This is a genomic window from Flagellimonas lutimaris (assembly GCF_003581615.1).
Taxonomy (GTDB): domain Bacteria; phylum Bacteroidota; class Bacteroidia; order Flavobacteriales; family Flavobacteriaceae; genus Flagellimonas; species Flagellimonas lutimaris.
Genome location: NZ_QXFH01000023.1, coordinates 1 through 55061, shown reverse-complemented (window position 1 = coordinate 55061; position 55061 = coordinate 1). Strand labels below are relative to the sequence as shown.

Here is a 55061-nt window from a genome sequence, read left to right as displayed (position 1 = left end):
GTTAATTCAAACAGTCAACATGCTCCTATCTCAATGTCCAGTCAAATGTAGTAAGTCCAGTGTTTTGGAAAAATCGATATCCAAGGATTTAATGGCGCGTAAAAACATTCGGTTCCAATATACTATTTGGTCTCTTGCTTTCCCATGAGGTATTAGAATCCCAAATGCGCGCATGGTTCCTTTTACCATTTAGCATCAGTTTGCGATTGTCTCTCTTTTCATGGATTTCAATCATTAGTCGTTCCTTGCCAGTCAAGGTGAACTTTGGTACGACATATACAAAACGTTTCACTGCACCCACCTTAACCATGGAAGGTCCCTTGTAACTGTAAAGTGGTTCTAGGATAAGTTTCTGATAAGAAGACTTCTTTCTTGAATTCCCATGTGCCCGGAACAGCTGGACAAAATCCACCTCAAAATCGATATCGGACCTGTTTTCGATTTCAAGAACGATATAGGTTTCCTTGCCAAAATAGGACACACCACGAAGTCGAAGGATCATCCCATCTTTACGTTGGGCCTTCAGTACGGTAGTATTTCGTTCCAAAAAGTATTGGCTGGCCTTACGATACTGAAGACTATCTGACATTCTATCGATTAGAGAACCTCTTTTTTCCTTTTGGGCCATCTCATCCTTAGGCTTTTCGGGAAGCACATTGCCAACAGCTTCAATTATGGCTACAAACCTATGGCTTTCCTTGAACTGTTTACGATAGACCAGATAATAGGAATAGGCCAGACCATCCTCTGTCACCACTAGCAGATTGCTGTCATCACCCTGATTACCTTGCAAAAGCCCTACCCTTTCTGGAGTTTCTTGATTATATCCCAGCGTATAATTGGCATGCCCAGTAACCGCCCTTGATATTGGCTTTGGGAATATCAGGGACAACACATGGGTGTCGTTCACATATAGAGTGTCTGATTGCCCATAGGCCACAGTAGTGGAAAAAAAAAGTACCGGTAGATATTGAACTAATTTCATAGGTTTTGATTTTCTGATTTGAGTATGAGTTGATAACCATCATGAACTGTCACGCGCACGGTACGATTGGAGCGTCGGAATACCTGTTTGATGCCTCCCAATTGGGGCATGCCCGGAAGCCTGATATCCTGAACGGCATTGTCCAGCACCTCACGTTTTGCTTCTTCGCGATAACTGTTCTCCACATAGATGCCCTCTTTCCCGTCCATTATATCGTAGGCCTTCAAGCTGACCGAGTGCTGGCCGATATGGTCAATGGCGACAAACACCCGATTGGCCCGAAAGGACACAAATCCATAGAGTAACGTATTTCGTGTAAAATGCCTGCCATTGATATCCATGTCCTCCTTTAGCCGCAGTTCCAGACGGTTTTTTGCCCTGACCTTTTGCTCACCATTGACCACCGCCCTGATGGCAACGGGAGGATGGACGCTGTCGCGCTGAAGTACTTCAGAGCCAAAAAAAGCGGTATGGGCCTTGGAAAAATCAACGGGTTTTGGTTTTGGCTTTGGGTCGGGGCTTTTAGTTTGGTTATCCCATTTTGGTTGGGTCCTTGATTTAGGCTTACGGTAGGTACCCGCCCCATAATCAATACGTCCCTCCTTGTATATGCTGTCCACGATTCGCTGGCGCTGTTTCTCATGTAATTCCGGGTCATAGATCCCGGTGGAATCGATATACTCTTCCCCGTACAGACTGGGCTTTGTTCGGTCCCGTTCTTCCTTGATGGCGTCCACGGCCTCCAGCTTTGAACGGTATTCCTCTGGTTCCTCCGTAAGTTCTGGCACTTTAGGTTGGCTTACCTCCTTATCCTTTGAAGTTTCGCTCATCTGCAGGGCATAGAGAATAATAAACCCGCAGATGCTGATAAGCAGCCCTATAAACAACAATTTGTTTCTGTCCAGTTTCATCATAGCATTATTTGGTTTGTGTTTCCAATTTGCGAAGGGAATCCTCAAAGAAATCTGTAATCAACAGTCCATGTGGATTGTGCGGAAAGTTCCTGTCCACCACAATCAGCTCCCCAGTAGTATTCAGTTGATAACGGTCAATAACCGTCCCTCGATGCACCTCAAACACAGTCCTTGCCTGAAAACGATAGGGCTCATAATCCAAGTCCAGTTCAATGTCCACTCGTACAACCTGTTGCCGTAAGGAAAACTGCAACAGACGGTTATAGACCCCATCTGACTTTTTTTGCCGGTAAATCGCATCCACAGAAGCGTCCCCTAGCCACAAGGCCTTATCCATATGGTCCCCGTAATTGCTATCATCGATGCCATAAAAGAGCCTATGGAAACGGTCAATGTGTGACAGGGCCTCGACCTCCCGTTTTTCCTGCTGGCTCACCAGTTGCAAAGGCAATATTGAACCCTCTGGACCTATGGCAAAGGCAGCGTTCAACAGTTTCTCTTGATAATGAAACAGCAGCCCTATCGAAAGACCACTTGTCAAAAGACAGAGAATGACGACTGCCAACACAATAAAACGGTTAAAGCGAAGGACATCAGTAATGTTTTTATATACTTCTTTCATATCAATTTGTTTTCAAAGTTGCATTTGGATTAGACGCCCCCTGCAAAAAGCCGAAACGTGAAAGTGGTCGCCCGTTTATAGAGTTTGAACTTCAGCAACACGATAAACCCTATGCCTGCCAATTCGATCAAGGGAGCGAACAGTTCGCTGCCAAAGTCCGTTCCGAAGAGGTTGGGCCAAAAATTGTCCGTGATTTCCTGATACAGTGCATTGACAAATACATTGACCAAAAAGAAGGCCGGGACGATCATATACACGGCTGCATACAAGCGAAAAAAGCGATAGCCCATTTCCCTAAACTTCTCAAAGACCGCCATGCTGATGACCAAGGGGAAAAATGCCTGCATTACCCCAAGGATAAAATAGCGCTCGGCCAAAAAGAGCGGATAGATGAACAGGTCCAGTACCCAAAGCACCAAACTGCCGGCCCAGGCCAAGGTTCTTAGCCCCATAAACGGGGTGGCCAGCCATTCGTACAATAGGCCCATCGCCTTGGTGGCGGCATCAAACAGCCCGGTCTCCTCCTCGATTTCCACTTCCTGAAGTCCTAGCGGCAATAGTTCAGGTGCCGTATCGCGGTACCGGGTCTCAATGGCCACTAAAATGGCGTCAAAAGCCCCCAAGACTTCCGTTGAGAACAACACGACCAATACCACGGCAAAATTCCGTATCAAATCGCTGGGCGTCAGTCCCCAGGTGAGCCCTGTTTGTGTGGCTCCGCCCTCGTAATACTTTTTGATGATATTGACCAAAAAGAAGAGTACCCCCAATGCCTTCATCCCACCAATGGTATAGGTGGCAAAACTGCTGTCCTTGATGGTCTGAAAGACCGCATCCACGTATTCAAGTCCCATATCGTTCTAGTTTTAATAGTTGGGTTTCCTATCCTTGATCATTGCTTGCATCTTCCGAAAGGAAATGATCATATCGTACCGCTTTTTCCGATGCTTGATATCGGCCAACATCTTTTGGGATTCCTCCCGTTGGGCCTCCAATATCTCCAGCCGTTCAGCGTCTGTCATATTCAAAAAGTCATTGCTGAGCACCTGGCCCATAAAATCCAATTGGTCCAGGGAGTGTTCCATGATGCCGTTGAAGGCATTGGATATGACCTCTACTTCATCGCCATGGATATAAGGGGAGTTCAACACTTCCCTCAAATCGTCCCGGACCATCTCAAAAAATTGTTCGTTGTGTCTGGTGATGTCCCGCACCGCTTGGTACTGCCTCACCGCATTGTTCACTTTTTCCACCTTTTCCCGTACCGCATTGAGCTGCTCCACCATCTTTAATAATTCTGCGGTCTGCTTGGCGGATTCGATCAGCTGTTTGGCCAAGGATATAAAGTTGGTATTGTCATACACCGGCATCCCCTGGCAGACAGCGCCTGCAGGCAGAAATAAGATAAGGGCGAGCGCTAATACCAACGAGCGGGACCTATTCCGGAAGGATTCGTTTTTATGTGTTTTCATATTGCAGTGTTTTCTGATTAATGAATGCTTGGATGGCCTGTTCCATATCTCTGGTCTTTTCATAAAGCGCCATGATGGTCTGGTTTTCGGTACCGTCGGTGAGGTAGGCGGCATAGGCCTCCCTGGGCACTTCCAAACGGTAGATATTGCTTTCGGACCCTATTTTGATAAAGATTTCCGTGTACTTGCGTTCGCCCCTAAGGTCATTCTTAATGGACCGGAGCTGGTTCAGGTCATGGGCGCTCAAGTTGAGCCGTTTCCCTAACGCATCATATCCCTTTTCGTTCCGCAGGCTGTAGATGACCTGGGTGTTCTCCAGGATGGTGGCCGAGGTATGGTTCTGCGGCAATTGGTTGATGGACTGCAGCACAATGCCGATGGCCCCGTTCTGTTTTCGGATGGCCTGATAGTAGAACTCCACGCTCTCCAGGACATTGGCAAACTTGAGCTGCTTGGCAAACTCATCGAAGAGGATGATACCCCGTTCGCTGCGGTTTTGCCAAATGGTCCTTTGGATGGCCGATTTGATGAGCTTGAGCATCACGGACAAGACCTCACGGTTGTCCCTGACCTCGTCCAGCTCGAATATGATCAACCTTTTGTCCTCCAACCGATGGGATTGGTCCTCTCCTACCTTAAAAAGAAAGCTGTAAATGCCATCCCCCACATACTCCGAGAGGATATGCAAAAAATTGGTCAGATTGAAATAACCGGGGTCAATGCCCGAGGTTTCCAATAAAGTATTTTGATGTTCTTGGATGTAGGTATATAACCCTTGCAGGGAATGCCCTTCTTTGATCTGTTCATAATAGGAACGAAGGATTTTCTTTAGGGCGACCTGGTGTGCCTTGCCCATAGTATCGTCAGTCGCATAAAGTTCCATCAAGAAGTTGGTCCGGTCCTCCAACCACTCCGCCCCCACATTGTGGGGTTTTGGTAGATAAAAGGGATTGATACCAAGGTTTTTACCGGGCTCGTATTTCAGGATAATATGTTCATCTGGATATAATTGGGCAAACTTCGCGTAACTGCCGCCCAAATCGATGATCACCAGGCGTACCTCCTGCTCAAAATACTGCCGCAGAATGTTATTGGCCAAAAAGGACTTGCCCTCCCCCGTGGGGGCAAAGATCGCAAAGTTACGGGCCTTGATTCGCTGTTTCCCTTCGTCCCATACATCCTTCAACACCGGAATGTTGTCCAGGCGGTCATTGAATATGATTCCTTTCTTGTCCGACCGATAATTTGTGGAATTGATCCATAAACAGAGTGAATGTTTTAGGTCGGTGACATAAAGGTCGGTATCCCCAAAATTACTGGAAAACAAGGGGTAGTTATTGAGCACATAATGGATGCGTGACTTGCCCACTGGACAGTAGGGTTTAATGTCCAGTTCCTTGAACCTTGCGGTGAGTTCCGATAACGATCGATCCAAACGCTGCTGGTCCTTTGCCCAACAAAGCACGTTCAATTGGCCCCTGATGATAGATGCCGAATCATCTTGGTTGAGCTTGTTAAGGGTATCCGATACCCTATCGTAAAGTACTTTGTTCCGGGATCCAAAATTGCTGCTCTTGGAGAGTTCCCCCAATCGCTTTTCAAGTTGTTTGCGCCATTTATGCCTGTCATCCAAATGGATGATCTGGTTGACAATATGATTTCCAGGAAAGGCAAGCCCGAAACCATCTATAAAGCCTTGATGGAACAAGAACCCCTCCGCGGTATATTGTGCGTTGGGGCGACTGGTCTGAACGGTATCCCCAAAACAGGCTTCATTGTTCACGGCCAGGGCACCGAACCAATGGTCGCCGACCTGGACCCCTTCCTTTCCCAAGACCATGTCTGTATCAAAGCCCTTGTTGAATCCGTTGAAATAGGCATCGGTATATTGGACCATAGCGGCCTGATTGAAGGGCAACAGTTTTAGTTTTGTGGAATTGTTGAGGAATCCAACGGCATCCCTGACCGCTTTTCCGAACTCTTTTGTTCGTTCCCCAAGGGTCTGTGGTAATTTTTTGGAAACCTTGGCGAAGGGATTGATCAATGCCGAACTGTTAATGGCCTTGTTCTTGGGCCAGATAAAAAAGATCAGGGACTCATGGCAAAAGTGTTCCCTGCCCTCAAAATGGTCCTTAGTCGCCTTGGCCAAAAATGAACCATCTGACAGTGGACTAGCATCATAAGGTTTTTTTTGATAAATATCCTGCTTGTGGACCATGGTACCAATAGGTAAGGATTTTAATCCTTGGAACCATTGACCGTGCAGCTCCTCGAAATCCGACTCCGACAAGGAGTAAATCTCGGGCAGTTCCACTCGATAGGCGTAAGCGATGTTCCCGTTGTTGGCCAATACCCTGTTCCGTTCGATATCCACGATGGGATAGCTTTCATGAAAGTTTATCGCAATGTTCATAGGGTAGTTATTTTTTTGTTCGAGATACTATGCGGGAACCATACCCCTATTTGGAGCATTCCCGGTTCTTGGGCCAGTTTGAGCAATACACCATAAAGCACTGCATTGACAAGGCCTACGCCAATGAGGAGCATCAAATTAAAAGAGAAGATGACCGCCATGAGAGAGCCCACAACGGCCATCATCTGGAGGGCAAAAAAAGCCACGGGCAATCCAAAGATCAAGGCACGGACACGGATGTTTCGGTATACGTTATACTGTTTCATATCATCTTGTTGTTTACTAAAATGTTGCGTGCTCATTAGACGACAATACCGATGAGATAGGTAAAGATCCCAACGACCGCCCCAGCGATGAGCACAAAGACGAGAACACGGGTGATCCCTTTTTTGAGGTCGGCGTTCTCCCCAAAGAAATGGCCCGCATTGAAAAGAAAGCCTATTAAGAAGATGACGCCTAGGATGATAGGGAAAATGGCCCGGATGGTATCCGAGATGTCCGCAACAGAATCTTCGATTCCTCCGATTTGGGGATAGCTTGTCTGCGAGACAAGAAGTCCAATAACAAGTGTTACTGATTTTTTAAAGTTTTTCATGACCGTTCGTTTTTTGGTGGGCTCCACCCCATACTTCGGTAATGGAGACCTGTTTGTGATGATTGATTGAAATGACCCTTGGGCTTGTTATATAGCCCAATAGGATTTGCGATGTGGAATTTCCAGTGATACGGATAAAAGACTTTAAAAATCACATTTTTTAACACTTGTCGGTGTTAATTATTGAAGTATTGGCACCATAATGAGGAGTTCGCTAGAAATTGTTCAACAAAAGTCTTCCGATATGAAAATGTACCTGTGCTCTCTACTTTTGTTTGGTTGCTGTTTTACTCTGATGGCTCAAAAGCCGGTTATAATTATTGATCCGGGGCATGGAGGACCTGATTCGGGAGCCATTGGTTCCAATGGAATCTTGGAAAAGGATGTAGTATTGGAAATAGCCAAACAATGTCTGCAATTGAACCGTAGGTTGTTCGGGGACCGTTTAGAAATCTACCTTACCCGTTATACCGACACCTTGGTCTCCTTGGGTACTCGCACTAGGCTAGCCAAGGCACTTGGAGCTGATGTGTTTGTGTCCATCCATTGTAACCAAGCTCCTAATGACAAGGCCCAAGGTTTTGAAATATTTTTGTTCCATGACCAAATTGATCAGAAATCCACGGTTATAGCCGCCAATTTGGCCAACCAGTTACAGCATCGACTGGGTATCCATCTTCGGGGCATCAAACATGCCAACTTCCAAGTGCTACGGGATACCCACGGGTACTGCCCCTCCCTCCTCTTGGAAACGGGATTTATCTCAAATGCCGCGGAAGCGAACTATACCAAAAAAAAGGAAAGTCAATCCGCCATAGCCCTGGCCTTGTTACAATCGCTTATCAAATCCTTCCAATATGACTGAACTGTTCTTGGCCATGACCAAAATATTGAGACAGCTATTGTCCGAATGGATAGACTTCTTTATAAATGAAGTGGACCAATTGCGGAACAAAGAATAAAATCCAATGAATACCAAATGCATAGGGATAAAGCCCATTTATGATAAGGTGATCTTTGAACATGAAATTTCTTCAAATTGGAAAATCAAAATGACTCTAAAAAAATTATCTTTATAAGATGTGCTATTCCACTACATTGCGAAAGACCAAGGAAGAGGTCGAAGAAAGGTTCAGGGCGAGACTGCAAATAGAACTGGAGTATACCCCTTTCTATCATATGAATGGTTTTACCCATGGCAACCTGTATATCGTCCCCATGGAATATCCCGATGAACTGGTTCCGGCCATGTGGGGCTATGTTCCTCCCTTCGGGATGGATGACCCCGACGCATTTCATAAAAGGTACAACACCCTAAACGCCAAAAGTGAAACAGTTTTTTCCAGCAATACCTACAAGCACTCCATACACGACAAGCGCTGCCTCATCGTTGCGGATGGTTTCCATGAACCGCATCATGTCAACAAAGTATCCTATCCCTATTTTTGCCACTACAAGGATGATTCGCTTTTCGCCTTTGCCGGTCTCTACTCCGAGCTGGATGACGACCTCTATAGCTGTACCATCATTACCATGCCGGCCAATGAACAGTTCGTGCATATCCACAATGAAAAGAAAAGGCAGCCATTGATTTTGGACGAACACTGGGAAGAGGATTGGCTCCTCCCTGATTTGCATGAACCAGGTATCAAAGAACTCATGAAATCCGCATTTACCACCAAAGAGATCGAAGCCTACCCAGTATCACGCGATCTGTACAAAAGAGGAATCGACACAAACAATAAGCTGGCCATTGCAAAGAAGGATTATCCGGAACTCAACGAACAGGGCAGTCTGTTTTAACTTATCAACACATCCATGTATTTATTGGAATAAATCCTAATTTTGGGATTATTTCCAATGAAGCATATCAAATACAGAAATTCGGACAAAAAAGCCATCAAGATATTGTTGCGTGAAATCGGAGCGTACCGGTATGAAATCGCCTTGGAACAAATGAAGGTGGAACAACGGCCCATTAGCATGGAAGGATTCTACCTTGAGGCAAACGAGGACTGTATATTTTTGTGCCATCGCTATCCATCCGGCTACATCCTGAAGCTGATGAAAGTGGAACAGTTCGAGATGTTGCCCAGGGATGAGTGGGAACTTGTTAAGGTCTAAAAAATTAAATTTGAAATAATAAACAATTCATACAATGGATGAAAGGGATATGACCTTGTTTTTTCATAGTGTTCTTAAAAACACATTTGCTAAGATTAGAGAAATTGTCAAATCCAAATCGAATGTGATTTACATAGAAAAGGATTCAGAGAATGAAATTATCATCAAACCAATTCGTGACTATCCTAATTTTCTATTTCAAATTACTAAGCCAATTGAAAAAGGAAATAATTTAGTTTTTAGCATAACAAGGGCACCAAAGAATGCCCGGAGCAACGACAGCGAGATTCTGAGTTCTGACCATAAGAATCTTGAAAGGGTTTTTAATGCATGGATTGAATTAATCAATAAACACCTTGGCAAAAAGCCTATTCACCCAAGTGAAGACAGCGTAAACCAACAATACGATAAAGAGTTCTATGATTGGTTTGAAATTGTCGAGGAAGATGCTGATTCTGCACCGTTTGACATAAAACGTCAAATATTAATTGAGCATTCGTTGGATATAGGTATTAAAGCTTTAATTGAGGCTGGGGTAAAAGAAGATGACCCAATTATTAATGAAGCACATTCCTTGAAATCCAAAGTAGGAATTTATACTAAAAAGCAAGTTATTCAAGTTGGTAGGCAATTATATGTTATGTTAAGAAAAAAAGGAGGGGTCTTAACGAAAAAAGTATATGACATTTGGGAAAAAGAAATGATAGCCATGGGCTTCAAAGAATTAATAAAACTCTTGGGAAATGAGGCTTTGAAACTTCTATCCTAGGTTTCTCCTGCATCATTTCAAACTTATAGAGTCTTGCTTAAGCTGACTGTCCTCCTTTTCAGCTGTATACCATTTGCGCAATCCATTTTAAATTTCAGTTTTAAAAGCGGGTTTCATTAAAAGTTGTTCCTTATTGGAAATACCTATGTGTTTGGCGACAGATTCCCAATCCTTGACTACTTCCAGTACCTCATTGATAATAACATCCATTTCATTATCACTTAAGCGGAAATATTCCCCTACACTTTTTGCAAGTTTAAAGTCAAGGGCATTATCATCGGTATCAATATTTAGTGCCAATCCATCTTTTTCAATGGAAGGGTTCAGATCATACGCTGGAGACAGTTCCCAACCTTTTTCATTTAGAATGAAACCGTGGTTCCGCAGATGGTCGTCCGTATTTGATACGGCAATATTAAAAACTATTCTACGCCATAATTGATGTAAATTTTCCGTTACATTGGTTCCGTAATTCTCAATCACATCCACAATATCCAAATAGCTCGGCGAGTAAGACTTCAAGGTCTCCTCCGTGTTTCCGGTCATCGTCATAGCAGATGCAAAATGGATACGACCACCATTTTCACGGTCAAATCTTTTGGTGAGAAAGGTATGATATTGGCCAGCTATCTTTTCTAATCTTGATTCTGCCATTTCGATACTGCAGGCTGTCGCAAGTTTATACGTAAGAAATTCCCAAGCAGCCTTATCAACCGTATCTGTTTTGGAAGGAAACTTGGCAATCCATAGGTTTTTATCATTATCCAATATATTCGCTTTGGGACGTGCACCACCCAAGGAAGAACCCGGTGCTATAAGTACAGCTATCCATTGGCGTATGGCATCGTTTTGCGTATCACTTTCCAATTGCTTGACCGCTTCCTGTAAATCACCAAGTGAGGACCAAGGAGGTGTTGGGTTTTGGTTATCATTGTCTAAAAATGGACCATCCCGCTCGGTCTTAAAGCGTAACGCCCCCATTCGACTCTGATCATATACACCAAGAAGATAATCTATTTCATAAAGCGTTTTTGCCTTCTCGTTTCGAGCTCTTGCATCCTGGGCTTCGCGACGCTTCATCAAGGTCTTTCCCCAAGTATCCGGCATACTGTCCAAAAATATCCCAAAATTTTCTTTATCGACTGGAAATTGAGGTCCTGAATAAAATTCAATATCCGGGTCTAACAATTGGTACAAACCTTTGTCCAACCATTCTTTGTTATATTCAAAACTGAAAGCCTTTTTGGCTTTCGCAAAATGAGCCGATAGGACGCCTATTTCAATAGGACCATTTAATCCTATCCAATCGGCATAAACGTAAATATCAAATTTTCCCTGAGCCATGACCTACAGTAAATCCAAATCTTGTAGTTTACGACCGAATTCATCGTCCTCCGCTATTTTTGAAAAATCACTTTCGAGATTTAATACCTTCAGAACGTTGAAATATATCCCTATGGCCACAGTGGGGTCGCCTTTCTCAACACGATGTAAAGTAGCACGATGAATGCCGGCGCGTTCCGCGACCTGTTCGGCGGTCAATTTTCTTCGCTTTCGTGCAAGTTTGATATTTTCTCCTATCCCATCAAATATCTTTTGGTATTTGGGAAGAAGTATTGCTTTCTTAGAGTTCATAACGTCGTTTATTAACGACAAATATACAATTTTTGATGTAAATAAGCGACATTTTATGATTAAAGACCATCATATGATTTTTTAAACCAGAAATAGAACAGCAAACCGTGAGTTCCTTAACATGACTGGAAAGTTGACCTTTCAACTATTTCCTATTTGGTTCATCCCGCTTCATACTCACCCCATAACAGCGGAGGTGCTGACATCGGTTTATCCATTATATTGACCTTTAAAGGGGCCAACTTTGAAACACTGGCCTTCTTGGTCAACTTGGGAAAGTAAACTCCGCACCTATTAATATGGTCATACAGCAACTGAGAGCTCAATAGATAATCATGTTTGGCCAACCATCCTGAGTGTGAACCAGTGTTGGAAAACCCATTATTTTTCATATCCCCGATTACTTCAAACCTTGAATGCTCCGTAATATCCCTGACCTCCCTGTCCGACAATAATGGCCTTAAACTATTTCCATACGAAACCTCACCTAAAGTTCCACATATGACAATCCTATCCTTGCCCTGAGCGGATAAACGATTACAGTACGACTTTATCCGTCGGTTCTGTTCCTTTCGCTTCGCACTGTAATCCTCATCCCTGCTATCCTCCGAGAATCGTGTACTGATGATGGTCAGCTCATCCCCGATCGGGGTAAGAATGGTATATTCTGGGCAGTCCATTTCAAAAAGGTCCTTGCCTTCTCGGTCTCTTTCATGGGCATGGGGTTGGAACCCGATGATTCGGTAACCGTTCCTGGTAAGAATCGCATGGCCCAATCCCCGATTGTCGTTGCCTTCTGTGAACAGCCACTGCTCAAAGGCGCCGCCCAATTTCGGTCCCAAATAATCCTTGTTGAAATCCGATAAGGAGGCCCTATCCTCCACTTCCTGTAAAACCAAAATATCCGGATCGGCCTTTGCAATGCAATCCACTTTAGAGCTTCGGTGCTTTTCATCCAAAGGATAACTTCTGAGTTCTACCCAGCCGTTCCAACCGACCCGTTCCGTAGCCCTGGTTTGACGCTCCCCTCCCAAAGGTTTTACGTAAAGGTGTCCCCCCTTTCTTCGCAGGGTCAAAAAAGGTTCGGTGGCCTGTGGGCTAAAACCCATCAAAAAGGCCAATTCCCGCATACGTCCCAATTCTTGATGCTGTTTGTTGGGATTCTTCAACAAGGATTGGAATTCCTGCATCCAATCTTGAAGGTTCTTGGAAGCATTTTGCCGTAAAAAGGAGAGGTCCCTGTGAAAAAGGTTTTGGATGTTCATCGTTGCTATTCTCATGATTGTCGATTTTTTGATTTTACTTTTTGTTAGTGTTTTTTGTTCCCCGTTTGTCCTGGGCATTTTGATCAAAGGCCACCAAATTGAACAGTTCACGCATCCGACTCCGGACACGCTTGCCATAGCGTTCCTCCAGCTCCTCGGCGTTCAAGTTGGTGGTGGCATGCGTTCGGAGGCCTGATTCTAAGAGGAGCTCATGACGGGACAGCAGTATTTCCCCGATGACATTGCAGTCCTTCCCGAAATATCGCCCCATCTGTTCCACCCCGATGTCATCAAAACAGAAATACCGGCCATTGCCGTAGTCTTCGATGATGCGATAGCCGACATGGTTGAACCCAAAGACAATGTTCCTTGCCGGTATGACCTCATAGGGACGATAGTGCGGGGTGATATGCCTAATCAATTTCATTAAGGTGGTCTTGCCACAGCCCACTGGACCCGAAAGCAAGATGCCTTTATCGGGATCAATGCCCAGTGCTTGACAGCTGGTATAATCACGGACCATGTAATTGCAAAGCTTTAACAAGACTTCATGGTCCTCGGGATAGAGCCTAAAATTTCTTCCGAACAACAGCTTACCTTTCGCATCCATATAGCTCAATACCTTGGAAAAATCATATGCCACTTGCTTCCCATCAAACTCACCTAGGGAATAGACAACGGCGCCTTCGGTTATCTTAGAGGGGTTGCCCATAGTCTTTTTGTGTTTCGACCATCAAATGGTCCCGGTTTCTTGACTGTACTTTTGAGGAGCGATTTGCTTTTTTTATTTCATCAGCCTTGAGCATCCAATTATCCGCTGCTGCCTTCCAATCCACAATGGAAATCTTGCCCCCGATCTTCCATCCAATGGCTTTATAGTGGTTAAAGAACCGCTGGGCCTCTTCTTTGCCATATCCGTTCTCCTTAAAAAAATTAAGGACTTCCAATTGACTTCTGGGCTGTGCTCCCAAAGAGCGTTTATTCGTTTGGTTTGTTTTCTTAACTAAGGTATCCGGTACACTGGTGGGACAGTAGGTCCTAAAAATGGAACGGCTCCGTTCCATGACCGTACCGCTCTTGTCCCAATTTTGGGACAGTCCGACCTTACTGGGACTGGTAGGACTATGAGAAGGGGAATAGTTGATATAGCCCATATGGTCCAATTGTTTCAATAAACGATGATATGTGGACTTGGACCCAATCTTGGCCATTTTCATCAGTTCTTGCCGATTGACCGGAAATTCCTCTGGAAATCGATACATATTCCAATAAAAAAACAAGGCCAGGTACAAACTGATATGACCAGGGCATAGGCGTTCGTCTCCATAGATTTCGACCAAGGATGCATTAAGGTGTTTGATATAGTTCATACCGTTCCGTCCAGCGGTCCCACCTTGTTGTCCAGAATGATCTGGTCGATTTCCTCTGCATCATAAAAAAGAAGTCCCCCTACCTTGTAGCTAGGGATGATGTTTCTGCTGCGCAGACTGTGCAAGGTTCCGGGACTTATCTCGTATCGTTTTCGTACATCGCTGGATCGTATCCAGTTTTTGGGTTTTGGATGGGTGTGCTCCACCATCAATTTCTTGAACTCCTCCAAGAGATCTTCTTTGAACTCCATAAGGTCTTCCGTGGTGATTATCGTTGCTGCCATATGCTTGTGGTTTTGGGATAGGCCCGGGACCTGTTCTGCCCTTGGTGCCATATCCGGATTCGACCACAAAACTCAAAAAGCTTTTTAGAAAAACTTCCCAAGTTGGTACCAACTTGGGAACGATTTTTTTATCCTATAATTTGTATCGATTTAAAGTCATTTGGATTTTTGAACCGTCCAAAAAAGCTTCAAAATCAGTAAAAAGGGGCACCAAAACCCCCATTAAGCAAAATTCCCAAGTTGGTACCAACTTGGGAAAAAGAAAACTGGTTAAGAAGAACAACCAACTCTTTATTTTTACTTTAAAAACATAGCCACAAAAGGATTGCTCTTATTTTATTGCTGAAATATAAACTCTCTTCAATGCCATTACTTCACATAGACCTTAATACTAAAAGCGTGTAACTACAACTAAGTGCTGGAAATGATAGCTGAACGTTCTCACTAGAATGCAGCTATGCCTATTTGAGGCCAATAGCCTAGCTTAGTGTAAGGAAAAAGATGAACCATTCAATTTGGGAATGGTCAATTATCTTAAAAACACTTCATGGGCATGGAAAAATTCAATTGATCGAATGATTCAGTGAAGTTCAAAAAGCCTTTGTATATAAATTATGTATATTCGTAAAAGCTTTAGGGGTATTCTGAAAAGAATTGAGAGAGTCCCTTGGAACCTGATACGGCTCACACCGACGTAGGGAAAAGCGAAATCTGACATCACCAAGTGATGTGACTTTCCTTTTGTTTTCCAAAGTATTCCTAAAGCGTTTCAATTAAAACTTTAAAGGCAATGGAAAAACATCTCTGGAAACACATTCAACATGTAAAATCAAAGGGACCACTGGTCCATAACATGACCAATTATGTGGTCATGAACAATACGGCCAATGCACTTTTGGCGGTTGGGGCATCTCCCATAATGGCCCATGCAAAATCAGAGGTCAGCGATATGGTCGCCTTGGCAGATGCCTCGGTCATCAATATTGGAACCTTGGACGAGTATTGGAGCGAGGCCATGTTATTGGCGGCCGAAACGGCCCAAACATTGGGCAAACCATGGGTATTAGATCCGGTCGGCGCAGGGGCCAGCCCTTTCCGGGACAAAATACTGCGCAAGTTGCTGGACTTTAATCCAACTGTAATTAAGGGAAATGCCTCAGAGATCATGGCATTGGCCCAAGCAAACCAGGAGACCACCAAAGGAGTGGACAGTATGGCCGAAAGCAATGAGGCCATTGATGCCGCTAATGTGCTCGCTAAAACTCATGGTGCCTTGATATGTATTTCGGGCGCTGAGGATATCATTACAGATACTACCCAAACTGTCCATATCGCCAATGGAACACCGCTGATGACCAAGGTGACGGGAATGGGATGTACAGCATCTGCGCTGATCGGTGCTTTTATCGGGATTGTGGAAGATAAAGTCGAAGCGGTGGCAGCGGCCATGACCCTATTAGGCATCGCCGGTCAACTGGCCGAAAAACAGTCTGAAGGCCCTGCGAGCTTACAATTACATCTTATCGATAAGTTGTATGCCTTATCGGAAAAGGAATATTACCATTACCTAAAGTTATCCCGATCATGAAACTCCATCCCCAATTCCCCTATGCCCTATATCTGGTCATCTCCCATGAAGCCTGCAAAGGAAAGGATATGATACAGGTTGCCCAGCAGGCCATTCGGGGAGGAGTCGATATCATTCAATTACGTGAAAAGAAGGCTTCTGAAAAATTGTTCCTCCAAAGGGCCCAGCAGCTAAGAGAGCTCACTGAGAAACATAATGTTCCCTTGATCATCAATGACAACCCGAAAGTGGCCTCGCAAGTAAACGCTGCCGGAATTCATGTAGGCAATAGGGATAGCCGACCCGCGCTCCTAAGAAAGAAGCCTTATTTCAAAGAAAGAATTATTGGTTACTCCATAGAGTATCTGTCACAGCTGGATAACGAGCAGACGGCCACCTCCGATTACCTTGGTATAAGCCCTGTATTTAGGACGGATACAAAAAAGGATACCGTAACCGAATGGGGACTGGAGGGCATTTCCAAAATCCGGCAATTGACCACGAAGCCATTGGTCGGCATTGGCAATCTGCATCAACAAAATGCGGGTTCCGTTATTCGGGCGGGAGCTGACTGTATTGCCGTGGTATCCGCCATATGCGGTGCGGAAGACCCTGAGAAAGCAGCCTATGAATTAAAAAATGCAATCCTAAGATGAAAACATATACATATCCATCCGTTTTGGCCATTGCCGGTTTTGATGGAAGTGGTGGCGCTGGAATACAGGCCGATATCAAGACCATATCCGCATTGGGGTGCTATGCCACAACGGTACTCACGGCACTCCCCGTACAAAACACACAGGGGGTACGTAACATCTATCCCATATCGGTAGAGGCGGTTGGGAAACAAATTGAAGCCATCATGGACGATATCATGCCAGCAGCTATTAAAATCGGAATGGTACATACCCCAAAATTGGTAGCAACTATTACCAAGACCTTGGAAAAATACCCGAAGATTCCCATAGTGTTCGACCCAGTCATGGTGGCCACCAGCGGTCACAGACTGATAGAGGAGGCCACCATTGCTGCATTGTCCAAACAATTGTTGCCCATCGCTACAATCATTACCCCCAATATGGATGAAGCTGCCCTATTGGCGAATATGGAGGTTAAGACCTTGGAGGATATGCGAATTGCGGGGGAATACATCTTGGGTATGGGATCTAAGAGCGTCCTTATGAAAGGTGGGCATCAGGAAACAGAAAGAATTACCTCCTTATTTTTTGACCTGAACGAAGGATGTGTTCCTTTCGAATCTACCAAAATCAGAACCAATAACACCCATGGATCCGGATGTTCCCTTTCGTCGGCAATTGCTACTTATCTGGCACAGGGCGAAACACTGATAAATGCCGTTGCATCTGGTCAAAGCTATGTACATGATGCCATTGACCACGGGAAAAATGTACGGACCGGAAAAGGAAACGGTCCCCTGAACCACTTTTTCAACCCAAAAAAAATGATCAAATATGAAATGGACAGAACGGACCTGGAAAAAAATCGATAATAATTATAAGACCATTCTTGAAATGCCCTTCGTAAAAGAATTGGCAAATGGAACCCTACCCAAGGCCAAATTCCAATTTTACATGGCACAGGACTCCCTTTATCTGGAGCATTTTGGCAAAGCCCTTGCCCAAATAGCCGCAAAAGCCCATCGAGTAGAGCATTCCCTTGCCTATATCCGTTTTGCGGAAGGGGCCATTGTAGTGGAAAACGCCCTGCATGAATCCTACTTTGAGGATTTTGGTATAACGGAGAAGGGAACCATACAGCCTGCATGCCATCACTATACGCACTTTCTGAAGAGTGTTGCCGCTTTAGAGCCCGTGGAAGTGGCCATGGCAGCCACATTGCCCTGTTTTTGGATCTATAAAAAAGTAGGGAATCATATCTACAATAGTGAAACTATCGCCAACAACCCCTACCAACGTTGGATCGATACCTATGGTGGTGATGAATTTGCGGAAAGTGTACAACGGGCAAAAGACATTTGTGACCATGCTGCAGCACATACTACACCGGAAATACGAAATAGAATGAGCGAAGTCTTTATCCAGGCATCCCTATTGGAATACCATTTTTGGGAAGCGGCATATCACAGAAGAACATGGAATTGATCTTGAAGGACAAAAAAGCGGTCATCTTTGATATGGACGGTGTATTAGTGGAAAGTGAGGCCATATGGAAACAAGCGGAATATGAGGTGTTCTCTTCGCTTGGGGCCTGGGTAACCGAAGAACATACTCGACAGACCCAAACTATGACCACCAAAGAAGTAGCCGCGTTCTGGTACCAAAAGTTTCCCTGGAAGGAAACACCACTTTCGGAGGTGGAGGAAATGGTCGTAAGCAGGGTCATGGAACTGATCTCATTGAAAGACTGTGCTACCCTGGGCATAAGCACTTTCATCAAAAACCTGAAAGAACGGAATTTTAAAATTGGCCTTGCAACCAATGCCCCGGAAAAGATAATTCCAGTGGTCTTGAAAAAGACCGGTACCGAAAGTCTGTTCGATAGTGTTTCGTCCGCCGATTATGAGGAAAAAGGGAAGCCGCATCCTGCCATTTACCTTAATACCGCTAAAAAACTAAAGGTCATGCCCGAAGAGTGTGCCGTAATTGAAGATAGTGAAACTGGTATGGAAGCTGCAAAGAAGGCTGGCATGAGCGTGATTGCCTATACCAATGGAAACAATTCTATTTCACTGCAATGGGCCGATTACCAAATTGAAGGGTTTTAAGTTGTGCCTACAGGTGCAGGATATATGGTGATAATAGTAAGATGAATAGAAGCTCAGAGCGCATAAAGCACAAGGCTTTTTGAGATAGTTGATTACGGCTATTTCATTAACATGGGTATCAACGCATGTGCTGTGATTTGTTGGTCAGATATACACACAATAGTGTTGTTTTTCCATCTCTTGCAAACTTGATTACATATTAGGGAACAAGGTTTCCACAAGGATTTCCGATGTCAACTAGTCATAATATTTGTATTAAATTAATTCTATTCGCCTTTATGGAACTTGTTAAAATTCCCGCTAAGGTGTAAACTATTACCTATTCTTCAAGGGATTCCATACGTTGGTTGAGCATCTCAATGAGCCGGTCCAAAAATCGGGTCCTGCTGCTCTTTCGGGAACGGATATCGATAAAGGTGTGGTAGTAATTCCCTAGGTCGACATTGTAGAAATACTCAAAATGGGAGGCCATTTCCTTGATGTCCACGGTACCGCCGTTGATAGATTTACTGGTATGTAGTGCATAAAGGAGCTCGATGAGATCGGTCTTACTCCCGGTCCAAAAAAGTTTTGATGGTTTTTCCATTGCTGTGTTCTTTGTAGGTTCCATATTGTTGTTCAAATCGTCCACTTCCTTTCTCAGGTAAACGATGAGCATGTCATAGGCCATAATGGTTGCCACAGTGCCATCTTGACAAGTGGAGAACTCATCATCAATCAAAAAATGGAAGGATTCAAGGGGCATGCGCAGGTCCCGGTTACCCCTGACAAAATACTGTTCGTCCATGGACATGGCACCACGCCGATAATAGTTATAGAATTCAAGGTTGTCGTTAAAGAATGTCTGTAGCTTATCAATCTGTTGTTGTAGGTACTTGACCTGGGCCACATCCTTTCCCCTTGGGCGTTTGCTCTCAATACTGAAGAGCCTGATGTAATAAATGAGTTTGCTAAAGATCTGTGGCTTTACGTGCTTGAAAAAATAGATTTCATCAGCCTGCGTCTCAAAGTTTTTCCCCACAATCTGTTTTTGCAGTTTACGTATACATTTTTCGACCAGCACAATGCCCTTCTCCGCTTTGTACAGGATATCGCCGTTCCCGCTTTCCAAGGCTTCCAATTGTCCCTCAAATTCCGATAGCAACTTTTGGTATTTCATGGTTCTACTTCATTATTGTTGTCCCTCCATGACCCCCAACAGTTCCAAGATAAAGTTATCCGTGGTTTGGATGTATGCGTATTTTTCCTGTATGACCGCACCGAGCTTCCGTTTCTCAAAGGATGCAGTCATTCCGAAATCAATTTTGGGGATATCTAGAGTTATGCCGCGTTCAATGGTCCGGTACAGCAATTGACGATAAATGGCATATTGCTCCAAGGCACCATAATCCATCCCAACAAAGGCAGGGACATACACCTTCTCCATATTGGTATAACAAAACATAATGCCCGCAATCGTATCCGGTTCATCTTTTGGGTATAGCATAATGAATTCCCATAGAGGGCTCCTGTTCATCCTATCGAACAGCACATTAGGGAAGGAATAGGTGTTGAGACCCAGGTTATTGGATTGTACAGCGCCAAAGAGCTTGCTTGCCTGTTCCAACTGGGCAACAGTCAGTTTTGAAACGACGGTGCAATGAACCAAGCCCATATAGGGCTGTATATCCTTCCTGAAATGCCTTCTGTTCCTCGAGGATAGTCCATTAATGTATACTTCGATAGAGGGTGCACCCTTTAAATCCACAGTACAGGAATCGGGCATTTGTACCCGGAGAAAACCATGTCCCTGCAGCTGGTTGTTCCATTTGCTTGCTTTGGGAAAATCCCGAAGTACGGTCATCTTAGCCCCCAACTCCCGCTCCTGTTGTTCCATAACCTCCAAAAACAGGTTCATGGCCCGTTCGCCCATGGGATGCGATTTGTCCCAATATGCATGATCCCCTTCGGTGAACAAACTGCCCATGGAAACTACTATGGACGAAAGATGATAGGGATCGGATTTTCGTTCCTCCTCAATGGACCTGGACACATCGGAAAGGGCCAACATATCGTCCTTCCATAGGGAAACGCTCAGGAAGGTCATTAAAACGGGTTGGCCATCTCCATCCCTAATGGTCACATAGCGAAAGGCCCAATTATGCTCCTTTTTTGAATTTTTGCGGAATACCGATTCCAGAAATTTCAAGCCCTCCCAATCATAGACACCCTTTCCGCCCAAATAACGGTTCCATTCTTCCCTATCCACTTCATTGATGGATTTCTTCGTCTCCAAGCTCAGTCCATCCCATGATTTGGGTTCTTCTTCCATCTTGGGTTGCAATTTAAAGGCGTGGAACACCCTTTGGGCATTTGTTCGCGTTTCTTCCAATGCTTTGGGAAAATGATAAACCATGGCATCCACCAAGGCCTTGATCTCTTCCTTTTCATTATGTCTTGATATGGTAATCCTGACTCCAGTGTTCTTGACAGGTACCGCTGGGAATATGCCAAGGTTCACATAAAATCCCTCTCCCATCAAACGGTTGACAAAATTGTAACCAGTCTTTGGCATTCCCGTACCGATGTAGAAAACGGGGGATGCATTTTGATCGATCAATGGGAGTTCCGTTTGTTCCAAAGATGCATTGAAATAATCGACTCGGTTTCTGAGCTCATTTTGGAGTTCATAGATTTCACGGGATAAATGGATTTGCGCTGAAGCAGTGGCAGCGGCAACGGAAGCTGGTTCCAATTGGGCAGAAAAGGTCAACGGCCCACCAAAGGTCTTGATCTTGTCGTACATCACGCTATTGGAACAGGCCAATACGGCCCCACTCGCACCAAAGGTCTTGCTCAAAGTGCCGAACAACAGTACATTTTCAGGCAAATCCCCCAATTGGTCCATTACATAACCCGTCCCGTTCTTGCCTACCCAGCTCATGCCGTGTACGTCATCAAAATAAAAGTGGAGCTGAGGATACTTTTTGGACAATTCCATCAACGCTTTAATCGGGGCGTAATCCCCATACATGGAATAAATCCCATCGGCCATATACCAGATATTCCGTTTGGAGTCCCTGTACTTATTGATCTTGTCCTCCAACATTTCCAGGCTATTGTGCCGTATCATTTCGATGGGTACGCTCCGTGTCTTGAGCATCTTTGCCGCATTCTGTACGCTCCAGTGTACCTGATGGTCCAGAACGATCACGTCATTATCTTCCACCGCACTGGGGATGACCCCCAAATGGCCCAGGGTACTGTTTTTGGTAATGACAATGGGATACCCGTACATGTTCATTAGGTGTGATTCCAGTTCCTCGTACAATGGATTGGAGATATAGGACTTGGAAAGCGGAAATTGCGTACCGTATTTATCAATGGCTTCCTTGGCCGCCTCCTTTAAACGGAAATCTTGTTCCAGGCCCAAATAGCCGGTGGTCCCAAAATGGTACATCTCCTTACCGCCAACCCTGATTTTTCGTCCAGAGAAAGAACTCCCCCCGGCATACAAGTGCAGCACTCCGGCCTCTTTGGCATCGCTAAAGACTTCGTGTACGGTATTCAAAAAATTGTGATGCTTGATCTTTGCCATATCGTTTGGTTTAAATTGACCTAAAAAGTAATGGCATTTGTCAGATTAAATGGTACTCTTACATTATTTACTCCGTTTCAATCAAGCCTAAATCCGTTTGAGTCAAGTAAAGTCCCCTAATTTGGGATGGTGTTCCCCATCAAACGAAACCAATAGAACTATTTTTGTAAATTCAAGGTTTTTACCAGTTTTCGCCATATGAGAAGATCACATGAAAACAAATACGCTATTTATTTGATAACTGAAGAACTGATGCACATCATCTACAAGAAAGACCTTAGTATTGACCTAAAGGTTGCCCAAGTGGTGGTGCGTGATCGGATGAAGCTCCAAAACGGCAGGGAAATGCCCGTACTGTGCGACATTCGTTCGGTGCGAAAGGTCAATAAGCAGGCAAGGGACTATTTGGCCTTGGAAGGTTCCCAATGGATCACCGCATTGGCCTTTCTGATCGATCCGCCGGTCACGGATGTAATCAGCAGCATATACGTAAGCACCCAAGCACAATCGATGCCCACCCAATCCTTTACCGATAAATCTGAGGCTTTGGCCTTTTTAAAGCAGCACGGCCAACTATGAAACCATCAACAATCCAAACAGTCCATAGGATAAAAACCGACAACCATGCCGAACACTGATGATTTTAGGGTAAAGCGCATCCAAAAGATGCTGCTGGAAATGGCCAAGGGCAACTTCTTCTATACTATTGAGCCTTCCGATAAAAATGACAATATCGCCTCCTTGGTGGTGATGCTCAACATGGTCAACGAGGAAATAGGGGCTGCCTTTATCCACCAGGGTTTTGCCAATGCTCACAATACCCCACAGTGCATCATCCAATTGTCGCTTATCTTGAACTCCCAAGGTAAAGTTGAACTCGTCACCAACGGCACCTGCTCACTATTGGCCTGTATGCCCAAAGATTTGATTGGAAAACAGATTACCGAATTCATGACCGAAAAATCCCAAAAGACATGGTCAAAAAAAATGATCAAGCACTTAAAGCGGGACCGTTCTGAAACCGTATTGTTCTTGGAACTCATCACCAACGATGGTCTTATATTGGCCCAGGATTGTCAAATCTCGGTCTATCAAGCCTTGGACGGGAGTGGTCAAAAAATACTATTGAACTCTGTTTTCTTTTCAAAGGGGGAACCTTTTGAAACCGGACTACCAAAAAACAAACTCAAAGTGACCAAAGGAATCAAGGAACATAAGGTCACCTTGAGCCAAGAGGACATCGAAATGATTCGAGAGGTCCATGACATGATTCTCAACAACTTGGACAAGGACCTTCCCTCACTCAAGGACCTTGCCCTTCAAATGGGGACCAATGAATACAAATTGAAGTACGGTTTCAAACAAATCTATGGCACCACCATCTTCCGTTTCCTGACCCAAGAACGTCTGAGAAAGTCAAAGACCCTCATTCAGCATAGCAACCTCTCCCTAAAGGAAATTGCCTATATGAACGGTTTCAAGAGTGCCGCCCATTTCTCTAGGGCATTTCGCGACAAATATGGCAAGACCCCGACCGAATTAAGAGGGTAAAACCCTCAAACCACTCAAATTTCTCCGTCTCAATCAAGGAATGCTCCCTTTCAAGAAAATCGGACTTCCGAACTTTATCATATCAATCCAAATGATATGCGGCTTTCAAATAGAACACGGTTTTGGCTCCCCTATGCAATCAGTATACTTTGCGCTATCCTATTCATATATGCCGCTACCAGCAAACTATGGGATTTCCAAGAGTTCAAGGTACAGTTGGGGCAGTCGCCTGTATTGACGGCATATGCGGAATGGATGGCTTGGTTGGTCCCGCTCACGGAATATGTGCTTGCAGTGCTTTTGCTGATTGACAGCACCCGGCAGAAAGCGCTCTTTGGGTTTTTGGGCTTGATGACCATGTTTACCACCTACATTCTCATTGTCCTCAATTTCAGTGATTATGTGCCTTGTTCCTGCGGTGGTGTACTGGAAAATATGGGGTGGACGGAACATCTGGTATTCAATTTGTTTTTTGTGGCATTAGCCATCATTGCCATACTCCAATTGGATTCCAGACCAATCCATAATTCGACGCTATCATGAATATCAACACGGTTTACATCAAACTCATGGGAACCCTTTGTTTAGGAATTGGGTTGGTAGTCATTGTTTTTCTTTCCGCCGAAAAAGCCGTGCAGCGTAACAATGCCTTTACCCGAAGATACCCGCCACATCCGCTCAACAGGCTTTATGAACTTAACTTGGGTTTCAATTCATACTATATTGCCGGGTTTGAGGGTGATGATGTCTATTTGGGAAACCATACCGCCCCAAGACACCTTCTCCAAATAAACCTGATAACCAAGGACACATCCCATTTGAAAATCGGTTTCCAGACCAAAAATCTTCCCTTCCGAAATCTTCGTACCGCTCTCTACCCACCCCACTTTTTTATCATGGACGGTACATCACCCTTTATACTTAGGGGAGAAATCGGAGAGTGGATCGCAAAACCTTGGATTAAAGATGCCGGATACTTTCTGAAAGCTGTGCCCATCGATTCCAACAAGATTTACATCAGTACGGTCAGCACAGTGCTCCGTAGGACCGTTCTCGGGCTATTGAAAAAAAAAGATAAGCCAAAACTTGAACTGAACCCAGACTTGTTGACGCCACAAATCGACGGCATGTTCGACTCGGATGGCACTCTATTGTTCAATGGTGATTCAAAAACCCTCGGCTACGCATACCTGTACCGAAATGAACTGCTGATCATCAATCCTGAGCTGAACCTTATCAAAAAGCTGAAAACCATAGATACCATCACCACGGCCCAGATCCATTTGGCTATTGACAGTATCGATCATACCTCCCAACTGAAAGCTCCTCCCTTGGTTGTGAACAAAGCGGCCGTATTTTATGGCGACCTTGCCCTGGTCCATTCGCCACGTTTGGGAAAGAACGAGCCTGCGCATATGCTCCAAGAAGCTGCTATCATCGATGTATACAACTGGCGTAAGGACACCTATGAATTCAGTTTTTATATCCATAACTCGGAAAATGGCAGCGTTAAAAAATTCCAGCTGCACGATACATGGTTGGTCGCCCTAATGGGCAAGTCCATTTCGGTGTATCAATTGGAACCATCCTTCTTTAGACCGCACGTATCAAAGACAAAATAAAAATCTACTGGCCAGTAGTGGGGAGAAGACCGAAAACCCGCAACAGAGTAGGTCGTTAATTTAAAACGTTGAAATATGAAGACACGTAAATTGAAATTTTTGATTCCGGTCATGGCCATCGGACTGGCCATTACAGCAAGTGCCTTTACCTCCATGGAAAAGTCCCATGTTGGTGAAAGCAACTTGATCGTAGGGTATGTATACGATTCACCTGCAAACCCATGTGACCAAAAATTGGTGGATTGTAACGAAACAGGGGAAAACCTTTGCTATAGCGAAGGACAGCCTGTTTTTAAAATGGAGGGTACTTCCTGTATCACCCAGTTGAGAAGGGACTAATCCCTAATGTAAAGGAGCCAACTTGGCTCCTTTATTGTTTATGGCCGATTCAATATATCCTACTGGACCACTTTTTCCATTTCCAGTAGACAAAGTTTTATATGGGCCTTTGTCGTTCCGTCTCTTAGCTTTTTCAAAGCTTTCTTAAACTGCTTTTGAATGGCGTCCAGTTCCGAAAGAAAAATACTCTTTGAAAAATCGCTGTATAGATAGGTGTTTTCCGTAGCATTCGGCCTATCATATCTGCGCTCTTCCAAAATGGCGCCAACCAATAACTTAATATACGCCCTCTGTAATTTTTGTCTACGCTCAGGAATCTTCAGCGGATTCTGGATCAATTCGCTGAACAAATCCCTTCGTAGTTGTTTCAAAATCTGCTTGGATATTCCTTTATGGGTGTTTCTTTCCATTTGCTCCAAGCGTTTCATACGAAAGGGGTCCAGGGTTTCTGATAATAATGTCAATTGTTTTTCCAAGAGCACATCGCCATTGGTCGTGTGATATAGCCGATCTGTAAATTCAGGGGCTGCCAACCAATTGGGCACCGCAAAGGCGTGTTTGCCCAAAAAAGCCATAGCCTGCATTTGACGATCGTGGTCAATGGCATTATATACAGCTCCCCGCTGTTGTCCCGATTTGAGTTGGATTTCATAGCCCCCAACGATGGACTGGACAAAGGCCATTTCATTATACCATAGTTCCAGAGACTTTTCATATAACCGTTCCATATGTGCGGTGTTCTCCCTACCCTTGTCTACATGAGGCAAAAGTTCCATGACCCGTTCCAAGTTCTTTAGCCCAAGGGTAGCTGTCCGAATGGGATCTTTATTGTCAACCACCTCATTGATATTCCCAGGGCCAATTGACTTATACCGATCTAGATTGAACCGATACCACAGTACCGTATCCTGTACCGCTATGAGACGCTCCAGTTCCGGAAGTTCTTCAAATGGACCATTGGCGCCAGGTATGGGCATATAGCCCCATAGGATCTGGTGAAAATCCATAGGTCCTACTTTTTGAATCAAGAGTGATGGTGGAATACTGTCCTCTGGTTGTGCAATAAAATTGTGGCGTGCATAGGTCATGGCACTGGGGGTATGTCCCATGGTTGCCAGCCATTCCACATCTCTCATCTTTTCAAAAGGATAGGCAAACTCGCCAAAATTCCCATCGCGCAACCCAAAAGCATGGCCCGCTTCGTGTGCGGTCACTGACTGAATCAGTTCTCCCAACAAATCGTCAGGAAATGGGTAGTGCTGTGCACGCCCATCCAAAGGGGAACATCGCACAAAATAATTATCCGAAAGGCTTTGATAGGAACTGGCCAGCACGATATCGGCTTTGAGAATTTCCCCACTTCGAAAATCAACATAAGTGTCCACTGTAGAGCTGGCCCTGTCCTCTGCTCCCCTAATACCTGAATACGCTTCCCATAAGATCATGGAGCGTTCCATACTATGCCTAGTATCAGTTCCATCCTTTGGCAATTCTTGGACCTTTATGGCATTTTTGAAACCGGCGGCCTCAAAAGCCGGCAACCATTCCATAATCCCTGCCTTGATATAAGGCTTCCATTTATCCGGTATTTTTGGGCCAAAATAAAAAGTAATGGGCTTGACTGGGTCACTGGGATAGGAAGTGGTGTCCCTTCTTGTCAAACGCCAACGGGAAATACTTCCCGAAAGATGGCTTCCCTCCTTGATATCCTCCACAAAATACCCCATACGTGGGTCGAACAAACGCGGCCTCATAGGCTCTGGCAAACGGAAGAAACTGAAATCGGCAATAATGGTCTTTCGATTGCCATTCCTGACCACCGTTCTTCTGGTTTGTACAATGGTCTCTCCTTCCAGATTAAACACCTTTTCGACAAAGCCTGCTCCAGGCACTGCAGCCTCTTCCACGAAATTACTGTACCATTTAATTTCAGCACTTAAAAAGAGCTGGGTGGCATCTATCCTATATCCATCTTCCAAACGGTCTTGACCGACAATGGGAAAACGCCCCAAAATCAATTCCTCGATTTTATAATCTTGGTTGACAGGGATTATGGTACCCACCAAGGACTGAACTCGGGGGGCCTTTAAAATCAAATGCTCTTGCTGTTTGGACCACACCACCTGTTGATAACCCGTTCCATGACGTACAAAAAGCAGGGGCTCGTCCAAAAGTTCGGTCGGTACTTCGAGAAACACCCGATTATTTTCCAATTGGGCATGGATGCCATTGTTGGCCTGCCCCATGACAGGACAGGCCGCTAATTCAAAAAACAATGAAAACAAAAATGGGAGCGCGCCCATACTCTTTATAACCTTCATAGGCCAATATTTTATATGCATATCAATAGCCATCATTCTGGGGTTCCAGCTCCGGGTTGGCCAAGAGTTCGGATTCGGGCAACGGCAGCAAGACATCGGTAGCCTGCCAATCCGGTTTGATGGGCTGTAGTACCTGGGTCGCCCTTCCCGTCCGTTTCAAATCAAAAAATCTGTGGCCCATTTCCGTGAAAAGTTCATGTTGCCGTTCCTTCCAGATGGCCTCCAGTAGTATATTGGGATTTGAAGCTCCCAAGGGAGCAAGGCCGGCCCTTTCCCGGATAGCGTTCAGATACATCAGGCCTTGGGTTGTATTGCCGGTCTGGGTGGCTGCCTCTGCCGCTATCAGGTAGGTTTCCGCAAGACGCAACATGACCGATCTTTCCAAGGTCTGTTCGGTATTGGAAGCCTGTTTGTACTTGAACGGAAAATACCAGGTTGCCCCCTCGTCCTCCACTCCATTTATCCAAGAGGAAAATCGGGCATCCCCGGCTTCGAAACCATTGATCAATGTCTCGGACAATATCGTATCAGGGTTGGGGACATCCACCCTGAACGTGAATCCCTCATAGGTATTGGTGCCCTCAAGCTCCGTATCCAGATGCCAAAGGGTTTCCGTACTCTCGATCAGGAACACGCTGTCCAAATCCGGTTCCAGGAGATATCCGCTTTTATTGATAACGTATTCCGCTTCGGTCAAGGCGCTTTCAAAATCCCCTTGATACAGGAACACCCGGGCCAATAGCGCGGAAGCCGCCCAATGGCTTGCCCTTGCTTTCTCAGGAATACCGAACAATGCGGGGAGGGAATCCTTCGCAGATGTAAGGTCTTCGATTAATTTTTGGTATACCAATTCCACTTCCATTCGAGCTACTTCGGAATTTACCCTGTAATCGGTACTGCTGATATAGGGAACAGGACCAAAAAGATGCATCAGGTAGAAGTGAGCAAAAGCTCTCAAGAACTTAGCTTCTCCCATCAATTTAGATTTTTCTTCCGTGGAAAGCGCCTTGGATGTCTCTACCCCCTCTATGATCCTATTGGCCTCATAAATCATGGAATACCCTGTATCCCAATACCCTTTGACCGTATTGTCAGAGGGTAAAACATTGTTGTTGGCATAAACCTGTACATTGGGAAGGTCAATGGCATTCAAGCTAAGTTCATCGGCATAATGTCCCATAAGATAGGTGATACCGGAACTACGCCCCGTTGAAAAAGCGTTTTCGCGCAATTGGCTATAGATACGACCTAGGGCCGCTTCAATGGTAGCAGGGTCTTGGAAAACAATGTCCCCTGTTATTTGGTCCTTGGGCAAGTCAACATCCACAAAATCCTCACAGGAACCGAGGGCAAAGAATGACAGGGCCAAGGTCAAGTACCCTACTTGTAATACTTTGCGAAAATAAATATTTAGTGTTTTCATTTTTTTTTTGATTAAAAGGTTAGTTGTGTTCCAATACTTACCATCCTTAAAGGAGGTACTGTTTGATTGCTCCTCGTCTCTGGGTCAAGTCCTAAATAATCCGTCCATGTCCACAGGTTCTGGCCCCTTAGAAACACCTGACAACCAAAACCTTTTTGCTTTACATTGGATACTTCATAGGAAATCGAAAGGGTTTTCAATCGGATAAAGGATGCATCCGAAACTGCTCCATCGCTCTGTTGGTAATTGAAGTGGCCGATCAAAGGATTAATGGACTGGCCAATGGAAAACCGTTGGACATCGGTAACATCCCCGACTTGCTGCCAACGGTTCGACACTTCACTTGGTTGGTTGTTCCTGCTCCCCGGGATACTGGCATCCCTCCAGTAGTTCCAGCCCAATTGTTTGCTGAACTGGAACAGTACATCGAAGGTGAACTTCCCGGCCATGATACTGTTGTTGAGCCCACCATAATACTCTGGGTCGAGGTTGCGAATGACCTCACGGTCGTCATTGGATGTAATGGCCCCATCCCCGTTGAAGTCTTCAAATTCGTGGATACCCGTTTCAGGGTTCACGCCAAGGTTGCGGTACAGCTTGAGGATATTGAGTGGTTCCCCTATGACCAAGCTGTTGGCGAAGGTGGAACCTTCCAGGTTCGGAAAGGATACGAGCCTGTTTTTGGGGATGGTCAGATTAAAGGAGGTTGTCCAACGAAAATTCCTTCCTTTAATATTGACCGATTGCCACTCAAATTCAAGTCCCTTGTTCTCCACTGTGGCATTCAAATTCCCGTTAATGGAAGAAAAACCAGTGGTGCCGGGAAGTGGGATGCCCACCAGCTGATTGGAGGAACGGTTGCGGTAGTAATTCCCACTTAATAGAATACGATCGTTCCAAAAACCCAGCTCCAATCCAAATTCCAATTTTTTATTGCTCTCCCAACTGAAATTGGGATTGAACAATCGTGTTGGTAACAGCACGGGGTTATTTTGGTATTGGGTACCACCAAAGGAATAGGTGTCCAGATATTGGTAGTCCCCTATCTGGTCGTTTCCTGAAGTTCCATAACTGCCCCTGAGTTTTCCAAAACTCAAAAAGGACTGACCATTCTTAAATAGTTCTTCCTCAGAGAAAAGCCAAGCTGCCCCTATGGCACCAAAATTGGCGAAGCGCTTCTCTGGGCCAAATCGACTGGAACCATCCCTTCGACCAGTGAGATTCAGCAAATAACGGTCCTTGAAGTTCAAATTCAGACGGCCAAAGACCGCATGGTAGCGATACTGTTGTTCTACGTCCGCCAAAATGGAAACGTCAGAGGCCGCTGACAAACTTTCAATCAAACTGTTGGAACTAAAACCTGTGGCTCGCTGCGAAATGCGTGAACTCCTTTGCTCTTGGAAGGAAAGACCCGTCAATATATCCAGTCTCAAACTTCCGAATTGGTGCTTCCATTGCAATTGTGGTTCCATAATCCACGAAGATCTCTTTCCAGAATTGTGTATGGCCAGCGAAAACTCGCTCCCGACACCAAAAGCTGGATTGTAAATAGTGGACGGAACAGTCCGTAGTTCCGATAGGTGGTTCTCGGTATATCCCAGGTTCGTCCTGAAATCCAATCCATCCATTATCCGATAGCTCAAACCCGCATTGGTGATCAGTGTCGTGGCTGTCGAACGGTATTCGCTTTCCAAATGCCTGAGGGGGTTGTTCCAAGTGGAGTCCTCCCAGTTCAGCTCCCCATTTTCATCATAGAGCGACGGGGCATTGGGAGGCAGCAACAAGGCCTCCACAACCAATGAATTGCCATTGGGCAGATCATTTTCTTCGGAAATGAAATTGGTCGATAGGTTTAAGGATAATCGGCCGTTCTCCGAGCGATGGTTCAAATTGGCCAGCCCAGAAACCTTGGTGTTCCCAAAATCCCCGGGAAAGACGTCAGTTTGGCCAAAATAACTGCCATTGAGCAAAAACTGTGTTTGCTCCGAACCTCCAGAAACCGACCCTTGAACATTGGTCATATACGAGGTATTTCCGAACAGTTCCCTTTGCCAGTCCGTATTTCTATCTTGATTCCACGTTCCGTTCACATCATAGGCATTGGAAGGAATCGGTTCGATGCCATCATTGGCATAGGCCTCCCTGCGCATTTCCAGGTACTCGTCTGTTGATAATAGATTTAGATAATTGGACACCGACCCCATACCTGTGGAAACATTGAACTTAACTTGGGTATCACCTACCCGACCTTTTTTTGTGGTGATCAATACCACTCCATTGGCACCACGAGACCCATATATTGCCGTGGCATCCGCATCCTTTAGGATTTCGATACTCTCGATATCATTGGGGTTGATATTGTTCAAAGGGCTCACTCCTCGCCCGGGTATGGGTATTGATGCCTGTTGTTCCCCAAGACTTGATGAGGAAAAGGGAACACCATCTATCACGTACAAGGGTTCATTGCCCCCGCTTCGGATACTGTTCTGTCCTCGTATCTGGATGCTGAAATTGGTACCGGGAAGCCCCGAGGTCTGGACAACGGATGCCCCGGAGACCCTACCTTGTAGGGCGGCCAAGGGGTTGGAAACTGGCTGTTTCTCGATGTCCGCGGCGGACACCTTTTCGATGCTTCCCGTACGCTCCCGTTCGGAAACCGTATAATAACCCGCATTGAGGACTACTTCCCCCAATTGGGTGACATCTTCTTCCATTTGGACATTCAATACGTCCCTACCCTTAATAGTAATTGTCAAAGGCTTGAAGCCAATGATTGAAAAGTACAAGGTATCGTCAGGATTGGCTTGAAGGGTAAAGAAGCCATCGAGATCGGTGATAGTGCCCCGTTGAGTACCCACCACCTGAACACTTAACCCAGCCAAGGGATTTCCGTTAGGGTCGGTTACCGTACCGGTGACAGTAGCTTGGGGAGGTGGGGCCATGGCAGCCTCCAAAGTTTGTGATGGCCACAGGGCCAACAGCATATTAATCGTTAGGAACAGGGAAAATCTGTTCGCATTTATCAATAGTTTCTTCATAATTTTAAGTCGTTTGATGTTAACCGTTAGTGTTAATTGAATCGTGCCTCTGGACAATTGCTACCCTGTCCGGAGGTTTTTTGTTTGCACTGCCCCCGAAGTCCCAACAAAGTCGTAACTTACCTTAGGGCGTTTAGGTTCGGGCATAGGCCATCCTGTCCAAGGATTGAGTGCTCTTGGAAATGGGATTCCTAATGGAACAAGACTATGAATTCGTGATTGGGCCGGTTGCCCGATAAATGTTTGTGTCAGTTATGGGTCTGAAGTAGTAACGTAAACCGAAAATTAAGTAGCGTAAAGCCCACAACTATAGTGCTTGCTTATACGGGATTCTTGGGCTTTTTCTTAAAGAGGATGTCGAACACCGAGTGACAGGCCCCAAAAATGGAACAAAAACACGGTGTGAAACCTACAGAAAAAAGTTGCCAAATGTTTCCCATAACCTAAAAAGGTTAGCGACACATCGAAAAAGAAATAAAAAAAACAAACGCTTAGAAAAAGTTGGGCGCGGAACTCAACTTACCGCTCTTGTGGTACTGGTATACCTCGCTACGATAAGAGAGCCCACGCCCGGGTCGTGAGCAAACTTACTTATCGTCTCGTAGCAAAAATTACCAGTTTTCAAGAGCGAGACTCTAAGCAATTGCTTCTAATATTTTAATTCAGAAGAATCGCAAAAATAAATATTCTGATGGCAATATATAAAAATTATCACTTACCCCAAAGTATGTGATAACAATTATTGCTATTCATTCCTTAGCGAATAACTTAAAAATATGCAATTGGAGCTGATTATACCTGAATTTGACTTTTGGATAAAGGAGAATATCCGAATTGCCAGAATCAAATCAAATATAGATCAAGTTCAGTTATCACATAGATTAGGGGTATCGGAAGGTTATATTGGAAACATTGAAAATCTTAAAAATCGAGCCAAGCCTAATACTAGAATGATTTCCCGTATTGCCCATGCTTTAAATTTGAATACATATCAAGACTTATTTCCTAAACAGGTATTAAAAAACGATATAGTAAGTGTAAAGCTGGAGCTCTTAAAAATCAATACAAGAAAACAAATTGTGAATGATAATGGGGAAGTCCCGGAAAGATTTAAGCTAATATCTATAGAGCCGCTTAACCAAGATGAAATTAATCGTTGGCATACATTGAAAAAGCCACATTTGATCGATGCCAATTTAAGAAAAAGAATTTTCAAATAACCTATACACAAATGAATACCCTCGTCATACCTATTGTTAGGTGTTCTTTTCGGTAAGAATGTCCTTAATCCATGGCAACCAATCTTATCTTAAATGATGTGCCTATTAATGCGTTGAGTAAAATGCTTGGTCACTCCAAACTCTCAACTACCGAGATTTATATTAAAGGGCTACCAACGCATGTGATGGATGAATATCAAGAGAGATTGGAAATTTAATAACCCATATCAATCTTACGCGAGATTATTCTTCTTGCGGCTCATCTGCATCTTGATCCACATTATTGTTAGCATCTGGCTCTTCCAGTAACGGAACTTCGAATATCATAGGTACATTTGACTTAAGAGCTTTGCCCGCTGCAATTGCCTGCCTAAACTTTAAGTTGGGCAACATAGCAGCGATACCTTGTCCAAAATAGTTAGAAAGAAACTCACTACTTGTTTTGTCAAATTCTTGAAATGCAATAATTGTATTACATTGAGTCAAAACAGTTTTAGAAACATTCGCAGTTCTTTGTGCAATTACTAAAAGACCAACATCATATTTCCTGCCCTGCAACGCTATTTGAGCAATACTATTTAAGAGTGATTGAGAAGATTTATCCGCAATGCCTACAAAGTTCCATTCTGGTATAACTGTGTGTGCCTCTTCTAAAACAATACAAACTTTATGATTAAAGCACTTTTCAGCCTTTGCTATTGAAAAAAGTGCTTTAAAAAATTGTCTTGTATATTCTAATATACTGGCGGTATTTGAAACATCTGGCAATTCAAAAATGCTTATTTTTTTATTATCATCCTTAAGAAAATCGGATAATGCTTCACTTAAAGTCTTCTTTATAAAGTCATCTGCCTGCTTTAGTTTAGCCTTGTCTTGCTGGTTTCCAAACTTTTCCAATTCATTTGAAACCCATTCAAATGTTTGATAAAGCTTGGCATCATCTTCATCAGAAACAATTTTAGCTGGATTTAGGTCTTGAAACTTGCCTTGGTACTCACCTGTAAAATCAATACAAATTACTTTGATTGTTTCATCTTTTAGATATTCTCGAATAAGATTTCTAGCAAACACTGATTTACCGGTCCCTGTAACACCTAAAACAGCCGTATGATGCGTTAGAGCAATGTTTTTATCAATAATGACTGGGAAATTTGTATTAGGAATACTACCTATTTTTAATTCATGGTCTTCACAATTAACCTCATTTATTTCTGAAACAACGTATACAGGCGAGTTAATATCAGGAACCCAACCATACTGTTCAAACCTCACTTTATCATGAACCCAAACTCCCAATTGAATTGCTTCACCAATGATAAAACCAGTTTCATTTTTATTTTCTAACTGCTCAATGCGGGTAATCCCTTCAACAATTTGGTAATAAACCTTCTCCTTGGATTTTCCAACATTTACGACAAGCAACTGACCTTCTTGAATTTGAGCTTTAGAATTGTATATGAATTTAATTCGTGAAATTGCAGAGTTTTCGGTAATGATTCCCACAAACTTTTCCAGATAATCATTCTGAGGTATCTCGGTTATCTTATAAATAATATCGCTTTCATGATTCTTAAAAACAGCCTTATTACCAAAAATTTTACTGATTTCTTGTCCAGTTAAAACTTTTATCCATTGCTCCTCATTCAATAAATAAGAATCTAGGACAATACCCTTTCTAATAATATTCTTTTCATCTATGGAATAAACAAATTCTACAAAATCAAAGAGTTTTAAAGATTCTTCCCTTTCAGAAAAAAGTTTAACCAAAAATGTATTCTTAGATTGGACCCCAAAAATTGTTCCTATTGCATTTTTCGAACCGATTTCAGATTTGCTTTCAAACAAAGCATTTATTGCACCTGCCACCCCTGGAAGGTTAATAATCATAAATATAACCCAGTATAAAAGAAGCGCATTAAAGCCGTTACTGCCTGTGGAAAATTGAATTAACACCCCCCAAAGAAAGAAGGCAGAAAACAGGGTTTGAGGTCTTCCTACTTCTCTATTTAGTTTTGAAAAGAGCCTAATTGATTTGCTTTCTTTCGATAATGGTCTGCTTCTCAAAAGCATTAAGGTATAGCTACTTATGGTTAGGTATATTGTGAGCACAAGGAAGGCCCAAAAAACCCAATTTCTATTCTCTTCGTTGACAAGCAACAATGAAATTCCTGCTGTAACAGCATTGATGAATACATTGGAATCTTTTGAAAAGTGGGGCTGATCAACAAGTGATAGAAGAATTAATAGTAGGAATCCAGATGTAAACCAAAAGTCATGTAAAAGAAAATTAAAGCTTCCGGTTACTATGCGTCCAATAAGGACTAAAATTAAAAGGGACAGTCCTAAAAAAATAAGTCTTTGATTTTTTTTCATCGAATCGTTTTCAATTTCCTAAATAGTTCAACCATAGCCCAAGTATCTAATTTACAATATTCTAAGAGCTTCTGCTGAACTTCATGTATATCCTCATTAAAGTCATTATCCAGAACCATTCTGCCCCACAGATCTAGGGCCATTGTTCCATTTTGGACTTCCAAATCATCATAGCTTAATTCAGGGAGAAGAACAGGTAAAACCTTTTTTATAGATGTTGATCCACGGAAACGATAATCCACATATTCAGATTTGAATATATCTTCCAAATCAAACATATTCGCGTTCATATACTCCAAATATTCTTGATATTTAGGTAACCAGTCAATCATGTCTTTATTTCGCCCCATTTCAAAGCTCTTGTGCCATGAAATAAAGGTTCCGATCATTCCTGTACTATCTGACATAAATTGAACCAGCTGGGCGGGTATTTCCAATTCATGCGCAAGAAATTCAAAATGCTTAATTGAACCATCGGCTTGCATAGAGTGAATTGAGACCTGAAAAGGAATATGTTGATGCGGTTTTACCCCATCAATTCTGGGCACTGCACTGGCATACGTCTCATAATCGATGAAATGCAAGGGAAACTCTAAAGAAGATAGAATTTTATCAATCTTAGCATGTGCAATTATGGGACTGCCTTTTCGAGCGGATTGTATTTGCAAGGCCTGTTTGGCATTTAGACTGAAATTTTTAGGTATATCCTTGATTTCAAGAATACCCGCATCATGAAGTTCTTCTATTTTATTAGCGCGGATATTTCCTATTTCATAAATGCTAAATTCCGGAATATCCTGATTGAAATAGCCGAAACTATCACAATGATTTGTACGCGTGTTTAATCGACAAGAACACTTCATCTCATCAACGCTGGCTTGATTAATAAAATGAACCGCTTGCTCCACTTCCAAAGCCACATCTGCATAAACTCCCTCTATGCGATCAGTGACCTCTTCTACGGTTAATAATGCATCAGGATCAATCTGTCCATTTCGGACATAATCCTTGTTCAAATGTATAATTGAAACCTTAGAAACTTTATACCCATTTTGTTCCAGGACATATTTTTGGAAACAGGCATCTTTGAGATGATTATGCTTTTTATCGGTTTTGACACTCGTGGATGATTTCACCTCATAAATATGCCAGGTGTTATTATGAAGATGCTCCAGGACATCGATACGTGCAAAAACTCCTTTATCTGTTTTAAATGCGGCCTGAAAAAAACAAACACCGTCATTCGCCAACGCATCCTCTGTATCCTTTGGCGTACCGAATTCCGGCAGCTTTATGCCGTGAGGAAATAATTTTTGTGCAAACTCTTCTACCTCATACCCTTCATCAATCAGTTTTTGAAGGAAAAGAGAGAATTCGCCATTGGGGTATTCATCAGGTTTGTTTTTGAATAACCAAAGTGATTCTGGGCAATTTAAATATTGTATGTAATCTGTCTTGGTTAGTTGCATTTTTCAAATAGCCAGTAATTTTTCTAGTTCTTTTTTCGTCACAATTAATTGAGTATTCAAATCCACTTTTTTGTTAAACTGTTTTGCCTTAGCCATTGCATTTTCAAGCCTTGTAATCTCATTTTCTAAGGAATGCTTCTTTTGCTGAAACTCAATTAAGTATTCAAAAGAAACGTTTGAAGCACCCTTTCTGCCTGATAATTGAAGGCATAAATCATGGATTACAAAGCCCAAATCCTTTTTTAGATTTAAGACATATCTTTTATCCGTCACAGGATGCCAACCAGACCTAAAAACCCAATCAACCACCGCATGGTCTTCATTTATTGGGTGGGCATGCTTTTTTGCGCATGACACCAATACTTCCTTTTGAAATTGAAGGATAAAGACCAGAGGATATGGAATAGATTTATCAATTATTTCTTGCAAATCTCGGATATCATCTTTAACCTTTAATTCTATTTGGAATAGCTGAATTTCTTCAACACCACCTTTTCTTAAATTGATTGTGTCTTTTGATAATTTATTGGTCCAAGAAATACGCTGTACAACATCCGTAAAACGCTTTTTTTGTTTCGAGTTGGTATACTTATCAAAAGCATTTTTCGGAACAACTCTGTTCACCCTTGTTGTTTCTGGAAGATTAAAATATTCCATCATCGCACAATTAAAAATGAAATGAGTTTAAAATCTTCAACACCCTTGATTTTATCTTGTAAGGCGGTTGTGCCCCCAGATCTGAAAAGACTGAGAATCTCCTTTTCTTCTTCAACTTGAAGAATACTGCCGATGCTTTTCTTTAATAACTCAGAATATCCTTGCATCTCATGGTAGTCATCTGTTTCTTTTGCCACGTCTTGACACAGCTCAACAATCGGTTCTGACTTACCCTTACACAGCATTCTTACAGCATCTAAAATCTTCTTTGAATCAATATGGTTTAAGAATAATTCACCGGAATTTTTTATATAAACCATGTAGTAAGGATGCAGTCTATTCAACTTATTGATATTCACCCCTGAGTTAACATTCTTCAAAATGAAAATCACACCTGGCTCCAAAATCGGCGTTGACCCAACAACAGCATGTAAACCTTCAGGAATATCCTTTAATTCTCCGTAGATTTTAATGTAATCAGTCAGATCTACCCGAAAATCATTGAGGCCCAAATCGGTAATACTAACCCCTTCTCGTAAATCCTCTAGATCAATCACTTCTTCTTGAAGCTTTTGAAGTTGAATCTTCCGATAATCCAAATCCTTTTCATCTGTATTAAGAATATTGTCATCGCCTGTACTGGCCATGTTGCTGATGAGCATTTTACTCTCAACCCGTTGCTTTAGATTTATATAATTATCGAGCGTTATATCTGGCCAGAAATTGACCATGGTAATCGATTCATTCTTGGAACCTATCCTATCAATTCTACCAAATCGTTGAATAATTCTGACCGGATTCCAATGAATATCATAGTTGATAAGGTAATCACAATCTTGCAGGTTCTGACCTTCTGAAATACAATCCGTTGCAATCAACAAATCGATAGATTCTGTTATTTTGGGATAAAGCTGAGCCTTATCCTTAGAAATTGGTGAAAAACAGGAAAGAATTGCGTTTAAATCAGGAGGTATTTTCTTAGTGTTTGAAGATTTCCTTGTTCCTGTAACTAGTGCCGTATTTAACCTGTGTCTCTCTTTTAAATGCTTACTAAGATGCTCATTAAGATAATTTGCGGTATCGGCAAATGCCGTAAAAATGATAGCTTTCTTATTTCCGTGGTTAATTGGCTTATTTATCTTTTCATCTAAAATTGAAATCAATCGTTGAAGCTTCGCATCCTTTTCACCTCTAATGTCGACCACGCTATTCCAAAGTCCATGTAGAACTTCTAAATCTTCATTTAAGTCTTCACGCCATTTAGTAGCATCCATGTCATTGATATGAACCTTGATCTTCTTCCCAATGACATTCTCTTCATCGCCCCAATCCGCTTCCCAATCAAAATTCTCATCATCCAATTTTGCTTGAAGGCCCTCATAATCCGAACCATCCCCATTATCAATAACCTTAATTGCATCCTCAATTTGAGATATAATTCCTTCTAACGTTATCCGGAAAGAATCCACTGAACTTTCCAATCGTTTAAGAAGGTTGATACGCATCAAGATCCGCAAGCTATTTTCACGATCGATCTGGGTTAGTCGTCCAGATTTCACCGTTTTATCATACAAATCCGCGTAAAGCTGCATTTTACTCGGAAGGATATAATTAAGTGGTGTGTATATGGAAAGATTAAGCAAGGTTAGCTTTTCTGCGATATCAACATAGGTGACATCCATTTCCTCGGTTAAAGGTGCTTGGATAGAAACTGGCTTATTCCTTTCAGGGAACTTACCAATAGCCGTTGTATCATAGTAAGTTGTAATATGCTTCCTGGACCTTGCTATAGTCAGTGAATCCAAAATTTCGAAGAAATCAAAATCCAACATATCCAATAACCGATCCGTTGTACGCTCAGACGCATCATATTTACTCCAAATATTGAAAGCTGTTTGCGCTCTTCTGAAAACCTGATCAATACCTCTATCTGTTTCCAACTTCTCATCAATATTTGCGGCCTCACCTTCATAGGCTAACGCTAATTGATTTTTGAGGTCATTAAAGCGGTTATTGACGGGTGTGGCCGAGAGCATGAGGACTTTGGTTTCAATCCCTTCCTGGATAACCTTTCTTAGTAATCTTTGATAACGGTTTTCCTTACCAACAACAGTGTTGTTATTTCTGAAATTATGTGATTCATCAATCACAATTAAGCCATAATTCCCCCAATTAACCGATTCAAGATTACGGCCGTTACTCATTCCTCGATCTCGTGATAAATCCGTATGGAACAAGACATCGTAACGAAATCGGTCTTTTGCGAGAATATTATTCTTGTCATTATGCCGGAAAGTATTCCAGTTGGCCTCTAGCTTCTTCGGGCATAAAACCAACACGTCCTTGTTACGCATTTCATAGTATTTAATAATACCAAGTGCGGAAAATGTTTTACCTAAACCAACACTATCTGCCAAAATGCAGCCCTTGTATTTTTCAAGCTTGTTAATGGCACCGATAACAGCATCTTGTTGAAAATTATAAAGTCGCTGCCACACAACGGATTCTTTAAATCCTATCTGGTCATTAGGAAGATTATCGATGGAAAGATCATCAAGAAAATCGTTGAAAATATTATAAAGCGTAATGAAATAGATGAACTCCGGGCTGTTCTCCTTATAAGCACTTTCGAAATAACTTTGAACGCGCTCTGTGACATCCTGTAAATATTCATCATTTTCCCAGACCTGATTAAACCAATCCAAATAATGCTTACTATCTGGAAACTCCGTTTTTTGAATTAAAGTGGGAAATCCTTTTTTATGGGTAACACCTAAATCCGATGATGTGAAACTACTGACATTGGTGTAAGCATATTCATTTTCGTTATTATTCGAAATATGAATCATGCCATTCAAGGGCAAATTGCTTTGCTTATTAGACTTGAAAGTGACTTTATTTTTTACCCATTGAGCACACTCTTTCGCGATGGCTCGTTGGTTTAATTGATTCATTAAACGAAGTTCAAATTCACCCCCACATAATTCAGACTCTCTATAGATATGAGGTATATAAAATTTCCTGTCTTGTTTCTGAAATTTCTCTTCAATAAAAGTGGGAGAGGAAAAGATGAATCTTAATTCTTCAATTTTGCCAAGTTCCTTTTTCAAGGCTTCAAAAGCATAAATAGAGAAAGAGGCCGCAGCTATGCTTAGCTTTGAGCCTCTTTCAATACTCTCTTTCAAGTCATCACCAAGGCGGTTATTTACATTATCAATTAACTTCATCTATCTAATCTGATTGCACAATCTCTAGTAACTTCTCGTAACTACTTACCTTTTCAAACCGGACTTCATTCCCACTGATTTCTTTAAAATGCTCATCCGCACAGTGTATTTTCAGTTTCTCGATTTCCCGCAAATCTAACTCTGAATCCGATCCCTTAGTCTCGGCTACAAAATAGATTTGCCTGACTTTATCCTTGTCAAAAACAATCGCCCAGTCTGGACTATAATTGGCAACAGGCGTTGAAACATAAAAGCTTGTTGGCAGCTTGGCATAAACAACAACCTCAACACTGTTTTCTAAAGCTTCAGCAAATTTGGATTCTATGCCTGAGTCAGATGTGAGGAAATCATAGATATGCTTTTTCAGCAACTCTGATTTTCTTAGCGCGAATTTATCATTGGTGAAAACAGTTTTAGCATCATGTCTTTCCTCAGTTTTATGATAAACTATGTTGTTGATGATAAGACTGGCCTTAACTTCATTGATCAACTTGCTCGTCTTGGCAATAAACTCTTCGGGGTTCTTTCTGATGAGCAAGAATTTCTTTTCACTGATTGATTTTAATATCGCAACGATGGTTCGCCTGGTTAAATTGGTTTGCTCTTCAATTTCACCAACGACATCATAAACAGCATCAGCAAACAAATCATTGGACAATTTTTGTTGTTCTCTTTTAGATTCCCTTATAAGAGAACCGTCTTTCATTTGGTCTTTTGTTCCATCATGAAGTTCACCTGTTTTAACTTCATAAACCCTGTCCCCAATATGTAATTGGGCATTGATTTTAATCTTACTGTCTTCAATGAGCTTTTGGGTATCGAACTTTACTTCGTAAATCGTCTTCAAGTTGATTTTGTCCCAAAGGGCCTGAAATTCCTTTTTCTTGAAATTGTTATTGGTTCTTAAAACAACCGTTTCTCGTTCATTTTCAGGTTTGAATTCTTCTCCCGTATAAATGGCTTGTAATAACTTACCAATTGAAGCTCTATAGGATTCCAACTGTTCAGGAAGTGGCATCTTATCCTGCTCAATCAATTCTTTACCATCTGATGTGATTTTATAATTTTCATCGATGACCTGACCGACAATAAGTTTGAACTGAATCTTTTTGGCTTCTTCTTCGGTGATACGATGTTCTTCGCCTTTTTCGTCCGTCACCACCTTACCGACAAAATATTCAATCTCTGCTTTTTGTGGTCTATCTTTAAGGGTAGCCGCTATCTCTTTTTGCAATCCTTTTGCGAAAGCTTCATAACTTTCAGAAGCAATGACCGTCAATTTGTTGATTTCATGGACTTGTTCGCCAACAGCTTCAAAATCCAGTCTGTTACCATTTCTGTTGACGCATAATCGCATCCCACGGCCAACTTCTTGCCTTCTTCTGGTTTCACTACCGCTCTCAGGGTTTTTTAAGGCACAAATTTGGAATACATTGGGGTTATCCCAGCCTTCTTTCAATGCCGAGTGTGAAAAGATAAAGCGTGTTGGTTCTTCAAAACTCAACAGCCTTTCCTTATCCTTCATAATCAAGTCATAGGCGGATATATCATCTGACTCTTCACTACCGCGTTTTACAGAGGGATCAACACTTAATCCCTTCTTATCAATCGAGAAATAGCCGTTATGCACCTTATCGGCCTCATCCCTTTTCAGATATTCCTTGTAGTTTACAGGCATATAACCCTTGTGAACATCACTTGGGTCATTGTCCTTCAGATAGTCATTATAATCTTGCTGGAATAAGTCTAGGAAATCATTGACCGCATTTTTATATTCTTCTTCAAAAATTTGAGCATACTCACCTAACAGAGCATCCCCATTCTCATCATACATCCTATATTTATCAACACTATCAATGAAGAAAAGAGACAATACTTTAATGCCCTTTTCAAAGAGTTGTTTTTCTTTTTGAAGATGCGATAGGATACATTCACGGATTTGGATCCTTCTGAATGCCAACTCATCCATGTCATTGACAATATCACCTGGAAATATTTCTTCGCCACCGACAACAACTTTGTTCAAATAGCCATTGATCTCAGTAATTGTTTGGTTCTTGTAGGCGGGCATATTTCCAGATAGCTCATAGAGATTGTCACCTTCTCCCAGCTTTTTGCGAACTCTTTTAACCCCTGAACCCGAACGTTGTTCGAATTCCATGACGGCATAAGGCGGTTTGGTCGTACTTAAACTGATATGCTCCAAATACAAATATCCAGTGGTACCCGTTGATCCTTTGAGATTGATACCCTTCACTTGGATTTTTTTGACTAGCCTTTTGTTGTAGGCGTCTAATGCATCCAAGCGATAGACTTTATTGTATTCAACCTTATGGGTTGCAGAATAGCGTAATGTGAAGAGTGGATTAAAATCCTGCATACTCTCCAAGGTTTTTTTACCATCGACCGATTGTGGCTCATCAATTATCAAAATGGGATTGGTCTGGGAAATAATCTCAATTGGTTTTCTCGTACCAAACTGATCTAACTCTTGATAAATCCTTCTGGCATCCTTACCCCTGGCATTAAAAGCCTGGGTATTGATAATCATCACACTGATACGGCTATCAGAAGCAAAATTCTCAATGTCCTGTGGGCGACCAGAATTGTATATAAATGGATTGATCTTATGACCGTACTTTTCTTGGAAATGCTCTTGAGTAACTTGGAATGATTTATAGACCCCTTCTCGAATGGCAATACTCGGAACAATGACAATAAACTTACTCCAACCATATTTTTCAAAAAGCTCATACATGGTTCGGATATAGGTATAAGTTTTACCTGTACCTGTTTCCATTTCAATTGTCAGGTTGTAACCAAGCTTCACGCCTTTGGGACGCTCTATTTGCTGGCTTTGGTGAAGATCATTTTCCTTTTGAACTTCTTGTATGTTTTTTAGGACCTGAGGCTCTAAAATCTGTATACCACTATTTCGATATCCAATTTCTTCTTCAATATTAAAATCAAATGTCGAGGCTCCGGTAGCAGCCATTTTAGCCTTGCGCATAATCTCTTTGCTACGCTCCAAGGTAAATCGGTTGGTTTTGAGTGGCTGACCTTCAAAACAATCAACAACTGCCTTTACCGCCTTTAGCTGAAAACCCTGTTCTTTGAACTGTAATTTCATACTTAAATAACTTTCATTTCAGTCTCAGGACTCAACTGTTTTAATAACTGTTTTACGTTGGTTTTGGCGGTATCATCTTTAAAACCACTATCCTTAAAGACAATACGCAGAGGCTGTTCTTCTGCAATTGCCTTTGCAAAAGCTTCATCGATACCATCATCAAAACAGGCAAAGAGAGAATTCTCAGCAACTTTGAAGACCTTTTTACCTTCAACTTTTACTTGTTCTATCTTAAGTGAAAGTGGCAGCCCCCAATCCAACATCACCTGAGCAAGTAAATCATCCGATGTTCGGCCTGATTTTACATTGTCGGCAAACAAATCAAGCTTATCTTGGGCATATTCTTGAGGTTTATAATATACATCCTCCATATTGCTATCATCAAGTCGATATACTCTGAAACCATAGTCAATATCGGCTCCTGTTTCTTCTTTGATCTTTTTTGCAGACCTTTTGATTCTCTCTCGCGCTATATCAGTGATATTATCAAAACCTTCTTCGCGCGCGATGCTGTCTTTTGGTGTATTTTCTGGAAGCTGAACTGCAATGAATGATAAATCTCGTTTTCCACTAGCAACAAGCTCAAACATTGCTTGACAAATACCTGCTGAACCTGAAAAGAAGTCAAGAACTATGGATTTTTCTTTAGGCATAATTCCAATTTCCATTACTCTCCTTAGGGTTCCTAATGGTTTTGGTCTTGAAAAAGTCTCTTTATCAAAACCTAACTCTATCATTTGTTCACTACCTCTTTCGCTGTTAACGTCTTTATGAGTCCATGAACTAGTCGCTTTTACAGGAGGCCTTCCGTCCAAATAGTCTTTTTCAAAAACTCCCCAAATCTTTCTTGTGGGCATAAATTTAGCATAGAGAGAATCCAAGTTTTCCTTAGCTGTTTGAAAACCCCATCGCCATCGACCATCTGAATTATCATCTTTCAACGGTATAATCTCAATCCTGTTAGGTTGATTAGCTTTTTCTTTGGATACAATTAGATCATTAGGATTTTCTTCAAGCGCATAGAAGTAATAAAACATATCAGGCCTGTCTGATCTTTTATCAGCATCACCTGTTTTTCTTAAATCTATTTCACGGAATTTTTTTCCATTAATATCTTCTTTGTTGTATCGTTTAGTAATTTTTGTATCAGGTTCAAAACCATATACAGTAGTATAGTCAGATGCTTTTCCGTAAACTATTATGTATTCATGAGCAGTCGCAATAAACTTGTCATCAGAACGACCTTTGGGGTTATTGATGTTCGTAATTATTCCTAGCTTATTGTTTTCTCCAAACACATCATCACAAAGTCTTCTAAGATTGTGTTGTTCATTATCATCAATTGAAATGAAAATGAGCCCATCCTGTGTTAAAAGGTTCCTGGCTAATTTTAGCCTTGGATACATCATACTCAACCAATCTGAATGATACCTTCCTGATGTTTCTGGATTTGAAACTAATCTTTGGTTGTATTCGTCCTTTTGACCACTATCAACAAGCTCTTCTTGAGAATCTTTGGCAAAGTTGTCCTTGTATACAAAATCTTTTCCTGTATTATAAGGTGGATCTATGTAAATCATTTTGACTTTGCCCAAATAGCTTTCTTGTAAAAGCTTGAGAACTTCCAAATTGTCGCCCTCTATGTAGATATTTTCAGTGTTATCAAAATCAACGGAATCTCCTCTTATTGGTCTCAAGGTTTTATTGGTAGGTAAGTTAGCAGTAACGATAGCTTCTTTTTTACCTGGCCATTCCAAGCGATAACGTTCTTTGTTACCTTCGACCACCGCATGGCTCAATTCCTGTTTGAGCAAATCAAAGTCTATTGCTTTGCCCTCTGCGCTTTCAGTAACACAATTTGGGAATAGTTCCGCCAGTTTCTCAAAATTCTCATTTACTAAATCGGGGGAAGAAAGGTCTAATTTGTCGTTTTCGGACATATGTATATCTCTGTTTATTAGTCAGTTGTTTACATTCCGGAATTTGTAGGGGGATACAACGGAAATTAAGTGTTAAAATAGGCATATTTGTATGCCAAACCAAAGGAAGATTTGCTTTTTGATATTTATGAAGGTTAACCTGGGATAATACAAGAAACTTCCCGTTTTAACACCTATAAAACATAAAACCTACTATATGAAGGTCTATGCAGAATATTTTAACAAAGAAGATGGCAATGCTTATCGAAGAAAAACCCTCTTACAATTTGGTGATAGCACAGATTTAATCGGTAGTGCAGTATTGATAAATCCTGGTAGTGCAAAACCAATTGGAAGTGCCGACCTTGATTTTCTGCAAACCTTTTACCGTAAAAACCATAATCTGGAACTTGAGGACGCGTCCATTTGGAAAAGATTCAATCCAGACTCCACTATGTTGCAACTTACCAAACTTTTCAATGGTTGGTATGTAGGAAAGGAACGAAGCCTTTCAGGAGTTATTCAACTTTTCAATTGTTTCTATTTTAAGGAACAGGATTTAGACAAAGCACTTAATAGTTTTGAGAGCAGCAATGATTACATCTTTAATGAAGCCTATTTATTTAGAGATAGGCCAGTTTATTTTGGCTGGGGCAATACAGGTAAATCGAGTAAAATTAAGGATATTGCTTCTGAAATTTTCAGTTCCTATGAGATTGACAAAACACCTATCTACAACAGTAAATTTGAGGAGAATTGCTTTTACCATCCAGGTTATTTGAATCGGTCATATAAAAGAAACCCCAAGAGCATCGAAATCATCCAAAAATTCTCCGCTTTGTTTTGAATTTTATGCATAAAGCATTGACCCAATCGGGTCTGCTTACCAATTATTTTTCGTTATTTTTGATGTACTAACCTATGGAATAATAACCCATGACCCCCAAACAAGCCGAACGCATAAAAACCAAAATCATAAAAATCAAAAAAGAACTGGCCGCGGACAAAAGACGCTGGGGCGGTTTTTATGACGACAGCCGAGGCCTCCGTTACCTACCACCTGCCCTTTATATTAAACTGGGGGATTATTCCGGGGCAAAGCGATATTTCAATTGGTTTGCCAAGAACTTTCCTGATGATATGGGCTATCCCATTTTTCTCTTTGAATGGACTATAACCCTGTTCAAAACCAAAAAAATGGCACTGGCGGAGCAAAAGGCACTGGACACCTTCCGGGGCAACACCTATCTATTCGATGCCTTCCTCCAAAGACCTCCTCATGGACGGAGCATTCGTGAATGGTCCAATTGGGCATCCAAGGAACTGGAGGCCGATCTGCCCTACTCCAATAGTGATAAGGAATTGGCGGACTTTGCCGAATGATTGGAAGGGTATTTGGACAGTGAAGGGTTCCAGCAATTTGCGGAGGATTTTTTGGCCTCCAGACAACTTTAATTAAAACTAAGCTCACCTGTTCTATCAATAATAATGGAAAAACAATAGGCTGTTTCGGGTTTTTATTCTCCTTTACGACACTATCCCAATATTTGTATCATTCTGCAACCGCTTGCTGTTTGTTCAAGTGTCCCATTTTATCAATTAAATGTTGCATATCCTGCCCTATTTTGTTTTCCAATACCCTGGCATAGATTTGGGTCGTGGACAATTTGGTATGTCCAAGCATTTTGGAAACTGTCTCGATGGGTACTCCATTAGACAAGGTCACCGTAGTAGCAAAAGTATGCCTTGCGGTATGGAAGGAAATGTTCTTGTGAATACCACAAGCCTTGATAATTTCCTTTAAATATGCATTGGTCTTTTGGTTGCTGTATACGGGCAGCAAGGCAATCCCTGCCTGAGGTGCGCTTTCATATTTCTCCATGATTTCAACCGCCTTTGGCAACATCGGTATCTTTAAGGGCTCATCGGTCTTTATCCTTTTGGTGTATATCCAATAATTGCCATCAATTCCTCTGCTTACATTGTCCCAGGTCAGTAACTTGATGTCCATAAAGGTAAGGCCGGTGTAACAACTGAAAAGAAATACATCCTTTACCCTCTCCTTACCTAGACTTGTGAAAGTAGTATCCTCAATCAAATTGATTTCCCTTTGAGTAAGATACTTTCTATCGAATTTATCGAAGCGCAATTTGAAGTTACGAAAAGGATCCTTGTCCATCCATTCCAAGCGAACACCAAGTTTGGTGACTTTCATCAAACGCTCCAGATGTTTCATCGTGCCATTGTTGGAACAGGTCTTTCTATTCTTCTTGGGCTTGAAGGTCCTGATGTAGTTCTCGAAGTCCAAAATGAACTTGTGTTTCAATTCACCGAGCAACACATCGTTGGTTTTGAGTTTTATGATGATGTAGCTCTTCAAGTATTTCTCGGTGGAATAGTAATTTTTCATGGTGCCAGGTTTAAGGGCATGGACCATGTTTTTATTGTGGTATTCAAAAAGCTCAAGAATAGTATGGTTCAATTCATCCTCCCCGACGTACCTTGCCTTGATAGATTTAGCCGTTATCAATTTCCTTTCCATGTGCAAGTCCCTATGAACATTGAGGATTTCACCATATACGGTGTCAAGGTAGGCGTTCAAATCTTCCATGGTTTTGTTCCTTGGAAAGGCTTTTCCGCGCTTTTTGTCCCAATTGCACACCTTTATGCACCTTTTTAAACTGACCTCTGCACGCGCTTTTTTTACCGTAATGCGCAGGTAGATATCATACATGTTCGGGTCATTGCGTTTTTTTCTTACGAAGAAATTAATTCCTAAAGTACTGTCTGTCCGCATGTTGTAATAGTTTAAGTTGAATAAATGTTAGTGGTCGGACTGCCCTTAATCCTCAATTGTCCATACTTAAAACTACAATAATCTGTGCATTGGTGTGCTCACCTTATTGCACACCGAAAATTTGGATTCAGATGATATCAAATGGATACATAAAAAACAAAAAGCACTGATAATCATACAATTAACAGTGCTTTATTTTACCCTAAACGGTGGTTGGTCGGGATGACTGAATCATCGACGAAATCTTATTTAATTGAAAATCATTGTTTTACCACTGTAACCCAAAGTATGTTCCCGTTAAGAACACGGAAAACAAAAAACAACTTTTGAACACAAATTTTATGTGTTATTATTTATAGCAAAAATAGCAATTATTGTTAGTTGCTCATTAAAAAAACGAAATCTATGATATGTACCATATTGACTTATAGTACTGGCTAGAGAAAAGCTTCTTTTTTGACACAGAAAAGAAATTTAAGTTTAATAATGTTTTGCGTTTTAGCAAATGAATTCTAAACAAAGAATTCAAATCAAGAAGGGTTGTTTTTGAATACAAATCTTATTTTTGGGAGCCAAACCAATAACCTAATCAATTTTTCACATGTTGCCCAAAAAGAATATAGAAAAAAATCTATTTATCATTTTATATCTCAATTCAATTTATCCCTTAGGCCCTAGTTTAAAGAATTATCTAGTTCAGCATATAAAAAGTTGTTCCTTCGAAAGGAACCAAATCATTAGCAGAGCTGGAGAAATTTGCAATCGTCTTTACCTTATTAAAAAAGGCATGGTCCGTGGATACTTTGTAAGCGACGGAATAGAATTAACAACTTGGGTGGACACCGAAAATGAGGTCTTCACCTCCATTACCGGCTTTTTTAGAAATGAACCTTGCCAAGAATACATGCAAAGCCTGGAAGAAACCCATTGTGATTACATGGAATATGAAGACTATAAGTATTGCTTAAATAACTTTCCGGAAATGCGGCATATTAATCGCATACTACTGGAGGAATATTACATTCTTGCTGAACACAGAGTTTATTTGGCAAGAATTCCCAACGCTCAAAAAAGGTTGGCCTACTATATGGAAAAAATGAAGCCCCAAATTGTCGAACGAATCCCACGAAAGCATTTAGCATCATATTTGTCCATAAGACCAGAAACGTTATCCCGACTTTTGAAAGAAGTTAATTAAGTCTTACTTCCCTGTTTACTATACACCTATCATTCCTTGAAGGAAATTCATGTAAAAAGTGTATTTCTCAATCTTTGGTTTGTAGCTATTTGCTACCATTATCTTTCTTTTTTGTAAGAAAATAACATCAATTTGACATATGTCAATTTCTGATTTTTTTTTTAATACTAAAAAAAAATACCGCCCGTTTCCTATATCAAAAGAAAGAAAAATTGTACAATATTGAATTTTAAATTGTAGGATACATAATAAAAAAATCCTTAGTGATATGACATAAAAATACGTTTTCCGACCCCATAAATTTTTCAAGTAATCATTTTTTGAACTGATTTAGCAAAGCTAAATCCAAGACACAGGAAAAAAAGCTGCTCTAATGTGGCCATGACATTCTATGCCTTTATCGAAACAAAATCAATCTAATAAAACACTTTTAAAACCTAAACCAATTTTACAAATGGAAACAACAATTAATCCAAAACACTTACTGAGTTTGCTACTCTTTTTTAGCATGGCATTAAGTACGTCATGGGCTCAGGGCGATGAAATCATCGTCATCGATTCCGAGTATTCACAGAAAGCAAGTGTACTAGAGAGCTTGCCTAAAAACGCAGCTGTAATCGAGGTGAAGCATTCTGAAAATCCTTGGAAAACGCTACGCCAGTATCTCCAAGGCAACACTACGGTACAAACCATTCATTTGTTTGCCAACACAAGCTACAATGCATTGCAATTGGGAGGAATCGTATATGATTCTGAAATGGTAAACCAAGAATTTGAGCTTTCCATGCTGGAAGGAGTCTATCAGGGTACAAACATTCAACTTTTATTATATGAATGTAACCTGGGATCTAATGCCGACGGATTGGCTCTAATCAAAAAAATCAGTGATAAGTCCTATTTCAACATTGCTACTTCTACGAATTGTACATCGGTATTCGATTCGAATTTCAGTTTTGACCATAGGACAATGAACCAACCTATCAGCAGTTCAATTTTTAAATAGTACAACCGACCATGAAACAAATACTACAAACCACACTAACATTTATAGCATTTTTTCTACTGTTTGGTAGCCTCAAGGCCCAAACTGTGGATATGACGGTTCAGCAAGGTCCGAATGTGGACGTAATGGTGACCGTAGGGTCTTCTGACGTAGATCTATCAACATTTGAGAACGACCTGGAGCAAGCCATGTACGCCAAGGGAATCCCTTTGGGAAAACTACGTGTTGAAGCATTTCAACGGAGTTCCATTTCATCCGACCAAGCGGATGCGAGCGATATTTTTAACAATTGGAATAAAATGAACTTCAACGGAACTGAGCCTCCGGTACACTCTTCATATACTGGGGATTATTTTACATTTGACCCGGCCACCAACCGTGTGACCGCTGACTTTGTTGGTCGCTACAATGGTTATGGATATGCTATGTACGACCCGACTGGTGACATTTCGGACGGATCGATCTCCGCCACTTTTGGCCTTTCCGACAATCCATATGTACATGCAGAAGTGGGCTTTATTTTCAGGAAGGTCGATAATCAGAATTTTTATGCATACATCATCGACAACCATACCTATTGTGGAAATATACAAGGATATGCCTCAGGAGATGGATTCCCCGCGGAAGGAATCATCAAGGTGGAGAACGGATCTGTTTCCCTTCTTGCCCTGAACACCAATAGTGGGACTAATGGTTCGGCTACCTATGGGTGGAACGGGAACCGAAGCGATATGTTCGCGGCCTATTACAATGGCCAGGTTATTGATTTTAAAATTGAAATGAGCGGTGACAATATCAAAATCTCCAGAAAAGGTGGTGGCGGAGATGCTGGCACCAATTGGATCCAGTCCTTTGACATCAATGATACAACCCATACACAAGGAAGCTATGGTTTCTATGTACACGAACAATCGGGAGCCTATTTCAAGGATATCAATATCGAAAAACTGGAACTGCGTGCCTTTAAAGATGTATTGCGTGAGCCTCAATGGAGAAACAGCGCTCTGCGTTTTAACGTGAACCTTGACGACCTTGAAGTCGCAGATTTTGACAACGACAAAGACCTATCTGAAATATTGATGCGTACCATCAACGAGGATATCCATTATATCGGATGGGGAACGAATGCAAACCAATCCCAATTCGAACGGTTTATTCAACAAAATAACGATCAGGGTATTTTTGTCAACCGAGATTCAGGAAGCTGGTCCACTTGGATGGACGATATGGCCCAATATATTTATGAACAATATCAATTCGGAACAGTAACGGCCGGTGAATTTTTTATAGCTGGAACTTCGGTTGAGATTGATGTAGACCCTTCACAATTAAAATCCAACACAGCAAATGCAAGTTATCCTTCAGGGCGTTGGAAAATCACCCACGATGAAACCTATTTTGATAACAACACAGGAAAGGTATCCTGGGATGGACTTTACTTAGAAGATGTGCCGGAGTATTACGAAAAACCGGGCCAATACACCTTCACTTTCGAAGATATGCCCACAGCTCCCACCACCTTATATTTTCACAGAAAACCAGTGGCCAGTTTTACCTTAAGCGCCGATACCGGATTCATTAACAATACCTCTTACGACCTGGATGGCGGCGCCAACAATGGTATCGCGCAATCGGAGTGGAAATGGAAATCCGTGGACGCTGGTACCACAAACGATTGGGTTGATGGCCAGTTCGATAAAAACAGTGTAGCGGACGGAGAGTATCTTGTGATGCTAAGGGTACAGGATCACCAAGGAACCTGGAGTAGTCCTTCCAGTATCTATGTTGAGAAAACAGCAGGTTCCGGAGGCGCAACCGATTTGCCCATTGCACAGTTCAACATTTTGCCCGATCAGCTTAATACCTACTCTGGCAATATGACCATTGCCATTGAAGATAATTCGGTGGATCCCTACGGCAGAACATTAGCAGCACAAGAGTGGATTGTGACCCAACGCACCTTTGATTCTGAAGGAAATCCGACAAATACAGAAATCTATAATGCCGGTACACCAATGACCGATTTTTCGGCCTACAACAATGTATCTGCGGATTATATTATCAGTCTTAGGACTCAAACCGATACAGGGGTCTGGTCAGAACCATTCTACCGTACGCTTACCATTATTGATGACGATATCGCACCAACGATTGTTGCCACACCTGCCAGCGGAAACTTGGATACCGATACGGACATTCAATTGGTATTCCAAGATGAAAATGGAGGTAGTGGCTTTGATGTACAGCGATTTGCCAAAATCCAAAGCGCCTCTGTACCTGCAACCGACCACTCTTCGTGGAGTTCTTGGAGCAATAGCCAATCCAAGACCACTTCCTTCAATACAGGGGGCACGGGCTGGTACATCCACGCAGAAGTAAAAGACAATGCAGGAAATGTAGGAACGGCAACATTTGGTCCGTACAATGTCACCTTGGTGGTTAGTGCCGATGATGATTTGGCCATTTTGGACGAAGATACCGTCTCGGACCCCATCGATGTGCTCTACAACGATGTGTACGATACGGGCGCTACACCAACGGTGACCATTACCGTCCAAGGAACCAAAGGTAACGCCGTGGTGAATGGTAGCAATCAAGTGATCTATACACCAAATGCCAATGAAAATGGTACTGATACAGTGACTTACGAGTTGGATGACCAAGGACAGAAAGTTACAGCCAACATTACCCTTTCGGTTTTACCAGAGGACGACGAGCCAGTAGCTAATGACGACAGCTTCAATTTGGATGAAAATGCCACCTTAAATGATGACGTATCAACCAACGATTTGGAAATCGATGGAGATGATTTGGTATACCACATCATAACCAATCCTTCCCATGCCGCCACATTTACCTTCAATCCGGATGGAACCTTTACCTATGAGCACAATGGCGATGAATCGGCAACGGACAGTTTTACCTATAATTTTGAGGATGCCGTTTCCTTTTCGCAGACCGTCACCGCAACTTTAAACATCACCAATGTGAATGATGCTCCAACAGGAGCCAATAGCACCGTGGAAGTGATTCAGGATGCCGTCTACACGTTTACAGCGTCAGACTTTACTTTTACGGATGACGATCCCAGTGATTCCTTTAATGGTATCCAAGTTATCTCGTTGCCCGCCAAAGGTAACCTGGAGTACAATGGCTCAGCAGTCCAGATCAACGATATGATTGATGATATCTCCCTGTTGACCTTCGTCACAGCCAATGGCGAGTACGGAGACAGTTATAGCTCTTTCTCATTCAAAGTGAAGGACAACGATGACGCAGTTAGTTCAGCTAGCTATACGGCAAGCATCAATGCTTCACAGGACACGGATGGAGATGGTATCCCCGATGATTTGGATGAAGATGACGATAATGACGGTACTCCGGACACCGAGGATGACTTCCCGAAGGATGCCTCCGAGGATACCGATACCGATGG

47 protein-coding genes and 1 riboswitch are annotated in these 55061 nt (G+C 42.2%); of the genes, 21 read left to right on the top strand and 26 right to left on the bottom strand.

Annotated features, from left to right (window positions below):
- Positions 1 to 88: 88 nt before the first annotated feature.
- The 8 genes from D2V08_RS01330 to D2V08_RS01295 are packed head-to-tail and all read right to left on the bottom strand — an operon-like array spanning position 89 to position 7001.
- A complete protein-coding gene (locus tag D2V08_RS01330; RefSeq protein ID WP_119606347.1) occupies positions 89 to 985 on the bottom strand; it encodes a DUF4138 domain-containing protein in 897 nt (298 codons plus the stop codon).
- Positions 982 to 1899, bottom strand: a complete 918-nt coding sequence (gene traM / locus D2V08_RS01325) for a conjugative transposon protein TraM (RefSeq protein WP_119606346.1) — start codon at positions 1897 to 1899, stop codon at positions 982 to 984. The genes D2V08_RS01330 and traM overlap by 4 nt, the downstream gene beginning before the upstream one ends.
- Positions 1900 to 1903: 4 nt before the next feature.
- Complete coding sequence (locus D2V08_RS01320) at positions 1904 to 2521, bottom strand: conjugal transfer protein TraK (protein ID WP_119606345.1); 618 nt, start codon at positions 2519 to 2521, stop codon at positions 1904 to 1906.
- A gap of 29 nt (positions 2522 to 2550) precedes the next feature.
- A complete protein-coding gene (locus D2V08_RS01315; protein WP_119606344.1) occupies positions 2551 to 3375 on the bottom strand; it encodes a hypothetical protein in 825 nt (274 codons plus the stop codon).
- A gap of 12 nt (positions 3376 to 3387) precedes the next feature.
- Entirely contained in the window at positions 3388 to 3993 is a 606-nt protein-coding gene (locus D2V08_RS01310; protein WP_119606343.1) for a conjugal transfer protein, read from the bottom strand.
- A complete protein-coding gene (locus D2V08_RS01305; protein ID WP_119606342.1) occupies positions 3980 to 6406 on the bottom strand; it encodes a TraG family conjugative transposon ATPase in 2427 nt (808 codons plus the stop codon). Before D2V08_RS01305 ends, D2V08_RS01310 begins: the two co-directional genes overlap by 14 nt.
- The gene (locus D2V08_RS01300; RefSeq protein WP_119606350.1) at positions 6403 to 6672 is read right to left on the bottom strand and encodes a hypothetical protein; all 270 of its coding nucleotides are present in this window, start codon (positions 6670 to 6672) and stop codon (positions 6403 to 6405) included. The genes D2V08_RS01305 and D2V08_RS01300 overlap by 4 nt, the downstream gene beginning before the upstream one ends.
- 35 nt (positions 6673 to 6707) lie before the next feature.
- Positions 6708 to 7001, bottom strand: a complete 294-nt coding sequence (locus D2V08_RS01295; RefSeq protein ID WP_119606349.1) for a hypothetical protein — start codon at positions 6999 to 7001, stop codon at positions 6708 to 6710.
- Positions 7002 to 7245: 244 nt separating this feature from the next.
- Here D2V08_RS01295 and D2V08_RS01290 point away from each other — a divergent pair, with 244 nt between their 5' ends.
- From D2V08_RS01290 to D2V08_RS01275, 4 genes are all read left to right on the top strand, one after another.
- Entirely contained in the window at positions 7246 to 7866 is a 621-nt protein-coding gene (locus D2V08_RS01290; RefSeq protein ID WP_220473370.1) for an N-acetylmuramoyl-L-alanine amidase family protein, read from the top strand.
- A 215-nt stretch (positions 7867 to 8081) separates the two neighbouring features.
- On the top strand, positions 8082 to 8804 hold the full coding sequence (locus D2V08_RS01285; protein WP_119606340.1) for an SOS response-associated peptidase: 723 nt from the start codon (positions 8082 to 8084) through the stop codon (positions 8802 to 8804).
- 57 nt (positions 8805 to 8861) lie between these two features.
- Positions 8862 to 9125 carry a hypothetical protein gene (locus D2V08_RS01280; protein ID WP_119606339.1) on the top strand — a complete coding sequence of 88 codons (264 nt, stop codon included), beginning with the start codon at positions 8862 to 8864 and terminating at the stop codon, positions 9123 to 9125.
- Between the two features lie 34 nt (positions 9126 to 9159).
- Complete coding sequence (locus tag D2V08_RS01275; protein WP_119606338.1) at positions 9160 to 9894, top strand: hypothetical protein; 735 nt, start codon at positions 9160 to 9162, stop codon at positions 9892 to 9894.
- 87 nt (positions 9895 to 9981) lie between these two features.
- Here D2V08_RS01275 and D2V08_RS01270 read toward each other — a convergent pair whose 3' ends face one another.
- The 6 genes from D2V08_RS01270 to D2V08_RS01245 form a co-directional block, all read right to left on the bottom strand.
- Positions 9982 to 11238, bottom strand: coding sequence for a type II toxin-antitoxin system HipA family toxin (locus tag D2V08_RS01270; protein ID WP_119606337.1), 1257 nt, complete (start codon positions 11236 to 11238; stop codon positions 9982 to 9984).
- A 3-nt stretch (positions 11239 to 11241) separates the two neighbouring features.
- Entirely contained in the window at positions 11242 to 11529 is a 288-nt protein-coding gene (locus tag D2V08_RS01265; protein WP_119606336.1) for a helix-turn-helix domain-containing protein, read from the bottom strand.
- A 161-nt stretch (positions 11530 to 11690) separates the two neighbouring features.
- On the bottom strand, positions 11691 to 12809 hold the full coding sequence (locus tag D2V08_RS01260) for an exonuclease/endonuclease/phosphatase family protein (protein ID WP_147374027.1): 1119 nt from the start codon (positions 12807 to 12809) through the stop codon (positions 11691 to 11693).
- A 19-nt stretch (positions 12810 to 12828) separates the two neighbouring features.
- Complete coding sequence (locus tag D2V08_RS01255) at positions 12829 to 13506, bottom strand: P-loop NTPase family protein (RefSeq protein ID WP_119606334.1); 678 nt, start codon at positions 13504 to 13506, stop codon at positions 12829 to 12831.
- On the bottom strand, positions 13490 to 14164 hold the full coding sequence (locus D2V08_RS01250) for a hypothetical protein (protein ID WP_119606333.1): 675 nt from the start codon (positions 14162 to 14164) through the stop codon (positions 13490 to 13492). The genes D2V08_RS01255 and D2V08_RS01250 overlap by 17 nt, the downstream gene beginning before the upstream one ends.
- Positions 14161 to 14448 (bottom strand): helix-turn-helix domain-containing protein, encoded by a 288-nt coding sequence (locus D2V08_RS01245; protein WP_147374026.1) that lies wholly within the window; start codon positions 14446 to 14448, stop codon positions 14161 to 14163. Before D2V08_RS01245 ends, D2V08_RS01250 begins: the two co-directional genes overlap by 4 nt.
- 625 nt (positions 14449 to 15073) lie before the next feature.
- A riboswitch (TPP riboswitch) is annotated at positions 15074 to 15166 on the top strand.
- Between the two features lie 72 nt (positions 15167 to 15238).
- On the opposite strand from D2V08_RS01245, the gene thiM reads away from it, so the two are divergent.
- From thiM to D2V08_RS01215, 5 genes are read left to right on the top strand one after another with little or no spacing between them, the layout of a single operon-like run.
- Positions 15239 to 16036, top strand: a complete 798-nt coding sequence (thiM, locus tag D2V08_RS01235; protein ID WP_119606330.1) for a hydroxyethylthiazole kinase — start codon at positions 15239 to 15241, stop codon at positions 16034 to 16036.
- Positions 16033 to 16671, top strand: a complete 639-nt coding sequence (gene thiE, locus D2V08_RS01230) for a thiamine phosphate synthase (protein WP_119606329.1) — start codon at positions 16033 to 16035, stop codon at positions 16669 to 16671. Before thiM ends, thiE begins: the two co-directional genes overlap by 4 nt.
- Positions 16668 to 17525 (top strand): bifunctional hydroxymethylpyrimidine kinase/phosphomethylpyrimidine kinase, encoded by an 858-nt coding sequence (gene thiD, locus D2V08_RS01225; protein ID WP_119606328.1) that lies wholly within the window; start codon positions 16668 to 16670, stop codon positions 17523 to 17525. Before thiE ends, thiD begins: the two co-directional genes overlap by 4 nt.
- A complete protein-coding gene (tenA, locus tag D2V08_RS01220) occupies positions 17488 to 18138 on the top strand; it encodes a thiaminase II (protein WP_119606327.1) in 651 nt (216 codons plus the stop codon). The genes thiD and tenA overlap by 38 nt, the downstream gene beginning before the upstream one ends.
- Positions 18129 to 18761, top strand: coding sequence for an HAD family hydrolase (locus D2V08_RS01215; RefSeq protein ID WP_119606326.1), 633 nt, complete (start codon positions 18129 to 18131; stop codon positions 18759 to 18761). Before tenA ends, D2V08_RS01215 begins: the two co-directional genes overlap by 10 nt.
- A gap of 319 nt (positions 18762 to 19080) precedes the next feature.
- Here D2V08_RS01215 and D2V08_RS01210 read toward each other — a convergent pair whose 3' ends face one another.
- Complete coding sequence (locus D2V08_RS01210) at positions 19081 to 19920, bottom strand: RteC domain-containing protein (protein ID WP_119606325.1); 840 nt, start codon at positions 19918 to 19920, stop codon at positions 19081 to 19083.
- A 12-nt stretch (positions 19921 to 19932) separates the two neighbouring features.
- Entirely contained in the window at positions 19933 to 22338 is a 2406-nt protein-coding gene (locus tag D2V08_RS01205; RefSeq protein WP_119606324.1) for an aminotransferase class I/II-fold pyridoxal phosphate-dependent enzyme, read from the bottom strand.
- Between the two features lie 198 nt (positions 22339 to 22536).
- Here D2V08_RS01205 and D2V08_RS01200 point away from each other — a divergent pair, with 198 nt between their 5' ends.
- The 5 genes from D2V08_RS01200 to D2V08_RS01180 all read left to right on the top strand — a co-directional run bounded on the left by D2V08_RS01200 (position 22537) and on the right by D2V08_RS01180 (position 25850).
- Entirely contained in the window at positions 22537 to 22917 is a 381-nt protein-coding gene (locus D2V08_RS01200; protein WP_119606323.1) for a DUF7793 family protein, read from the top strand.
- A 45-nt stretch (positions 22918 to 22962) separates the two neighbouring features.
- Positions 22963 to 23889, top strand: coding sequence for a helix-turn-helix domain-containing protein (locus tag D2V08_RS01195; protein ID WP_119606322.1), 927 nt, complete (start codon positions 22963 to 22965; stop codon positions 23887 to 23889).
- A gap of 96 nt (positions 23890 to 23985) precedes the next feature.
- Positions 23986 to 24432: a MauE/DoxX family redox-associated membrane protein gene (locus D2V08_RS01190; RefSeq protein ID WP_119606321.1), complete on the top strand. Its 447-nt coding sequence runs from the start codon at positions 23986 to 23988 to the stop codon at positions 24430 to 24432.
- Positions 24429 to 25511 carry a hypothetical protein gene (locus D2V08_RS01185; protein ID WP_119606320.1) on the top strand — a complete coding sequence of 361 codons (1083 nt, stop codon included), beginning with the start codon at positions 24429 to 24431 and terminating at the stop codon, positions 25509 to 25511. The genes D2V08_RS01190 and D2V08_RS01185 overlap by 4 nt, the downstream gene beginning before the upstream one ends.
- A gap of 75 nt (positions 25512 to 25586) precedes the next feature.
- On the top strand, positions 25587 to 25850 hold the full coding sequence (locus D2V08_RS01180) for a DUF6520 family protein (protein ID WP_119606319.1): 264 nt from the start codon (positions 25587 to 25589) through the stop codon (positions 25848 to 25850).
- 59 nt (positions 25851 to 25909) lie between these two features.
- Here D2V08_RS01180 and D2V08_RS01175 read toward each other — a convergent pair whose 3' ends face one another.
- The 3 genes from D2V08_RS01175 to D2V08_RS01165 are packed head-to-tail and all read right to left on the bottom strand — an operon-like array spanning position 25910 to position 32632.
- A complete protein-coding gene (locus D2V08_RS01175; RefSeq protein ID WP_147374025.1) occupies positions 25910 to 28171 on the bottom strand; it encodes a zinc-dependent metalloprotease in 2262 nt (753 codons plus the stop codon).
- Positions 28172 to 28193: 22 nt separating this feature from the next.
- The gene (locus tag D2V08_RS01170; protein ID WP_119606317.1) at positions 28194 to 29594 is read right to left on the bottom strand and encodes a RagB/SusD family nutrient uptake outer membrane protein; all 1401 of its coding nucleotides are present in this window, start codon (positions 29592 to 29594) and stop codon (positions 28194 to 28196) included.
- Between the two features lie 11 nt (positions 29595 to 29605).
- The gene (locus D2V08_RS01165; RefSeq protein WP_119606316.1) at positions 29606 to 32632 is read right to left on the bottom strand and encodes a SusC/RagA family TonB-linked outer membrane protein; all 3027 of its coding nucleotides are present in this window, start codon (positions 32630 to 32632) and stop codon (positions 29606 to 29608) included.
- A 776-nt stretch (positions 32633 to 33408) separates the two neighbouring features.
- Here D2V08_RS01165 and D2V08_RS01160 point away from each other — a divergent pair.
- Complete coding sequence (locus D2V08_RS01160; RefSeq protein ID WP_119606315.1) at positions 33409 to 33852, top strand: helix-turn-helix domain-containing protein; 444 nt, start codon at positions 33409 to 33411, stop codon at positions 33850 to 33852.
- Between the two features lie 71 nt (positions 33853 to 33923).
- A complete protein-coding gene (locus tag D2V08_RS01155; RefSeq protein WP_119606314.1) occupies positions 33924 to 34070 on the top strand; it encodes a site-specific integrase in 147 nt (48 codons plus the stop codon).
- A 25-nt stretch (positions 34071 to 34095) separates the two neighbouring features.
- Here the strand turns inward: D2V08_RS01155 and D2V08_RS01150 are convergent, their stop codons facing one another.
- The 6 genes from D2V08_RS01150 to D2V08_RS01125 are packed head-to-tail and all read right to left on the bottom strand — an operon-like array spanning position 34096 to position 46648.
- Complete coding sequence (locus D2V08_RS01150; RefSeq protein ID WP_119606313.1) at positions 34096 to 36225, bottom strand: ATP-binding protein; 2130 nt, start codon at positions 36223 to 36225, stop codon at positions 34096 to 34098.
- Positions 36222 to 37694 (bottom strand): DUF2779 domain-containing protein, encoded by a 1473-nt coding sequence (locus D2V08_RS01145; protein WP_119606312.1) that lies wholly within the window; start codon positions 37692 to 37694, stop codon positions 36222 to 36224. The genes D2V08_RS01150 and D2V08_RS01145 overlap by 4 nt, the downstream gene beginning before the upstream one ends.
- A gap of 3 nt (positions 37695 to 37697) precedes the next feature.
- Complete coding sequence (locus tag D2V08_RS01140) at positions 37698 to 38354, bottom strand: DUF4391 domain-containing protein (protein WP_245980463.1); 657 nt, start codon at positions 38352 to 38354, stop codon at positions 37698 to 37700.
- Positions 38351 to 41578: a helicase-related protein gene (locus tag D2V08_RS01135; RefSeq protein ID WP_119606311.1), complete on the bottom strand. Its 3228-nt coding sequence runs from the start codon at positions 41576 to 41578 to the stop codon at positions 38351 to 38353. The genes D2V08_RS01140 and D2V08_RS01135 overlap by 4 nt, the downstream gene beginning before the upstream one ends.
- A 4-nt stretch (positions 41579 to 41582) precedes the next feature.
- Positions 41583 to 44708: a type III restriction-modification system endonuclease gene (locus tag D2V08_RS01130; protein WP_119606310.1), complete on the bottom strand. Its 3126-nt coding sequence runs from the start codon at positions 44706 to 44708 to the stop codon at positions 41583 to 41585.
- A 2-nt stretch (positions 44709 to 44710) separates the two neighbouring features.
- Complete coding sequence (locus D2V08_RS01125) at positions 44711 to 46648, bottom strand: site-specific DNA-methyltransferase (protein ID WP_119606309.1); 1938 nt, start codon at positions 46646 to 46648, stop codon at positions 44711 to 44713.
- Between the two features lie 196 nt (positions 46649 to 46844).
- Here D2V08_RS01125 and D2V08_RS01120 point away from each other — a divergent pair, with 196 nt between their 5' ends.
- Together D2V08_RS01120 and D2V08_RS01115 are read left to right on the top strand one after the other, a co-directional pair.
- Entirely contained in the window at positions 46845 to 47474 is a 630-nt protein-coding gene (locus D2V08_RS01120; RefSeq protein WP_119606308.1) for a hypothetical protein, read from the top strand.
- Between the two features lie 89 nt (positions 47475 to 47563).
- Complete coding sequence (locus D2V08_RS01115; RefSeq protein ID WP_119606307.1) at positions 47564 to 48010, top strand: hypothetical protein; 447 nt, start codon at positions 47564 to 47566, stop codon at positions 48008 to 48010.
- Positions 48011 to 48179: 169 nt separating this feature from the next.
- Here D2V08_RS01115 and D2V08_RS01110 read toward each other — a convergent pair whose 3' ends face one another.
- Positions 48180 to 49424: a site-specific integrase gene (locus tag D2V08_RS01110; protein WP_119606306.1), complete on the bottom strand. Its 1245-nt coding sequence runs from the start codon at positions 49422 to 49424 to the stop codon at positions 48180 to 48182.
- A gap of 601 nt (positions 49425 to 50025) precedes the next feature.
- Here D2V08_RS01110 and D2V08_RS01105 point away from each other — a divergent pair.
- The 3 genes from D2V08_RS01105 to D2V08_RS01090 form a co-directional block, all read left to right on the top strand.
- The gene (locus tag D2V08_RS01105) at positions 50026 to 50622 is read left to right on the top strand and encodes a Crp/Fnr family transcriptional regulator (protein ID WP_119606305.1); all 597 of its coding nucleotides are present in this window, start codon (positions 50026 to 50028) and stop codon (positions 50620 to 50622) included.
- A 454-nt stretch (positions 50623 to 51076) separates the two neighbouring features.
- Positions 51077 to 51625, top strand: a complete 549-nt coding sequence (locus tag D2V08_RS01095; protein WP_182835452.1) for a DUF4347 domain-containing protein — start codon at positions 51077 to 51079, stop codon at positions 51623 to 51625.
- Positions 51626 to 51636: 11 nt separating this feature from the next.
- On the top strand, positions 51637 to 55061 hold a 3425-nt coding region (locus D2V08_RS01090; RefSeq protein ID WP_147374024.1), incomplete at its 3' end, for a cadherin-like domain-containing protein.

Excerpts from the sequence above, each read along its gene's own strand:
- D2V08_RS01330 (WP_119606347.1), bottom strand. The coding sequence starts at position 985 with ATGAAATTAGTTCAATATCTACCGGTACTTTTTTTTTCCACTACTGTG.
- traM (WP_119606346.1), bottom strand. The coding sequence starts at position 1,899 with ATGATGAAACTGGACAGAAACAAATTGTTGTTTATAGGGCTGCTTATC.
- D2V08_RS01320 (WP_119606345.1), bottom strand. The coding sequence starts at position 2,521 with ATGAAAGAAGTATATAAAAACATTACTGATGTCCTTCGCTTTAACCGT.
- D2V08_RS01315 (WP_119606344.1), bottom strand. The coding sequence starts at position 3,375 with ATGGGACTTGAATACGTGGATGCGGTCTTTCAGACCATCAAGGACAGC.
- D2V08_RS01310 (WP_119606343.1), bottom strand. The coding sequence starts at position 3,993 with ATGAAAACACATAAAAACGAATCCTTCCGGAATAGGTCCCGCTCGTTG.
- D2V08_RS01305 (WP_119606342.1), bottom strand. The coding sequence starts at position 6,406 with ATGAACATTGCGATAAACTTTCATGAAAGCTATCCCATCGTGGATATC.
- D2V08_RS01300 (WP_119606350.1), bottom strand. The coding sequence starts at position 6,672 with ATGAAACAGTATAACGTATACCGAAACATCCGTGTCCGTGCCTTGATC.
- D2V08_RS01295 (WP_119606349.1), bottom strand. The coding sequence starts at position 7,001 with ATGAAAAACTTTAAAAAATCAGTAACACTTGTTATTGGACTTCTTGTC.
- D2V08_RS01290 (WP_220473370.1), top strand. The coding sequence starts at position 7,246 with ATGAAAATGTACCTGTGCTCTCTACTTTTGTTTGGTTGCTGTTTTACT.
- D2V08_RS01285 (WP_119606340.1), top strand. The coding sequence starts at position 8,082 with ATGTGCTATTCCACTACATTGCGAAAGACCAAGGAAGAGGTCGAAGAA.
- D2V08_RS01280 (WP_119606339.1), top strand. The coding sequence starts at position 8,862 with ATGAAGCATATCAAATACAGAAATTCGGACAAAAAAGCCATCAAGATA.
- D2V08_RS01275 (WP_119606338.1), top strand. The coding sequence starts at position 9,160 with ATGGATGAAAGGGATATGACCTTGTTTTTTCATAGTGTTCTTAAAAAC.
- D2V08_RS01270 (WP_119606337.1), bottom strand. The coding sequence starts at position 11,238 with ATGGCTCAGGGAAAATTTGATATTTACGTTTATGCCGATTGGATAGGA.
- D2V08_RS01265 (WP_119606336.1), bottom strand. The coding sequence starts at position 11,529 with ATGAACTCTAAGAAAGCAATACTTCTTCCCAAATACCAAAAGATATTT.
- D2V08_RS01260 (WP_147374027.1), bottom strand. The coding sequence starts at position 12,809 with ATGAGAATAGCAACGATGAACATCCAAAACCTTTTTCACAGGGACCTC.
- D2V08_RS01255 (WP_119606334.1), bottom strand. The coding sequence starts at position 13,506 with ATGGGCAACCCCTCTAAGATAACCGAAGGCGCCGTTGTCTATTCCCTA.
- D2V08_RS01250 (WP_119606333.1), bottom strand. The coding sequence starts at position 14,164 with ATGAACTATATCAAACACCTTAATGCATCCTTGGTCGAAATCTATGGA.
- D2V08_RS01245 (WP_147374026.1), bottom strand. The coding sequence starts at position 14,448 with ATGGCAGCAACGATAATCACCACGGAAGACCTTATGGAGTTCAAAGAA.
- thiM (WP_119606330.1), top strand. The coding sequence starts at position 15,239 with ATGGAAAAACATCTCTGGAAACACATTCAACATGTAAAATCAAAGGGA.
- thiE (WP_119606329.1), top strand. The coding sequence starts at position 16,033 with ATGAAACTCCATCCCCAATTCCCCTATGCCCTATATCTGGTCATCTCC.
- thiD (WP_119606328.1), top strand. The coding sequence starts at position 16,668 with ATGAAAACATATACATATCCATCCGTTTTGGCCATTGCCGGTTTTGAT.
- tenA (WP_119606327.1), top strand. The coding sequence starts at position 17,488 with ATGAAATGGACAGAACGGACCTGGAAAAAAATCGATAATAATTATAAG.
- D2V08_RS01215 (WP_119606326.1), top strand. The coding sequence starts at position 18,129 with ATGGAATTGATCTTGAAGGACAAAAAAGCGGTCATCTTTGATATGGAC.
- D2V08_RS01210 (WP_119606325.1), bottom strand. The coding sequence starts at position 19,920 with ATGAAATACCAAAAGTTGCTATCGGAATTTGAGGGACAATTGGAAGCC.
- D2V08_RS01205 (WP_119606324.1), bottom strand. The coding sequence starts at position 22,338 with ATGGCAAAGATCAAGCATCACAATTTTTTGAATACCGTACACGAAGTC.
- D2V08_RS01200 (WP_119606323.1), top strand. The coding sequence starts at position 22,537 with ATGAGAAGATCACATGAAAACAAATACGCTATTTATTTGATAACTGAA.
- D2V08_RS01195 (WP_119606322.1), top strand. The coding sequence starts at position 22,963 with ATGCCGAACACTGATGATTTTAGGGTAAAGCGCATCCAAAAGATGCTG.
- D2V08_RS01190 (WP_119606321.1), top strand. The coding sequence starts at position 23,986 with ATGCGGCTTTCAAATAGAACACGGTTTTGGCTCCCCTATGCAATCAGT.
- D2V08_RS01185 (WP_119606320.1), top strand. The coding sequence starts at position 24,429 with ATGAATATCAACACGGTTTACATCAAACTCATGGGAACCCTTTGTTTA.
- D2V08_RS01180 (WP_119606319.1), top strand. The coding sequence starts at position 25,587 with ATGAAGACACGTAAATTGAAATTTTTGATTCCGGTCATGGCCATCGGA.
- D2V08_RS01175 (WP_147374025.1), bottom strand. The coding sequence starts at position 28,171 with ATGAAGGTTATAAAGAGTATGGGCGCGCTCCCATTTTTGTTTTCATTG.
- D2V08_RS01170 (WP_119606317.1), bottom strand. The coding sequence starts at position 29,594 with ATGAAAACACTAAATATTTATTTTCGCAAAGTATTACAAGTAGGGTAC.
- D2V08_RS01165 (WP_119606316.1), bottom strand. The coding sequence starts at position 32,632 with ATGAAGAAACTATTGATAAATGCGAACAGATTTTCCCTGTTCCTAACG.
- D2V08_RS01160 (WP_119606315.1), top strand. The coding sequence starts at position 33,409 with ATGCAATTGGAGCTGATTATACCTGAATTTGACTTTTGGATAAAGGAG.
- D2V08_RS01155 (WP_119606314.1), top strand. The coding sequence starts at position 33,924 with ATGGCAACCAATCTTATCTTAAATGATGTGCCTATTAATGCGTTGAGT.
- D2V08_RS01150 (WP_119606313.1), bottom strand. The coding sequence starts at position 36,225 with ATGAAAAAAAATCAAAGACTTATTTTTTTAGGACTGTCCCTTTTAATT.
- D2V08_RS01145 (WP_119606312.1), bottom strand. The coding sequence starts at position 37,694 with ATGCAACTAACCAAGACAGATTACATACAATATTTAAATTGCCCAGAA.
- D2V08_RS01140 (WP_245980463.1), bottom strand. The coding sequence starts at position 38,354 with ATGATGGAATATTTTAATCTTCCAGAAACAACAAGGGTGAACAGAGTT.
- D2V08_RS01135 (WP_119606311.1), bottom strand. The coding sequence starts at position 41,578 with ATGAAGTTAATTGATAATGTAAATAACCGCCTTGGTGATGACTTGAAA.
- D2V08_RS01130 (WP_119606310.1), bottom strand. The coding sequence starts at position 44,708 with ATGAAATTACAGTTCAAAGAACAGGGTTTTCAGCTAAAGGCGGTAAAG.
- D2V08_RS01125 (WP_119606309.1), bottom strand. The coding sequence starts at position 46,648 with ATGTCCGAAAACGACAAATTAGACCTTTCTTCCCCCGATTTAGTAAAT.
- D2V08_RS01120 (WP_119606308.1), top strand. The coding sequence starts at position 46,845 with ATGAAGGTCTATGCAGAATATTTTAACAAAGAAGATGGCAATGCTTAT.
- D2V08_RS01115 (WP_119606307.1), top strand. The coding sequence starts at position 47,564 with ATGACCCCCAAACAAGCCGAACGCATAAAAACCAAAATCATAAAAATC.
- D2V08_RS01110 (WP_119606306.1), bottom strand. The coding sequence starts at position 49,424 with ATGCGGACAGACAGTACTTTAGGAATTAATTTCTTCGTAAGAAAAAAA.
- D2V08_RS01105 (WP_119606305.1), top strand. The coding sequence starts at position 50,026 with ATGTTGCCCAAAAAGAATATAGAAAAAAATCTATTTATCATTTTATAT.
- D2V08_RS01095 (WP_182835452.1), top strand. The coding sequence starts at position 51,077 with ATGGAAACAACAATTAATCCAAAACACTTACTGAGTTTGCTACTCTTT.